We start from the raw sequence: 48,746 nt of genomic DNA, 5'->3' as shown, positions 1-48,746 counted from the left end.
CGTGATCAACGCCAAGGCCGACAAGCTGCTGGCCCAGGAGGAGGTGTGGATACGCAAGGGCGTGGAGGCGCGCCGCACGCGCAGCCAGAGCCGCATCGGCCGATTGGAGCAGTTGCGGGCCAACCGCGCTGCCCGCCGTGATGTGCTGGGCGGGGTGAAGATGGACATTGCCTCGGGCCGGGGCGATGGCTACCAGGGCAAGATCGTGGCCGAGCTGACCGATGTGGCCAAGTCCTTTGGCGACAAGCAGATCGTCTCGCATTTCAGCGCCACCATCCTGCGCGGTGACAAGGTGGGACTGATCGGGCCCAACGGTGCCGGCAAGACGACGCTGCTCAAGATGATTCTGGGCGAACTGGCGCCTGACAGCGGCAACGTGCGGCTGGGTGCGAATCTGCAGGTGGCTTACTTCGACCAGATGCGGCACCAGATCAATATGGATGCCACGCTGGAGGACTTCATCAGCCCCGGCAGCGAGTGGATAGAGATCGGCAACCAGAAAAAGCACGTGAAGAGCTATCTGTCGGATTTCCTGTTCTCTCCGGCACGCGCTCACTCTCCTGTGCGTTCACTGTCCGGCGGCGAGCGCAACCGCCTGCTGCTGGCGCGCCTGTTTGCCCGCCCCGCGAATGTGCTGGTTCTGGACGAGCCGACCAACGACCTCGATATCGAGACGCTGGAGATGCTGGAAGACCTGCTGCAGAACTACGACGGCACGGTGTTCCTGGTCAGCCATGACCGCAGTTTCCTGGACAACGTGGTCACCAGCACCATTGCCTGGGAAGGGCCGGGCAAGTGGCGCGAATACGAAGGCGGCGTGCAGGACTGGCTGGACCAGTCGCGCCGCAGCCAGGATCTGGCCGAGGCTGCACAGCCCAAGCCTGCCAAGGAAGAGGCCGCCAAGCCGACGGCGGTGCGCAGCGACAGCAAGCCCAAGCGCAAGCTCAGCTACAAGGAGCAGCGCGAGCTCGATCAGTTGCCCGAGACCATTGCATCGCTGGAGGCGGAGCAGAAATCCATTCGCGAGGCCCTGGCCGACGGCTCGCTGTATGCCAACGACAACTCCCGCGCCGTTCAGCTGCACCAGCGCGATGGCGAGATCGATGAGCAGCTGATGGAGGCGCTGGAGCGCTGGAGCGCCTTGTCCGAGTAAGCACCGTGTCGAACTGAAAAAAAAGAGCGCCATGCGCTCTTTTTTCATGGAGGCCGCCAGAGCAGGCCGTTGCGCTCAGATGCGGTGGTGCACCTGGTCCGAACCTATGCGCAGCTTGCCCAGCAAGGCGGCGGCGATCTGGTTGAGGGGCAGCACTTCGTCGGCAGCGCCGTGGGCGATGGCCTCGCGCGGCATGCCGAAGACGATGCAGCTGGCCTCGTCCTGCACGAGGTTGTAGCTGCCTGCATCGCGCATTTCGCGCATGGCGACCGCACCATCGGCGCCCATGCCGGTGAGCATGATGCCGTAGGCGTTGCGGCCCGCGCAGACGGCCACCGACTTGAACAGCACTTCGACCGAAGGCTTGTGGCGATTCACCGGCGGGCTGTCATCGACCACGGCGACATAGTTGGCGCCGCTGCGCTGCACGGAGAAGTGCTTGCCACCCGGGGCGATATAGGCATGACCGGGCAGCAGGCGCTCGCCGTGCTGCGCTTCCTTCACGGTCATCTGGCACAGGCTGTTGAGCCGGGCCGCGAAGCTGGTGGTGAAGCCCGGCGGCATGTGCTGGGTGATGACGATGGCCGGGCAGTCGGCCGGCAGATGGGTGAGCACTTCGCGGATGGCCTCGGTGCCACCCGTGGAGGCGCCGATGGCAACCAGCTTCTCCGTGGAAAGCCGCCCCAGCAGCGACGTCGGTGCAGCCTGGCGCGGCACGGCCGAACCTGCAGAGGAAGCGACCGGCGCTGCCGCGCTGCCTGCGGCAGAGGCGGCACTGCGGGGAGCGACCGGCAGACGCCGTACCTGGGCCACGGCAGCAACGCGGATCTTGTCCACGATCTGCGCGGCCAGTTCCTGCAGGCCGTTGGAGACACCCACGCGCGGCTTGGCCACGAAGTCGATGGCGCCCAGCTCCAGTGCGCGCATGGTGACCTCGGCGCCGCGTTCGGTCAGCGTGGAGATCATGACCACCGGCATGGGGCGCAGGCGCATGAGCCGGCCCAGGAAGTCGATGCCGTCCATGCGCGGCATTTCCACATCGAGCGTGATCACGTCGGGGTTCATCTCGCGAATCATTTCGCGTGCGATCAGCGGGTCATTGGCCGAGCCGATGCATTCCATGTCGTGCTGGCGATTGATGATCTCGGACAGCAGACTGCGCACCAGCGCAGAGTCGTCCACCACGATCACCCTGATTTTCCTGTCCATTCCTTTGAACCTTCCTCAAAACAGGTCGACCGAGCCGCCTGCCGTATTGCGTGCCACGACGGCTGCATTGCCGCGCGTGAATTCCTGCTGTACCAGCTCCTCCGGATGGGCATGTGCCAGGCGCTTGACCATGGCCTTGCCGCTGGCGGGGAAGAACACCACCTTGCGAGGGTAGATATCCAGCACATCCTCCGAGACGATGGGGATGCGTTCGGTCTGCAGGTACTGCGTGACGAAGGCGGTATTGCGTTCGCCCACGTTCATGGTGGTGAAGTTGTGCATCACCTGCCCGCCGCCGAAGATCTTGGCCTGCAGCGACTCGCGCCGGGCACCGAGCTTGAGCATTTCGTTGATCAGCAACTCCATGGCGTACGAGCCGTAGCGGCCCGATGCATCGGCAGAGTCGCCGTCGGGCAGCATGAAATGGTTCATGCCGCCCACGCGCATGGTGCGGTCCCAGATGCAGGCCGAGATGCAAGAGCCCAGCACGGTGACCAGGATCACGTCCTCGTTGGAGACAAAGTATTCGCCGGGCAGCACCTTGACGGCGTTGTGCTGGAAATGCGGGTCGTAATAGAAGAACGAAGCCTCGCCAGGGTAGCGCTGCTGGCGCTTGAGCTGCTCCAGCGAGGAACGCGGCACCGGATCGCCCGGCGCCGGATAGTCTGCAGCGGTATAGCTGTTGATGCGCGGCATCCGGCGACGCTCCGAGGGCGCCGGTGGCGGTGCGAAGGCAGGGCGGTCTCCGATCATGGGAGCACCCCCTGGCGTGCGGCAGGACCTGCGTCAGCGGCGCTCATAGACGGTCTTCCCCTTGAGCGTGAACAGATCGCGCGATTCACTGAAGTTCTCGGCATGCCCGACGAACAACAGGCCACCGGGCTTCATCACGCGGTGGATGCGCTCCAGCACGCGGCGCTGCGTGGCCGCGTCGAAGTAGATCATCACGTTGCGGCAGAAGACCACGTCGAAGGGGTCTCGGAACGGCCAGTCGTCACGGATCAGGTTGACGTTGAGAAACTCCACCAGGCGGCGCAGTTCGGGCTTGACGGGCACCAGGCCTGCATTGCCGGCCTTTCCCCGCAGGAAAAAGCGGTGCAGGCGCTCGGCGCTCATGCCCTTGATGCTTTCGGCGCGGTAGACGCCGGCCGATGCCGTGTCCAGCACGCGCGAGTCGATGTCGCTGGCCTGCAGCTGAAAGCTGGGCGTGGCACCCAGCGCTTCCAGCGCCGTCATGACGATGGAGTAAGGCTCTTCCCCGGTCGAGGCCGCATTGCACCAGACCTTCCAGGCCGTGCCGGCCGGCTTGCTGCGCAGATGCTGGGCAAAGATCTCGAAATGGTGCTGCTCGCGAAAGAACGCCGTGAGATTGGTGGTCAGCGCGTTCACGAACTCCTGCCACTCCACGCCGTCGGACTGCGACTCCAGCCAGTCCAGGTAGGTGGAGAAGCTGTCGTAGCCCGTCTCGCGCAGGCGCCGCGACAGGCGGCTGTAGACCATGGCGTGCTTGCCATCGTGCAAGCTGATGCCGGCCCGCTGGTAGATCAGCGCCTGTACGCGGGCAAAGTCCCGCGACGACCATTCGAATTCGCGCCCCTGGGCCAGGGGCCCGTTGGCATCCCCGTCGTCGGCGACGGGACGTGCGGCCAGTGCCGCATTGGATGAGCCGGATCGCATGAGGGCGCTCAGTGCAAGAACGGGTCTCAGTCGACCGAGGCGACCAGGCCCATGTCCACGTTGTTCATGAGCTTTTCGATGTCCAGCAGGATGAGCATGCGCTCGCCCACGGAACCCAGGCCCAGGATGCAGCCGCTGTCGATGGCGCTTTCGATGTCCGGCGCGGGGCGCACTGCTTCGGGAGCCAGTTCCATCACGTCGCTGACCGAGTCCACCACGATGCCCACCACGCGGTTGCGCAGGTTCAGGATGATGACGACGGTGAAGCTGTTGTATTCCACCTGGGAGCAGTTGAACTTCAGCCGCATGTCCACGATGGGCACGATGGTGCCGCGCAGATTGACCACGCCCTTGATGAATTCCGGCGCATTGGCGATGCGGGTCGGCGGCTCGTAGCCGCGGATTTCCTGCACCTTCAGGATGTCGATGCCGTATTCCTCCTGGTCCAGGCGGAAGGTCAGGTACTCGCGCGCGCCGGTGGCGACGCCTTCTGCGGTCTTAGCGATCACGCTCATTGCTCAGCTCCTCAACTGTCGGGCCCGCGCCGTGGTGGCGCAGGCCATGGTTTCTTGGCGGCGCGCAGGCACTGCCTGCGGCGCCGTCGATTGTGGTCAGGTATCCCTGTCCCGTTCAGTGGCGTGCACGACGCACCAGCGCGCCGGTGTCCAGGATCAGCGCCACCGTGCCATCGCCCAGGATGGTGGCGCCCGAAACGTTGGGCACCTTGCGGTAGTTCGATTCCAGGTTCTTGACCACCACCTGGTGCTGGCCCAGCAGCTCGTCGACCAGCAAGGCCACGCGGCTGCCGTCGGACTCGACCACCACCATGATGTTGCTGGACTGGCTGGTGTCGCTGCGCGGCACGCGGAAGGTCTTTTCCAGCGCGAACACGGGCATGTACTCGTCACGCACCTTGACCAGCTGCGTGCCGTTGGCCACGGTGTTGACGTCTTCGGCCTTGACCAGGAAGGACTCGACCACCGAGGACAGCGGCAGGATGTAGACCTCGTCGCTGACGCCGACCGACATGCCATCCATGATGGCCAGGGTCAGCGGCAGGCGAACGGCCACGCGCATGCCCTTGCCCTGGGTGGACTCGATCTCGACCGAGCCGCCCAGCGCCGCGATATTGCGCTTGACAACGTCCATGCCCACGCCGCGCCCGGACACGTCGGTGACCACGTCGGCCGTGGAGAAGCCCGGCGCGAAGATCAGCTGCCAGACCTCCTGATCGGGCATGTTGTCCGAGACATCCATGCCGCGCTCGCGGGCCTTCTGCAGAATCCGCTCGCGGTTCATGCCGCGCCCGTCGTCGCGCACCTCGATGACGATGGAGCCGCCCTGATGGGAGGCTGCCAGCGTCAGCGTGCCGTGCTCGGACTTGCCGGCCGCCAGGCGGTCCTCGGGCATTTCGATGCCGTGGTCCACGCTGTTGCGCACCAGATGGGTCAGCGGGTCGGTGATCTTTTCGACCAGTCCCTTGTCCAGCTCCGTGGCCTCGCCCAGCGTGATCAGGTCGATCTTCTTGCCCAGCTTGCCGGCCAGGTCGCGCAGCATGCGCGGGAAACGGCTGAACACGGTGGACATGGGAATCATGCGGATGGACATCACCGATTCCTGCAGATCGCGCGTATTGCGATCCAGGTCGGCCAGGCCTGCCAGCAGTTGCTGGTAGGCCGATGCGTCCAGTCCATGGCTGTTTTGCGCAAGCATGGCCTGGGTGATGACCAGCTCGCCCACCAGGTTGATGAGCTGGTCGACCTTGGCCACCGACACGCGGATGCTGGTGGACTCCATCTGCGCCTGCTGCGTCTGGGCCGCCGTCTTGGCGGCGGGCTTGGCCACGGCGCCGGCCGGCTGGATGGCCTGCGCGCCATCGGCCTGGGGCATGCCGGGTGCGCCGTTGAAGAAGCCATAGGCCTCATCGGCAGGCGGGATGGCGGCCGAGGCCAGGGCGGCATCGGGGTCGTGCGCATGCTCTTCAGCGGCCGGGGCTTGCGCCGCCACCGCTGCGGGTGCTGCCTCGGCAGGGGCTCCGGCCGCCGTGATGCGGACCTGCTCCTTGGCCACGTGGAAGGCGAACAGATCGAGCAGGTCGTCGTCGGTGGACGAGGTCTGCACGTCAAAGAGGCGGCTTTGCGGCTGATCGCAGGCCAGGTCCTCGATGCGTCCCAGGCCGGGAATGTCGCGGAACAGCTCCTTGATGGCCTCGGCCATCTCCAGGCGCTCCAGCGGACCGATCAGGATATGCAGCGAACGTCCGCCGCTGCTGGGTGCCGTGCCGACGGCGCCGCCCGAGACAGGCGCTGCAGCAACCGGGGCCGGAGCCTGCACTGGCGCAGCCACAGGGGCTGGAGCCGGGGTCGGTGCGGGAGCCGGCACTGCCGCTGCAGGTACGGCGCTGCGGCCTTCCGCCAGCGTCTCGATGCGTGCCACCAGATCCGTGGTGGACAGGGCCTCGCCCTCGTTGCCGGCCTGGTGGCGTGCCAGCAGGCTGCGGCTGGCATCAGCCGACTCCAGCAACACATCGACCATCTCCGGAATCGGTGTGATCTCGTGCCGGCGCAGCCGGTCGAGCAGCGACTCCATGCGGTGCGTCAGCTCGGTCACGTCGGCAAAGCCGAAGGTGGCCGCCCCGCCCTTGATCGAGTGCGCGCATCGGAAGATGCCGTTGAGTTCCTCGTCATTGGCCGCTGACAGATCCAGATTCAGCAGCATCTGCTCCATCTGGTCGAGGTTCTCGGCCGCTTCTTCGAAGAAGATTTGATAGAACTGGCTCAGGTCGAAGTCTGCGCCCGCTCCTGCCCCATCCTGGTGTAGATCCGCCATCTTTGGTCCTGCTGTTTCCTGTTGCCCGTACTTATCGGCTCAACGCATTACTTTCTGAATGACTTCGATCAAACGGTTTGGATCGAAGGGCTTGACCAGCCAGCCCGTGGCGCCCGCGGCGCGTCCGGCCTGCTTCATCTGGTCGCTGGATTCGGTGGTGAGAATGAGAATCGGCGTGTTCTGGAACTTGGGGTCTTCGCGCAGCTTGCGGGTCAGGCCGATGCCATCCAGACGCGGCATGTTCTGGTCGGCCAGCACCAGGTCGACTTGTTCGAGCTGTGCCTTCTCGAGCGCATCCACGCCGTCAACCGCCTCCACAACGCGAAATCCCGCCCCTGCGAGGGTGAACGCCACCATCTTTCGCATCGAGGGGGAATCATCAACAGCCAGAATCGATCGCATGTATAGCTCCAACAGACGGGCAATAAAAGGTAGAAGAGTGCATGGTCAGCCGTCAGAACAGCTCGACCGAGCCAGCATCCATCTCGCTTTGCGTGACGGGATTGGGCCGGTCGGGTATCGCCGGCAGGCCCAGGGAATCGTCCTCCCCCTCGTCCACGCCCATGGTGGCTGCGGCCAACTGGAACGCGCAGCCTTGCAAAATCTTCGTAATATGGGCGATCAACTGGGAGGACATGTCGTGAAACTGCAACTCGGTCACCGCCAACCGAAGCGTGGACCGCGCGGCGTCCAGCTCGGGCAAGGCGCCTAGCGCCTCACCGGCCAGCTGGCCGTGGGTCTCGTCGAAACGGTCCAGCAGGTTCTGCGTTGCATGATTGAGAAGGCCTTCCAGGCGCTGCAGATCGCGCATCGCCACCAGCAAGGCATCCTGCAGGTCTGCGGCCACCATGACGGGCATGGGGACGGCAGGCTCGCCCGAAGGCTTGTGCATTGACTGCATTGTTACTCCACCACCAGCGTTTCAGCCCAATGTTCGCCATGCTCTGCAGCATGGCCAGCCCTTGTCAATCGTCCCCAGGAATGCAGCGCATCCCTTGATATACACGACCACTTGCATTTATGTTCCAAAATGTATCTCATGATAGCGCCCCCGGGGATGCCAGACCACCGCACAAGCCCTTGCGCATATTGCACATCGAGGATTCGGCGGCCGACCAGGCGCTGGCGCGGCTGAGCCTGCTGCGCGGCGGACTGGTCTGCGAGATTGTCGCGGTCGACCTGCTCGATGATGCCGCAGCCGCGCTGCAGAGCCAGGCATTCGACCTCATCCTGGCCGACTACCACCTGCCCGGCTTCACGGCGCTGGACGCCTGGGAGCTGGTGCGCCGCCAGCCCGGGCATCCGCCCTTTGTGCTGCTGTCGGGCGCCATCGGCGAGTCGGCCGCCGTGGACGTGATGCGCGAGGGCATCAGCGACTACCTGCTCAAGGACCACATCACGCGCCTGCCCCATGTGGTCTCGCATGCGCTGGAAGTGCACGAGGCCCGCCTGGCACGCCGCCGCGCGGCGGCCGAGCTGGCGGCGTCCGAGCGGCGCCTGGCCGATCTGACCGAGCATCTGCAGACCTCCACCGAGCGCGAGCGCGCCAGCATTGCCCGCGAGATCCACGATGACATCGGCGGCTCGCTGACCTCGGTGAAGTTCGATGTGGCCTGGATTGCGCGCAATGCGCCCGAGGGCGGACTGCGCGAGCATGCGCTGGCCGCGCTGGAAATGCTGGAGCATGCGCTGGGTGCAAGCCAGCGCATCATGATGAACCTGCGCCCGCCCGTGCTGGACCAGGGACTGGTGGCCGCCGTGCAATGGCTGGCCGAGAATTTCGAGCGCCGCACGGGCGTGCCCACCCGGGTGCGCAGCAGCCGCGAGAGCATGGACATCGCGCCCGACATCCAGGTCGTGGCCTACCGCACGGCCCAGGAGGCGCTGACCAACGTCGGCAAATATGCCCAGGCGCGCCATGTGGACATCGATCTCTCGGACCGCGAAGGCTTTCTCACGCTGGAGGTGACGGACGACGGCGTGGGCCTGGCCGAAGGCGCGCGCGACAAGCCCGAATCCTTCGGTTTGCGCGGTCTGGGCGAGCGTGCGCGCACCGTTCGGGGCTGGCTGGATGTCAGCAGTCAAGCCGGGCGAGGAACCTCGGTCATCGTCTCCATTCCGCTGGACGATGGCGGCACTTGCCCTAATATCCCGGGCAATGAATGCTGAACGCCATGGCGGCGTGACCCTTTTTCCAGGAGGCCGACTTTGATCCACGTGGTGCTGTGCGACGACCATGCGGTGCTGCGCCGGGGCATCCGTGACACCCTGGCCGAGGCAGTGGACATCAGCGTCACCGCCGAAGCAGGCAGCTATGCCGAGCTGCGCGAACAGCTGCGCACCGCCACCTGCGACGTGCTGCTGCTGGACATCAACATGCCCGGCCGCAGTGGCCTGGAAGCCCTGGCCAGCGTGCGCGAAACCCATCCGCTGATCAAGGTGCTCATGGTCTCCATGTACCCCGAGGATCAGTACGCGCTGCGCTGCCTGAAGGCGGGCGCGCAGGGCTACGCCAACAAGGCAGGCGACCCGGTGCTGCTGATCGAGGCGGTGCGCACCGTGGCCACGGGGCGCAAGTACCTGACGTCCGAAGTGGCCCAGATGCTGGCCGACAGCCTGGCCCAGCCCGCACCCCAGGTGCCGCATGAAAGCCTGTCCGAGCGCGAGCTGCAGACGCTGATCAAGATCGCGGCCGGCCAGCGGCTGACCGACATCGCCACCGAGCTGATGCTCAGCCCCAAGACCGTCAGCGTCTACCGGGCGCGCGTGCTGGAAAAACTGCAGATGAGCAGCAATGCCGAACTCACGGCCTACGCCATCCACAACCAGCTGATCTGAGGCTTTTGCGGCCGACAGGCCTGTAAATCTGTTGTTTTTCACAACTGCTTACATTGAAGTGCCAAATACCGCAATGCCGCGCTGCAGCAAGGCGACCAGGGGCTGCTCGAGCAGCGGCAGCGTGGCCATCAATCCCGTCAGGCCCACGGTGAGCGTGACCGGAAAACCCACGGCATAGATGTTCATCTGCGGTGCCACGCGCGAAATGATGCCCAGCACCAGGTTCACGAACAGCAGCATGGCGACCATGGGCAGGGCGATCCAGAAGGCACTGGCGAAGACCGCCGCACCCATCTCGTGCAGCCGCATCTGGTTGATGGCCTGCAGGAAGCTGCCGTCCACAGGAAACGCCTCGTAACTCTTGAGCACGGCCATCAGCACCAGCAGGTGCCCGTTGATGACGATGAACAGCAGCGTGGAAATCTGGACCATGAAGCGCGCCACTGCGCTGAGCTGGGCATTCGTGGTCGGATCGAAGAAGCTGGCGAAGTTCAGGCCCATCTGCAGGCCGACCACCTCGCCCGCAACCTCCACGGCGGCAAACACCAGGCGCACGGCAAAGCCCACGGCCAGCCCCACGCCGACCTGCTGTATCAGCGTGCCCAGCGCCTGCGGCGAGTTGATGCCGATCACGGGCTGGTCGCCCAGCACGGGCTGCGCGCACACCGCGACCAGGAAGGCCAGGCCGATCTTCAGCCGCATGGGAATGACGCGCTGCGAGAACACGGGGGCCACGGAGAACATGGCCAGCACGCGCAGAAACGGCCAGAGAACGGGCGACAGCCACGCCACCAGTTGGGCTTCGCTGAAGGTGATCACAGTGGCGTTTCCAGTGCGCGGCGAAGGGCTCAGCCCACCGCCTGCGGAATGGTCTCGATGGTGCGGCGGATGAAGTCCACCAGCGTGCTCAGCATCCACGGACCGGCAATGGCAAACACCAGCACGGCGGAGATGAGCTTGGGCACGAAGGCCAGCGTGGCCTCATGCACCTGGGTCACCGCCTGGAAGACGCTGACGGCCAGGCCCACGGCCAGCACCACGCCCAGCACGGGCATGGAGATCATGAGCAGCAAGGTCAGTGCCTCGCGGCCGAAGGTGAGCACGTATTGGGAGGTCATGGAAGGATTTCCAAAGAAAGAGCGGGGCTAGACGGCGAAGCTGGCCGCCAGCGAGCCTATGAGCAGGTTCCAGCCATCCGCCAGCACGAAGAGCATGAGCTTGAACGGCAGGGCCACCAGCACGGGCGACAGCATCATCATGCCCAGGGACATCAGGATCGAGGACACGACCATGTCGATGACCAGGAAGGGGATGAAGATCATGAAGCCGATCTGGAACGCGGTCTTCAGCTCGCTGGTCACGAAGGCGGGCACCAGCACGCGCAGCGGTGCGGTCTCGCTGGTGACGCCTGCATCGAGCTTGGCCAGCCGTGCGAACAGCGCAAAGTCCGACTGGCGCGTCTGCTTGAGCATGAAGTCGCGCATGGGCGCCTCGGCCTTCTCAATGGCCTGCTCGAAGGTCACGGCATTCGTGGTGTAGGGCACGTAGGCCTCCTGGTACACGCGGTCCAGGGTGGGGCCCATGACGAACAGCGTCAGGAACAGCGACAGGCCGATGATCACCTGGTTGGGCGGCGCCGACTGCGTGCCCAGCGCCTGGCGCATCAGCGACAGCACGATGACGATGCGGGTGAAGCCCGTCATCATCAAAAGGATGGCCGGCAGGAAGGACAGCGCCGTGAAGAACAGCAGGGTCTGGATGGGCACCGAAAAGCTGGTGCCACCGCTGCCCTGGCCGATGACCAGCGGAAGGCTGGCGGGCGCGCCCTGTGCCCAGGAGGCCAGGGGCGTGGCGCAGCACAGCGCCAGCGCTGCGGCGCCAGCGGCCTGGCTCAGCGTGCGCGCCGGGCGCTTGCAGGAATATTCAGACATTCGCACCGTCCGCAGGCAGGCTGCGCGCTTGCGCCATCGCAGCCGAAAAATCAGCAGGGGCCGGGGCCTGCAGCACATGCAGGCACTGGATGCTTTGCGCCGTGACGCCCAGCACCAGACGCACGGTCTGCGCGCCCTCGCCCACTTCCACCGTCACCACCCGCTGCTGCGGGCCCACGCCCACGGCGCCCAGCACCCGCGACTGCAGGCCGGCGGCACCGCGCAGCGCAGCCGTGCGCTGCTGGAAGCGGCGCAGCAGCCAGGGCAGAGCGGCCATGGCCGTGACCAGGGCCACCACCGTGAGCAGGGTCGGCCACAGCGGGCCCATGCCAGCGCTCTCAGCCACGGCTGACCCGGCGCAGGCGCTCGGACGGCGTGACCACGTCGGTCAGGCGGATACCGAACTTGTCGTTGACCACCACCACCTCGCCCTGGGCGATCAGGTAGCCGTTGACCAGCACGTCCATGGGCTCGCCGGCCAGTGCGTCGAGCTCGACCACCGAGCCCTGGGCCAGTTGCAGGATGTACTTGATCGGCACCTTGGTGCGGCCCAGCTCCACCGACAGCTGCACCGGAATGTCCAGCACCATGTTGATGTCGTTGACCGGCACATCGGCGCCACCGGCGTAGGGACGCACGGGCTCGCCCGTCAGCGGGCCGCCCTGCTCCTCTTCCAGCTTGGCGTCGCGCTCGCGCTGCTCGTCCAATGCCTCTGCCCAGCCCGAGAACGGATCATCGCCAGCGGGCTTTTGCGTATCTTCAGTTGCCATTGTTTTCTCCCATCCAGCCAGCGTCGGCGCCACGCAGGCAGTTCTCGACGCGGATTGCGTACTTGTCGTTGTGAGTGCCGTACTGGCACTCGAAAATCGGAACGCCGCCAATGGAGGCGCGGATCAGCGGCTCGCGGTCGAGTTCGATGAAATCGCCGGGGCGCATGGCCAGCAGCTGCTCCACCGTGGCGTCGGCACGTGCCAGCTCGGCCACCAGGGTCACCTCGGCGGCCTGGATCTCGCGCTTGAGCACCTTGACCCAGCGGCGGTCCACTTCGATGGAGTCGCCCTGTGTCGAGGAATACAGCACATCACGGATGGGCTCCAGCGTTGCATAGGGCATGCAGATGTGGATGGAGCCCGAGATGTCGCCGATCTCCAGCTGAAAGGCCGTGGACACGACGATTTCGCTGGGCGTGGCGATGTTGGCGAACTGCGGCTGCATCTCCGAACGCTGGTAGCCCAGCTCCAGCGGATAGATGCCGTGCCAGGCCTTCTTGTATTCCTCGCAGATCACGTTGACCAGGCGGTTGATCACGCGCTGCTCGGTGTGCGAGAAGTCACGTCCTTCGATACGCGTCTGCAGCCGGCCCGTGCCGCCGTACAGCGTATCGATGACACCGAACACCAGCGAGGGGTCGCAGACCACCAGGCCGCTGCCGCGCAGCGGACGGATGGCGACGATGTTGAAGTTGGTGGGCACCACCAGCTCGCGCAGGAAGGCGCTGTAGCGCTGCACCGACACCGTGCCCACGGACACTTCGGGGCTGCGGCGGATGAAGTTGAACAGGCCGATGCGGAAGTTGCGGGCAAAGCGCTCGTTGACGATTTCCATCGTCGGCATGCGCCCGCGCACGATGCGCTCCTGGCTGGAGATGTCGTACTGGCGGATGATGCCCGCCTCGACCTCCTCGGTCGTGGATTTCTGGCTCTCGCCGGTCACCCCCTCCAAAAGGGCATCGACTTCTTCCTGGGAGAGAAACGAATCGCTCATGGCGCCTGGCCTCCCCGGTTACTGGATGATGAAGCTGGAGAAGAGCACGCGGCGCACCGGGTTCTTGCCAGCGGAGGAGCGGCGGCGCTCGCCGTCTTCGTCCTCGGCATCCTCGTCGCGACTGCGCTTCTTGGCCTTGGCCTGGTTGCCGTAGCCCAGCGGGGCCGAGACTTCGTTGAGCACGTCGGCGGCCAGGCGCTCCTTGCCTTCGCGCTCGAGCAGTTCCTCGGCCGTGCGCTGGGACACCAGCATCAGGATGCCGTTGCGGATGCTGGGCAGGTATTGCTTGACCGTGGTGGCGGTCTTCTCGTCGGCCAGCTCCAGCGTGATGCCGATCTGCACGAAGCGGTCGCCGCCCGTATCGGACAGATTGACCACCAGGTTGTCCAGCGGCAGGAAGGTGGGCACGGTCACGGCCGCCTTGCTGGCGCTGCCCTCTTCCTCATCGCCGCTGCTGTGGCGCTTGGACAGCAGGATGAAGGCAGCGGCCGCGCCTATGGCCAGGACGGCAATGATGACGATCAGCACGATCAGCTTCTTGCCCTTGGCCGGGGCGGGAGCTGCATTGTTGGCGGCATTGGGTGTGGCAGACACTGGAATTCCTCTGGGTGAGCGGGACCGCCACGCGCACGCGCTTCATGCGCGGCGCCATGACGCAGCAGGCCCATGGCAGGAATTATTCGGCGATTGGACCCCGGACCATGGCCTGAATAAGCGCATGAAACCCCGGTTTCTCGCTGGCTTGATGGCCCTCAAACGCCACAGGCCGGACAGCTTGTCGCCACCCGGCCTGTTGTGAAAACCCTGAAACGGCGCATGCGCCGCCCCTCAAGAAGCGCAGGAAGAATCAGACGAACAGATCCACCCCGCCCGCTGCCGCGCGGCCACCGCCGGCCTGTGCGGCGCCATTGCCGCCCGTGACGCCGGCGGCATCGACCATGGCGCTCACGCGGCCCTGGCGCGCCTGGGCGTCGGCCCCCTGTCTTGCCGAATCGCCGCTGCCGGACTGACCGCCCGCATCCACGCTGACGCCGGCCAGTTGCAGGCCCTGGGCCTGCAGCAGCTCGCGCAGCTGGTCGGCACCGTTGCCCAGCCAGTCCCGCGCCTGGGCTTCGCTGGCGCCAAAGCGCACATGGGCCTCGTTGCCCTGCAGGCTGACCTGCACCTGGATGGCCCGGCCCTCATGCTCCACGGACAGCGAGGCGTTCTGGTTCTTGTTGTGGACCCAGAAGGCCACCTGCTCGGACACCTGCTGCTCGCGCTCGGTGGAGTTGCCCGGCTGGGCCTGGGCGTCGGGCTGGGCAAAGGCCGCGCCATTTTGGCCGGCCGCCTGCTGGCCCAGGGATTGGCCGGCATGGGCCGCGCCCACGGCAGCCGCAACGCCGTGCAGTCCGTTCGCCGCCGACTCCGTGGAGGCGGTGCCGCCCTCTCGGGCTCGCTCGAACAGGCCGCGCCATTCTTCGGGCCGCACTGCGGCCATGCCGTTGAGCGCAATGCCCGACGCCAGGGCCACGTCCTGCCGCACACCGGCCGCCAGGGCCTGGGGCGTGTGTTCATGCGTGGCCTGGGCGGTGGTTGCCGTGCGTGCGGCGGCGGCCGTCAGTGCCGCATCGGACTGCACGGCAGCCAGCACATCGGCGGCCTGGGCCTGTGCGTGGGTGCTGCGCGCAGCGCCATCGGTCAGGGCCCCGGCTGCATTGGGGTCCGCAGCGGCAGCCAGGGCCGCAGCATTGGCGCTGGCCGTGGCCAGCGCCGTGCCTGCGGCATCACCGGCTGCGGACTGCGGTGCCAGGAAGGCCGCGTGCGCCACGGCGCCCTGCTCCTGGCGCAGGGCCATCATGGCGGCGCTGCCCCGGCCGGACAGCCAGTCGCCCGCCACGCCCTGCAGCATGTCGCGGTCGCCCTTGCCGTCCAGATGGGCGGTCTGCCCGACCAGGCTGAGCCAGGGCGCCTGGCCGTTGGCAGCCAGCGCCATGGCATCGGCCTGCGCCGAGGGGGTCATATCGGTCGGCTCCGCCTGCGGTTGCAGCGGCAGTTGCGGCTGCTGCAGCAGGCCCTGCGCCAGGCCGGGATCGGCCAGCAGGTCTGCGGCATCCTTCAGGCCGTCCTTGGCTGCGCCCTTGAGGCTGGACAGCGCGGAAAGAGCGGCACTGCCGCCCTCGCCCAAGGCCTGGCCCAGGGCGTCCGAGGCCAGCGCCGGCAATCCGCCAATGCCGTCCATCGCCGCCAGCAACGAAGAAAAGCCTGCGGCCTGGTCGTTGGAGGGCGGCTGCGTGCCGCGCGCGGAGCGAACGCCTTCCATGGCGCGCTGCATGGCGCTGCGCGCATCGGCGCGCTGTTCGATCTGGTTGGTGGACATGCGTCAAGCCTCCTGGAATGTCAGCCCGAAGCTGCGACGGAAAAACTGGATGGCCGCACGTTCATCGGTCTCCTTTTGCTCGCGGCGCATCTGGCTCAGCGCCAGATCGCGGCGGCGCACCTCGACGACCTTGCGCAGGCTGCTGACCCGCAGCTCGCAGGCCATCAAGGCCTTTTGCGCGGCCTCCAGGCGGATCGCCAGGTCGGCCAGCACCCGCGTCTGCAGGCCGATGGCGTGCTGCAGGCGGTCCATGAACTGGTACTGGTGGAACATGACCTCGGGCTGCACGGACTGGTTTTCCTGCGCGCCCCAGCGCGTCTGCATTTCCTGCACATAGTGCTGCAGCTGCTCCATTTGCGTCTGCGCGGCCTGCTGCGAGCGCAGGCGCTCCTGCACCGCCTGGCGCGCCTCGTCACGCTTTCGCGACGCGGCATCGATGGCCACCATCAAGGCATTCAAGGACGACATACCGGGGTTTCCTCCCTGTGTTCGTTATCGCGTTGGTCGCGTTTTGGCAGTGCCGCGTCGCCGCGTCACTGCCCACCGAGTGCGGCAGCCATGCCCGAGATGCTCTCGTCCATGGAAGCCGACTCGAACATGCTTTGCTGCAGAAAGGCCGCCATGGCCGGCTGCAGGCGTATCGCCTCATCCATCTGCGGGTCCGAGCCCGCCATGTAGGCGCCTACCTGGACCAGGTCCCGCCCCTTCTGGTAGCGCGAATAGACAGCGCGAAAGCGCCGTGCCAGCTCGAAGTGCTCGCGCGAGACCACGTTGTGCATCACGCGCGAGGCCGATTGCTCGATATCGATGGCCGGGTAGTGGCCCGACTCGGCCAGCGCCCGCGACAGCACGACGTGGCCGTCCAGAATGGCGCGCGCCGCGTCGGCAATCGGGTCCTGCTGGTCATCGCCTTCGGACAGCACGGTGTAGAAGGCCGTGATCGAGCCCACGCCGTTGAGGCCGTTGCCGCTGCGCTCGACCAGGGCCGGCAGCTTTGCAAAGCACGACGGCGGATAGCCCTTGGTGGCCGGCGGCTCGCCAATGGCCAGGGCGATCTCGCGCTGGGCCATGGCATAGCGGGTCAGCGAGTCCATGAGCAGCAGCACATGCTGGCCCTTGTCGCGGAAATGTTCGGCGATGGCCGTGGCATAGGCGGCGCCCTGCATGCGCAGCAGCGGCGGCGCATCGGCCGGCGCGGCCACGACCACGGCGCGGCTGCGGTCCTGGGCGCCGAGGATGTCTTCGACGAATTCCTTGACCTCGCGGCCGCGTTCGCCGATCAGGCCGACCACGATCACGTCCGCCTGGGTGTAGCGCGCCATCATGCCCAGCAGCACGGACTTGCCCACGCCCGAGCCCGCGAACAGGCCCAGACGCTGGCCCCGGCCCACGGTGAGCAGGGCGTTGAGCGAGCGCACGCCGGTGTCCAGCGTCTCGCGCACCGGGTCGCGGTCCATGGCGTTGATGGGGTTGCGGTCCAGCAGATCGGCGCTCACGTCGGCCAGCGGGCCGCCATGGTCCAGGGGCTGGCCCTGCGAATCCACGACACGGCCCAGCAGGCCGCTGCCAATGGGCAGGCGCAGCACGCCGGCCGCCAGGGACACGGGCGGCTCGACACCGTCGCCAAAGCGCAGCGGTGCGACAAAGGGTTCGGCCGGCGTCACGATGGCGCCGCTGGACAGGCCCTGGATGTCGCCCGCAGGCATGAGAAACGCACGCTCGCCGGCAAAGCCGACGACCTCGGCCAGCACCGGGTCCTGGCCCTGCTGGCGTATCCAGCACTGCGAGCCCACGGGCACCTGCAGGCCCGTGGCCTCCAGCACCAGGCCGGTCAGGCGCGTGAGCGTGCCGTGGGTTTCCAGGGGAATGTCGCCCTGCAGGCGGGCACGGGCATTGGACAGCAGTTGCTGCCAGGGCCTGGCGGCAGGCTCGGGGGTCAGTTTGGCGGCGTCGGCCAGCGGGGCGTCAACCGGCATCGCGTTCTCCGTCATACCAGGTGGAGACCAGGCCCAGCGCGGCCACGGCGCGGCGCCAGCGCTTGTCCATGCCGGCATCGACCTGGGCGCCGCCCGATTCCACGCGCACATCGCCCTGAGCGACGGAGGCGTCGCTGATCCACTGCACCTTGGACTGGGCGCCATGCTCGGCGCGCAGCGCCTCGTCCAGCACGGCGAAGTCGGCGGGGTTCAGGCGCACGGTGGCGGCGCGGCCGTCGGCGGCCAGCATGTCCAGCGCCTCGCGCACCACGGGCAACAGGGCCTGGGGCTGGCTGCGCAGCTCCTGGCGGACCACCTGGCGCGCAATGTCGCAGGCCAGGTTGAGCAGTTCCTGCGCTGCATCCGTCTGCAGCTGCTTGAAGCCGGCATCCAGGCCGGACAGCAGCGCGTCCACGCGCTGCGCCGTCTCGCGGCCCGTGCCGGAGACATAGTCATCCATGTGTTGCTGCCACTGCTGCTGGGCTTCCCGGCGGCCCTGCTCCAGGCCCTCGGCATGGCCTTCGGCGCGTGCCTGTTCCAGCAGGGCATGCAGTTGTTCCTCATCCACTGCGGGGGCGGTGGAGGCCGGGGCGCCCGGCGTGTCGGCTTCGACATCCAGCACCATGGAGTCGGCCTCCAGCCGGGGCGCATCGGAGCGTCCGGGCAGCGACAGGCTGTGAAAGCCCGACGCGGAGGCAGGCGCGCGCGCCATGCCCGCGCCGCCATGCGCAGCCTGGGCACCGGATGCGGCGGGCGCACCCTGGATGTCCGGCAGACCCGCGAGGCTGGGCAGGCTTTTCAGGCCGCCCATGTGGTCCACGGCGCCGAAGCGCCACTGCACCACCTGGCGCTCGTCGATCTCCTCGGAAGGGATGAAGCGCGAGTTCATGCCGTTAGACATAGCTGTCTTCCGCACCGCTGCCGATGGTGATCTGGCCTTCTTCGGCCAGGCGACGCACCACCTTCAGGATTTCCTTTTGCTGCGCTTCCACTTCGGACAGGCGCATCGGGCCGCGGCCTTCCAGGTCCTCGCGCAGCGACTCGGCGGCACGCATGGACATGTTGGCCAGAATCTTGTCGCGCACTTCCATCGAACCGCCCTTGAGCGCGATGATCAGCGTCTCGGACACCACCTCGCGCAGCACCAGCTGCACCGAGCGGTCGTCCAGCTTGACCAGGTCGTCGAACACGAACATCTTGTCCATGATCTTCTGAGCCAGGTCTGGGTCGTAGTTGCGGATGGTGTCCAGCACGGCCACGTCGGCATTGCCGCCGAGGTTGTTGATCATCTCGGCCGCCGTCTTGACGCCGCCCAGCGAGGTCTTGCGGATCTTGTCGCCGCCGGCCAGCACCTGGAACAGCACCTCGTTGAGGTCCTTGAGCGCGGTCGGCTGAATGCCTTCCAGCGTGGCCACGCGCAGCATGACTTCGCTACGGAAACGCTCGGGCAGCTGCATCAGGACGGCAGCGGCCTGCTCGTGCTCCAGGTGCACGAGGATGGCGGCCACGATCTGCGGATGCTCGCCGCGCAGCAGTTCGGCCACGGACAGCGGGTCCATCCACTTGAGGCTTTCGATGCCGGAGACATCGCCGCCCTGCAGGATGCGGTCGATCAGCAGCGCCGCCTTGTCGTCGCCCAGGGCGCGCTTGAGCACCGAGCGCACATAGCCGCTGGCGTCGTCCACCAGCAGGCTTTGCGCGGCCGCGTCATCGGCAAAGCGGTTGATGACGAAGTCCACCTTCTCGCGCGAGACACCGCGCATGTGCGCAATGGTCTCGCCGAGCTTTTGCACTTCCTTCGGGGTGAGGTGCTTGAACACCTCGGCCGCTTCCTCCTCGCCCAGGGAGACCAGCAAGATGGCGGCGTCGTTCAGGCCTCGTTCGTCCATATCTCAGCAATCCGTGTTTTGAGAGGCTCAGGTGGCCTCGCCGTTGATCCAGGTCTTGACGATGTTGGCCACCGCGATCGGGTTCTGCTTGGCCAGTTGGCGCGCCTGCTCCAGGCGCACTTGCTCCTGCGTGGGCGAAAGATCGACAGCGGGTGCAGCCAGCGCCGGACGGTCCAGCTGCTCGCCTTCGATGGCATTGAGCTGTCCGCCCACGGCCACCGTCTTGCGGCCCTTGAGCATGGGTCGCACCAGGCCCAGCAGCAAGATGGCGCCGAACAGGGCCAGGCCGATGGGCACGCCCAGGCTGCGGGCCATGTCCAGCACTTCGGGCTGGCGCCACAGCGGCACATCGGCGGGCACTTCGTCCTGCACAAAGGGCGTGCTGACCAGGTTGACCGAGTCGCCGCGCTCTGCGCTGTAGCCCACGGTCTCGCGCACCAGGGTCAGCAGTTGCGCCTGCTGCGCTGCCGTCAGGCCGCGTGCGGCGGCAGCGACGGTGGCTGCATCGGTTGCCGCACCGGCAGCGGCCGGCGCAGGGGCAGCCACCAGGGGCGCATTGATGACCACGGCGGCCGTCAGGCGCTTGATGCTGCCCGTGCTGCCGCGTGTATGGCGCACGGTCTTGTCCACTTCGTAATTGGTGATGGACTCGCGCTTGCTGGCAGAGCGGGCGGCGTTCTGGCCGTCGGCCGCCTGGGGCGCGGGATTGGCGCCGTTGACGGGCGCAGAAGCGTTCTGGGGCGGCTGGTTGCTGGTGGCGCCGGGAATGCCCGTGGGCTGGGGCGGCTTTTGCTCGCCCGTGCTCTCCACTACCTGCTGGCTGCGCACCACGCCCGCGTCGGAGGACTGGTTGGGGCGGTGCTGCTCCGAAGTCGATTCGGTCTGGCTGAAATCCATCTCGGCCGAGACCTGCGCCTTCACATTGTTCTTGCCGACCACGGGCTCCAGGATCTCCAGGATGCGGCGCACGTACTGCTGCTCGATCTGCTGGGTGTAGTTCAGCTGCTGCATGTCCACGGCGTTGGCGTTGCCGTCGGGCGACTGCGACAGCAGCTTGCCCGAGTCGTCCAGGATGCTCACGGCCGTGGGAGCCATCTCGGGCACGCTGGAGGCCACCAGGTGCACGATGCCCGCGATCTGCGTGCGGTCCAGCACACGGCCCGGGTACAGGCTCAGCAGCACCGAGGCCGAGGGCTTTTGCTGCTCGCGGAAAAAGCCGTTCTGATTGGGCAGGGCCAGGTGCACGCGTGCGCTTTGCACGGCGGCCAGGGCCTGGATGGAACGCGTCAGTTCGCCTTCAAGACCGCGCTGGAAATTGAGGCGTTCCTGGAACTGGGTGATGCCGAACTTGCTGTTCTCCATCAGCTCGAAACCCGTCACCGAACCCTTGGGCAGGCCCTGGGTGGCCAGCTTCAGGCGCACATCGTGCACGCGGTCGGACGGGATGAGGATGGCACCGCCGCCTTCCGTGTAGCGGTAAGGCACGTTCATCTGCGACAGCTGGGCGACGATGGCGCCGCCATCCTTGTCGCTCAGGTTGGAGAACAGCACCTTGTAGTCCGGCTGGCGGTAGAACATGGCCGCCGCACCCAGGGCGACAACCAGCAGCACGGCGATCGCGCCCCAACGCAGGCGCGCGCCACGGTCCATGGCCGTCCAGCGCTGCTGCAAGGCAGGCTGGGGCACGGGAGTGGCTTGAGGGACAGGGATTTCAGCGACAGCAGACATCTTGGTTCCAGGTGTTCGAGCCCTGCACACACAGGACCCTAGCGTGCTGTCGATTATTCGAAGTCCGCCGCTTCACATTCGCCCGATAAGCGCGCCGTTTGGCCGTCTATTTGCCGCGATGCGAAAACCCTGCCGCCCTACGATCTCGTCATCTTGCTAACTCCGATGGAATGTGTCATGGACCTTCGCATCCCCAGTACCACCTCTCCCCTGTACGGCACCCAGCTCCCCAAAGGCGTGGGCGCAGGCGACGCATCGACCAAAGTGGCGGCTGGCGGCTTCAGCCAGGCCCTTCAAGGCGCGCTGCAGTCCGTCAGTTCAGCCCAGAACAACTCCAGCCAGCTGCAGCGTGAGGTGCAGTTGGAGAACCCGGCCGTCAGCCTCGAAGAAACCATGATCGCCATGCAAAAGGCGCAGATCGGCTTCCAGGCCACGATGCAGGTGCGCAACCGGCTCGTGCAGGCTTATACCGACGTGATGAACATGCAGGTGTGAGGACGTCCGGCCCCGGCCGGACCCTCTTTGCCTCCCCAGATCGCAGACCGCAAACCGCAGACCGAACGGGATTTGCGCGCGCCATTGCGCTTGCATTGCGCTTGCATTGCCATTGCACGGCAGCGTCATTTCCGCGCATTTCGGATCTTGCCGCCTTCAGGGTCCTTGCTTCGTTTTCCCCGGATCTGGCCTCTGGCCATCCCTCATTCCTGGCCGCCCTTCCTGCGGACGGCCATCAAGCATTCCCCCGCCTCCACCTCTTTGACCAAGCGCAGCCTCATCCCGCGCATGGATGGGTACGCCCAAGCTCCAGCCATGCCTGCGCCCGCTGCGCAGATTCATTCAACCGAATCCCAGCCCGGAAAAGACAAAACCCTCGGGCACGGATGCCGGAGGGTTGAGCAGCGGGAAGAAAGAAGAGAGAGAGAAAAAAGGGACGCGGCTTCAGCTGGCCGAGTGGTAGATGCGCGCCTTGCCCGGTCCGGCATGGGGGTGTCCATACAGGTCGCGTCCATACGTGGCCTGGTCCGAAGTCTGGGGAATCAGCGCCGCCGCCTGGCTCTGGGCCACCACGGCCATGCGTGCCAGCTGGTCGCGCTGCATGGCCATCTGCTCGCCCAGGGCCTGGGCGCGTTCGCGCAGCTCCTGCGTCCAGTCGGCCGCGCTGAAGCGCCGGGCCAGCTCGGAGAACGCCGCCATGGCATCGCGCAGCCGGGTGCTGGACTGCTCCAGCGCGACCGCATCCTTCGATTGCAGCGAGGCGGACACCATCCGGACCACCGCGTCCAGGGAATCGAGCATCTCGCTGAGAGTCATGGGACAGGCCTTGCTGAAAAAAGAAAGCGCGTGCTCGCGCCGGAAGGAAAAAACCGAGAAAGAACCGAACCCGCGCTCAGACGCGCGAGTGCGAGAGGAATTCTTCGGAGTTGGCCAGCAGCTTGTCGGCCACGGCGTCGGCGTTCACGCGGAAGGTGCCGTTGGCAATGGCTTCGCGGATTTCCTTGACGCGGTTGGCATCGAAATCGGCCGTGGCGCGACCAGATTGGTCCAGTGCGCGGGCCGAGGTCGAGAACGACACGGGAACGCCGGCCGCCTTGGCAGGCTGGGCCTGGGCGGAGGATTCCTCGGTGGCAATGGTGCTGGCTGTCTTGGGCTGCTTGGCGGCGGCCTGGGAGGCAGCGGCGGGCAGTTCCGGTTTTTGACCTATCTTCATCTTGATTCTCCAATCGCCCTGGCGGCGTGAGGCGCTGTGCCTAGCTTTCGACTGCCTGGAACAAAACTTGAGGGTTTTTTACTGGACCAGCACCACGCCCTCGGGATTCACCACCCCGGAGATGAGCCGGCCATTATCCATGCGAACCCGCACGGTCTGGCCTTCGCCGGCGGCCGACATGGCCTTGCCCGACGATGTGACGGAAAAACCACCACCGTTGACCAGAACTCGCACTTCGGCACCCACCGCGAACAGCGCCGGCGTGCGCAGCATGTTCTGGCGCAGCGCCTGGCCTGCGGCCAGCGGGCGGGAGGCCACCAGGCCCACCCAGTCCTGCTGGTTGGCGTAGACGGCGGCCGATTCCTCGGCCCAGTCCACTTCGGCCTGGACGGCATCGTCGGCCGACAGCGGGCGGCCCGAAGGCACGCCGTTTTGCAGCACCCAGGCCGGCCCCCAGGCCTTGACCGTGATGGGCAGGAACACATTCCAGGCCACGGCGCCCTGCAGGCAGCGCAGACCCAGGCGGGTACGGCCCCACAGGCGCGAGCCTGCGGGCAAATAGGGTTCGACCTTGGCACAGGCGGCCAGGCGCAGGCGGGGATCGAGCTGGCCCATCTGCACTTCCATGCGCAGGGGCAAGGCGCCTGCGCCGGCCATGCCTTGCTGCAGGGCCTCGTCGGCAAAGCGCTGGCCGATCTGGCTGAGCTGGGCTGCACCGTCAGGAGCGTTTTGCGCGAAGGCAGGACCTGCCAGCGACGCTCCAGCGGCAAGCGCAGCGCATGCGGCGGCGCGAGCGAGGGCTCGGACGGCGGATAGCGAATGGGCGGTGCTGAAGTTCGGCATGGCTGTGGCTCCTGACTTGCTCCGGCCTCCCGTCAGGATGGGTGGGACACCTGGAGCGATGCCAGCAAATATAGGACGAGCGCTCTTTTCCGAAGCGCCGAACTGCGCAGGCAAACGCGCTTTCTTCGCGCTTTAGCGTTCGGGCCCGATTTCCATAATCGACGCATGCCGCAGTCCGTGGGCTGCCGCCATTTCGTCAACCGATCACCGCAAATCCCAGAGGGCGAGGCCGACATGCTCGACAAGATGACTGAACGACTGGACTTCCAGAGCAAGGCGCTGGTGCTGCGCGCCGAGCGCCAGCGTGCAATCGCCAGCAACATCGCCAATGCCGACACCCCGGGCTATGTGGCGCGCGACTTCAATTTCCGCGAGGCGCTGACGGCCGTTACCTCCGGCCCCTCGCCCATGACGCTGGCCAGCGTCAGCCAGGGCGGACACATTCCCCTGCCTGCCGCCGCCTCGGGGCAGAGCGCGCAAAGCCATCTCGGCTACTCGGTGCAGGCCCAGACCAACATGGACAACAACACCGTGGACCTGGACCGCGAACGCGCCAACTTCGTCGACAACGCCGTGCGCTACGAAGCCACGCTGCGCTTTCTGAACGGCCAGGCCAAGACCATGCTGTCGGCCATCCAGGGCCAGTAAGCCGGCGCCACAGATCACAGGAGCTTTCCCATGTCCATGTTCTCCATCTTCAGCATCTCCGGCAGTGCCGTCAGCGCCCAATCGCAGCGCCTGAACGTCGTGGCCTCGAATCTGGCCAACGTCGATGCCGTGGCCGGCCCCGACGGCAAGGCCTACCAGGCGCGCCAGGTGGTCTTCCAGACCGTGGCCATGGGCGAGGAAGGCTCCTCGGGCGTGCGCGTCAGCGCCATCAGCCAGGACAACACGCCCGGCCGCCGCATCCACGACCCCCAGCACCCGCTGGCCGATGCCGAAGGCTATGTGACGCATTCCAACGTCAGCGCAGTGGACGAGATGGTCAACATGATCTCGGCCTCGCGCTCCTACCAGAACAACGTCGAGGTCATGAACACGACCAAGTCGCTGCTGCTCAAAACCCTGCAGATGGGCCAGTGAGCCCCGTCCGCACCACTTTCCAGGAGCCACTCCCATGATCTATGGCGCAGGCAGCGTCGCCAGCACGGCCGACATCAACAACAAGTCCGCCACGAGCAATTCGACCACCGACCCCGCGGCGGCGCAGGACCGTTTCCTGAAGCTGCTGGTCGCGCAGTTGAACAACCAGGATCCCATGAATCCCATGGACAACGCGCAGATGACCTCGCAGATGGCGCAGATCAACACCGTCACCGGCATCCAGCAGTTGAACAAGACCATGGAAAGCATGGCCGGCCAGTTCACCGCCATGCAGGTGCTGCAGGGCACGCAGATGATCGGCCGCACCGTGCTGACCGAAGGCAACACCCTGGGCGTGGGCAAGGAAAAGTCCTATACGGCTGCCTTCGACCTCGAAGGCCCGGCCGCCGACGTGAAGGTGCAGATCACCACCGCCAGCGGCGAGCTGGTGGACACCGTCGAGCTGGGCAGCGGCACCGCTGGCCGCAACTACTTCACCTGGGACGGCAGCAAGTACACGGGCGACGCCAGCCAGCTGCGCTACACGGTGCAGGCCACGAATGCCGACACGGTCGTGGCCTCGACCACGCTGTCGCCCCATGCGGTGCTCGCCACAGGCACCACCGACGGCAAGCTGACGCTGGAGCTGGACGACGGCACCAACGTCGCCTACGCCTCCGTCAAGGCCGTGTACTGACCCCCGCACCATCCACCCAAATACATCGCAGGAGCACACCATGGGATTCCAACAAGGCCTCTCGGGTCTGAACGCCGCCAGCAAGAACCTGGACGTGATCGGCCACAACATCGCCAACGCCAACACCACGGGCTTCAAGTCCTCGCGCGCCGAGTTCGCCGAGGCCGTGGCCAGCGCCGTGGGTTCGGCCAGCGGCCAGAACAGCGGCATCGGCGTCAATGTGGCCGCCGTGACCCAGCAGTTCCGCCAGGGCCCGATCACCACCACGGGCAACAACCTGGACGTGGCCATCAACGGCAACGGCTTCTTCGTCGTGCGCCAGCCCGACGGCAGCACGGCCTATACGCGCGCCGGCAACTTCGGCCTGGACAAGCAGGGCAACCTCAAGACCGTGCAGGGCGACAACGTCATGGGCTACCCCGTGGACGCCACCACGGGCAAGGTGCTGGCCGGCGGCCAGCCCGTGCCCATGGTCTTTCCTTCGGGCCAGCCGATCGCTGCCAAGACCACGACCAAGATCGACGTGTCGCTGAACCTCGATGCGCGCGCCACGCCCGCAGCCGGCAACTCCACCGCCACGCCGCCCGTGCCCGCCACGCCGCGCGCCACCTATGGCACCTCGATCAACGTCTATGACAGCCAGGGCGTGCCCACACCGGTGCAGATGTACTTCGAGAAGGACGCAGCCTCCAACACCTGGAAGGTCTACGACGGCCTGGACGATCCGACGGCATCGCCCCCGAAGGTCGCCACCTTGCTGACCACCCTGGTGTTCGATGCCTCCGGCAAGATCACCAGCGGCAGCCCCGTGACGGCGCAGATCAAGAGCAGCAACCCCAACGCGCCCACGCCCGGCACCATCAATGGCACGGCGGGCGTGACGCTGGACTTCTCCAACGTCTCGCAGTTCGGCTCCAAGTTCGCGGTCAGCAGCCTCAAGCAGGACGGCTACACCGCAGGCGCGCTCACCGGCATCAATGTCGGCAACGATGGCTCCATCGTGGCCACCTACTCCAACGGCGTGACGCGCACCGAGGGCCAGCTGGCCCTGGCCGCCTTCACCAACACCCAGGGCCTGGGCGCCGTGGGCGACAACAAGTGGGTGGAGACCTCGGATTCGGGCCCGGCCCTGAACGGCACGGCCGAGTCGGGCACCTTCGGCTCGCTGCGCTCGGGCGCGCTGGAAGACTCCAACGTGGACCTGACCGCCGAGCTGGTGAACATGATGACCGCGCAGCGCGCCTACCAGGCCAATGCCCAGACCATCAAGACCCAGGACCAGGTCTTCTCGACCCTGGTGAACCTGCGCTGATAGCCAAGAACTGAGTCAGGAGAGCCGGCATGGACCGCATCATCTACACCTCCATGACGGGCGCCAACGCAGCGGCGCAGCGTCAGTCCGTGCTGGCCCACAACCTGGCCAATGCCGGCACCAACGGCTTCCGGGCCGAAATGTCCACCTTCCGCTCCGTGCCCCTGCAGGGCAGCGGCGCGGGCACGCGCGTGTTCGCGCTGGAGGCGACCTCCGGCTACGTGGACACGCCCGGCCCCACCCAGCGCACGGGCCGCGCACTGGACGCCATGGCCATGGGCCGCGCCTGGTTCGCCGTCCAGGGCCTGGATGGCCAGGAGGCCTACACGCGCAACGGCGTGTTCGAAGTCTCCCCCGAGGGCCAACTGGTCAACAGCAACGGCCAGGCCGTGCTGTCCGACGGCGGCGGCCCCATCGACATTCCCCCCGAGTCCACGATCACGCTGGGCTCGGACGGCACGCTGACCGCCAAGACCGGCAACCAGCTGCCCGTGGCCGTGGGCCGCGTCAAGCTGGCCACGCCGCCCGAGGACACCGCGCTGGTGCGCGGCAATGACGGCCTGTTCCGCACGGGCGACGGCGATCCGCTGCCCAACGACGAGAACGCACGCCTGCTGTCCGGCGCCATCGAAGGCTCGAACGTGAACTCGGTGGAGACCATGGTCGGCATGATTGCCGCCGCCCGCCAATTCGAGACCCAGATGCGCCTGCTGCAGACGGCAGAAACCAATGACAAGACGGCCAGCCAACTCTTGAGCATGAACGGCTGAAAGCACTGAAAAGGAAAACGCCATGATCAATTCGCTGTTCATCTCCAAGACCGGCATGGAAGCCCAGCAGACCCAGCTGGATGTGATCTCCCACAACCTGGCCAACGTCTCGACCACGGGCTACAAGCGCGCCAGCGCGGTGTTCGAGGATCTGATCTACCAGAACCTGCGCCAGTCGGGCGCCCAGACCACCGAGCAGAACCAGCTGCCCACGGGTCTGCACCTGGGCCTGGGCGTGCGCACGGTGGCCACCTCGCGCAATTTCCTGCAGGGCGCCCTGCAGCAGTCCAACAATGCGCTGGACGTGGCCATCGACGGCAACGGCTTCTTCCAGGTCAACATGCCCGACGGCACCACGGCCTATACCCGCGACGGCTCCTTCCAGGTCGATGCCCAGGGCCAGCTGGTGACTGCCAGCGGCATGCCCATCGCCAACGGCGTCACCATTCCCCAGGGCGCAACCAAGGTGTCGATCAGCCCCGAGGGCGTGGTCAGCGTGACCATGGCCGGCCAGGCCGCGCCCCAGCAGGTGGGCAACATCGCGATGAGCCAGTTCATCAATCCGGCCGGCCTGGAGCCGCGCGGCCAGAACCTGTTCACGGAAACCGCTTCCTCGGGCCAGCCCCAGCAGGGCCAGCCCGGTGTCAACGGCATGGGCATGATCAAGCAGGGCTACCTGGAAGGCTCGAACGTGAACGTGGTGCAGGAGCTGGTGACCATGATCCAGACCCAGCGCGCCTATGAAATGAATTCCAAGGCCATCCAGACGTCGGACCAGATGCTGGCCAAGCTGGCGCAGTTGTAATTGATCTCTCCCCCTGAGCGGCTTCGCCGCTTCCCCCTCTCTACTCGCTTCGCGAGGGAGGGGGACGACGCCCTCGCTGCGGGGCGGCCCTTGCTCGGCGTCCCTGACCTGGGCCGCGCCGGTCTCCGGGGTCGCGCCACATGCCTATGGCTCGCCAGGTTCATGCGAAGCATGGATCACTGAAACACCGGGAACATCGCCATGACCCAACGAACCTTCTCCCTTTCCGCGACGGGCACGTGCCTGGCGCTGGCGGCAGTCCTGTCGGGCTGCACGACGCTCAATGACCCGCCGCCGGTGGACATGCCGTCCACGGCGCCGCCGGTGCTGCCGCAGCCCGCCCCGGTGGCGGGCAGCCCCACGGGCAGCCTGTTCAACGCGGCCAGCTACCGGCCCGGTTTCGAGAACCGGCGTGCGCGCCTGGTGGGGGACCTGGTGACGGTGCAGATCGTGGAGCGTGTGACGGCCAGCCAGAAGTCGGATTCGGGCCTCAAGCGGTCCAACAAGACCACGGCCGGGATTTCGGCGCTGCCGCTGTTTTCGGGCAATGCGCTGGCCAATCTCAAGGACCGCTCGAACATCGGTTTCAACAACAACAACGACTACACGGGCTCGGGCTCGACGTCGAGCGACAACACGTTCACGGGCGCCATCAGCACGACAGTGGTCGATGTGCTGCCCAACGGCCATCTGGTGATCGCCGGAGAAAAGCAGATCGGCGTGAACCACAACGTGGATGTGCTGCGTTTCACGGGCACGGTGGACCCGCGCACGATGCAGCCCGGCAGCCTGGTCGCATCGACCCAGGTGGCCAATGTGCGCGTGGAATCGCGCAGCCGCGGACAGGCCGGGGAAGCGCAGTCAATTGGCTGGTTGTCCCGGTTCTTTTTGAACGTTATGCCGTTCTGATTCTCCGGAGAATGGACAGCATGAAAGTACTGTCCATGCTCCTGACATTGCGCCAAGCGCAGCGCCCCTTCTGGGTTGCAGCCGCCCTTGGCGCCAGCATGCTGACCCTGCCGGCGCATGCAACACGCATCAAAGAGGTCGCTGCCATCCAGGGCGTGCGCAGCAACCAGTTGACCGGCTACGGCCTGGTGGTCGGCCTCGACGGCACGGGCGACCAGACCACCCAGATGCCCTACACCAAGCAGGCCCTGGCCAATTACCTGGAGCAGATGGGCATCTCGCTGCCCGCCACAGGCAATTCGGGCCAGCTGCAGCTCAAGAACGTGGCGGCGGTGATCGTCACCGCCGAACTGCCGGCCTTTGCCCAGCCGGGCCAGGCCATCGACGTGGTGGTCTCCTCCGTGGGCAATGCCAAGTCGCTCAAGGGCGGCACCCTGGTGGCCACGCCGCTGCGCGGCGCCGATGGCGAGATCTATGCGCTGGCCCAGGGCAACCTCGTGGTCGGCGGCGCCGGCGCCTCGGCCGGCGGCTCCAAGGTGCAGATCAACCACCTGAGCGCAGGCCGCGTGCCGCAGGGCGCCCAGGTCGAGCGCGCCGTACCCACCCCGATCAATGAAGGCGACAGCATCACGCTGGGCCTGAACGCCACCGATTTCCAGACCGCCGACAAGGTGGTGCGCGCCATCAACCAGCGCATGGGCCAGGGCGTGGCACAGGCGCTGGACGGGCGCACCGTGCGCGTGTCCGCGCCCCAGGACCCGGGATCGCGCGTGCGCATGATCGCCGAGATCCAGGAGATGCCGATCGAGACCTCCAAGCCCTCGGCCAAGGTCGTGATCAATGCACGCACGGGCTCCATCGTGCTCAACCAGGCCGTGACCCTGGGCCCCTGCGCCATCGCGCATGGCAACCTGGCCATCACCATCAGCACCACGCCGGTGATCAGCCAGCCGGGCGCCTTCTCGCAGGGCCAGACCGTGGTGGCCCAGAAGTCCGACATCCAGATCAAGCAGGAGCCCGGCAACATCATCAACATGCCCGGCTCCCCGCAACTGACCGACGTGGTGCGCGCACTCAACACGCTGGGCGCCACGCCCCAGGACCTGCTGGCCATCCTGCAGGCCATCAAGGCAGCAGGCGCCCTCAACGCCGAACTGGAGGTGATATGAGCATCGCACTTCCCAACGGATCGCAGACTGCGGCCAGCAATGCGCTGGCGGCCGACGCCCGATCCCTCAACGCACTCAAATTCGCGGCCGGCGAGAACAGTCCGCAGGCCGCGAAGGAAACCGCCAAGCAGCTGGAATCGCTGTTCATGCGCGAGATGATCAAGAGCATGCGCGAGGCCACCATGAAGTCCGGCCTGCTCGACAGCGCACAGGGCAACCTGAGCACCGACATGCTGGACCAGCAGCTGTCGGTGGCCATGTCGGGCCAGCCCGGCGGCCTGTCGGATGCCATCACGCGACAGCTGGCCCGCACCATGGGCTCGGAAGCCGCCGAGGATGCCGAGATCTCCGTGCCCTCCACACTGAGCATGAGCCGCATCGCCTGGCGCAGCACGGCCGGCAGCGCCAATGGCACCACAGGTGCCTGGAGCGGCAGCCGCAGCAGCGCGGCCCAGTCCGTCAACGCCTACGCGCCCGCGCCCAAGGGCCGTGACAACTTCGTCGCCCACCATGGCGACGCCGCTGCACGCGTGGCGCAGGAAAGCGGCATTCCGGCCGCCTTCATGCTGGGCCAGGCCGGACACGAGACCGGCTGGGGCAAGAGCGAAATCAAGAATGCCAATGGCAGCAATGCCCACAACCTGTTCGGCATCAAGGCCGGCAAGGGCTGGACGGGCAAGGTCGCCGAGGTCACGACCACCGAATACATCGACGGCGTGGCGCGCAAGGTCACGGCCAAGTTCCGCGCCTACGACTCCTACGAGGAGTCCTTCCGCGACTACGCGCGCCTGATCACCAGCAATCCGCGCTACGAGAAAGCCATGGGCAAGACCGACTCGGCCCTGGCCTATGCGACCGAGCTGCAGAAAGCCGGCTACGCCACCGATCCCGAATACGCCAGCAAGCTCAGCCGCGCCATCCAGAGCGCCGTGCAGAGCGCGGCACGTGCCCAAGCCTAACCAGAGAACACGTCATGAGCCTTTTGAACGTCGGGTCCCGCGCCCTGATGGCGAACCAGATCGCCCTGCAGACCACAGGCCACAACATCGCCAACGTCAACACGGCCGGATATTCGCGCCAGAGCGTGGCCTTCCAGACCTCGCCGGGCCAGAACATGGGCAGCGGCTACATCGGCAATGGCGTGGATGTGAACACCATCCTGCGCAACTTCAATGACCTGCTCAACCGCCAGGCAGCCACGGCCAGCGCCGTGTCGGCGGCCGACTCGGCGCGTGCCACCTCGCTGGCGCAGATGCAGGAAGTGTTCGGCGGCGGCAAGACCGGCCTGGGCGCGGCGATCACCGACATGATGAATTCGTTCGGCGACGTGGCCGGTGCGCCCACCGACCCGTCGGCGCGCCAGGTGGTGCTCACGCGCATGAACGAGCTGGCGGCGCGCTTTCGCTCGGCATCGGCCCAGCTGGACGAGCTGGACTACAGCGCCAAGCAGCAGATGGGCAACGATGTGACCGTGGTCAACAGCCTGGCCGGCCAGGTAGCCACGCTCAATGCGCAGATCAGCCGCTCCATCGCCTCGGGCCAGACGCCCAACGACCTGCTGGACCAGCGCGACCAGCTGGTGCGCAACATCAACAAATACGTGCAGACCAGCCAGATCCCTGCGGACGACGGCAGCATCAGCCTGTTCGTGGGCGGCAGCCAGCCGCTGGTGCTGGGGCCCAATTCCGCACAGCTCACGCTCAAGGAAGCCACCGAGTTCCCGGGCAGCGGCAAGATGGCCCTGTACTTCCAGCAGCCCGGCGGCCAGAACGTGGAACTGACGCCCTCCATGCTGGGTGGCGGCGAGATCGCCGGCCTGCTGCAGTTCCAGGGCAGCGACCTGACCGAGGGCCGCAACCTGCTGGGCCGCATGGCACTGGCCATTGGCGACTCGCTGAACGAGCAAAACAACCTGGGCCTGACGCTGTCGGGACAAAGCGGCAGCAATCTGTTCAAGCTGTCCATGGTCAGCAACGGCTCGACCACGGGCGCGCAGTGGACCGGCGCCACCACGCCGACGACCACGGTGGTCGACTCCAGCCAGCTCAAGGCATCCGACTACCAGATCGTCTTCGGCAGCACGGCGCCGGCAGGCAAGGTCATCCGCCTGTCGGACGGCAAGGTCACGGACTTCACCGACATGACCGACCTGAGCTCCAAGGAGATCGACGGCCTGCGCTTCGACCTCAAGGCCGAAGGCGTGTCGGGCAACACCGTGCTGTTCCGCCCCATGGCGGCAGGCGCCCACGACATCCAGGCCGCCGTGCACTCGCCCAACGACCTGGCCGTGGCCAACCCCGTGGCCGCCAGCATCAAGTCGCTGGGCGATGCCACCCTGCAGATGGGCGGGATCCAGGTCAGCGCGGGCTTCGACTTGACCAACTTCGCCGGTGCCGAGGTGTCATTCAGCAAGAACGGCGCCGGGCAGCTGGAGTACACCATCACCCCGGCACCCACAGGCGTACCCGCCACGGGCCTGTACACCTCCGGCCAGGCCATACAGCTGGCACCGGGCCTGCAGGTCAAGATCACCGGCACGCCCGCCATCAATGGAACCACCAGCGACAAGGTCACGCTGGGCAAGGCCACCGACCCACAGTACGGCACGGCCTATCAGCGCGATGCGGGCAATGCCAGCTCCTTCCTGGCCCTGCGCGACAGCAAGCTCTTCGATGGCTCGACCACGCTGAGCGACGGTTTTTCCACCGCCATGGCCCAGGTCGGAACGCGCACGCAGAGCGCGCAGTACGCGGCCAAGCTGTCCGAGACCATTGCCAAGAACCTGGAGGCGGACCGCACGGCCGTCTCGGGCGTGAACCTCGACGAAGAGGCCGCCAAGCTGCTGCAGTACCAGCAGTCCTACCAGGCCTCGGCCAAGATGCTGCAGGTCGCGCAAAGCATTTTCGACAGCGTTCTGCAGACCGTGGGCCGCTGATCACAGGACAGGAGCATTCCACCATGAGCATCTCCCGCATTGGCACGGCCAACATGTACGACAGCACCATCAACAACCTGAACTCGCGCAACACGAGTCTGGTGGACCTGATGGAAAAGACCACCTCCGGCAAGCGCGTGGTGCGCGCCAGCGACGACCCCGTGGCCGCCGCACAGGCCGAACGCGCACTCACGCGCATCTCCCGCTCGGAAAACGACCAACGCGTGCTGGGCCTGCAGCGCGATGTGATGGCCCAGGGCGAATCCAAGCTGGGCACGGCCCAGGACGCGCTCAAGGACTTCCGCGACCTGATCCTGCAGTCCGGCAATGGCTCCTATGACCAGAAGGCGCGCGATGCGCTGGTGCAGCAGCTCGAGAGCCTGCGCAACCAGGTGCTGAGCTACGCCAATGCCAAGGACTCCAACGGCCTGCCCATCTTCCGCGGGCTGGGCAGCAAGGAAGATCCTCTCGTCAACAGCACCCCCGGCGCCAACTCCCAGTTGCAGCCAGGCCAGGCCACGGGCAGCGAGAACGGCCTGCCGCTGGCGCTGGACGGCTTTGCGACCTGGATGAACGTGCCCACGGGCAACGGCGTCTTCGCCGTGTCGCGCCAGTCGCCCACGGGCAGCTCGGCCTATGCCGACCTGGGCACGGTGTCGGACCCCAGCGCCATCACGGGCGCCAGCTACACCCTGAATTTCACCAAGGACGCCACGACGGGCGCCCTGAGCTACACCGTCACCTCCGGTGGCACGACCGGTACGGCCGTTCCCTACACGGCCGGCGACAGCATCACCGTGGGCGGCATGTCGATGAAGATTTCGGGCAACCTGGCCACGGGCGACAGCTTCACGCTGGCCCCCAGCCAGCGCACCGACCTGTTCAGCGTGCTGGACAACGTGATCGCGGGCGTGAAGAACGGCGCCACCGATGCCGGCGCCATGCAGCAGGCGCTGGGCCGCGGCCTCAATGAACTCGATGCCGGCATGAGCCGCGTCCAGGCCATGCGCAGCTTCGCCGGCGACCAGCTCAACCGCGCCGACCGCCTTGAAGACGACATGAAGAACCAGGCGGACCAGCAGGAAGCGGCGCGGTCGCGGGCCGAAGACATCGATATGATCAAGGCCCTCTCCGATGTGGACATGCAGAAGGTGGGCATGCAGGCTGCCTTGCAGTCCTATGCCTCGATCCAGAAACTGTCACTGTTCAACTTCATCAACTGATAGCCACCCGCGCATGCATCCATGGTCCAGTCCGTCCTGAGCTCTCTGACCCTCGGCTATAGGCCGCTCTGGAACCAGGCCCGCCGTCTGGCGGGCGTGCAGCTTTATCTTCACGAGGAACCCGGCGTCCAGGCCGACGTGGCCCACCTGCTGCGCATACTGCGCGAGACCTGGAGCACGCAGTCGCCGCCGGTACTGCTGTCGCCCCAGTCGCGCCAGGTGCTGTGCGACCTGCTGGAAAACGCCTCCAAGGGCAGCCCCTGGATCGAGGTGCGCGGCGACTGGCTGCAGGACTCCGCCATCTACGACCTGGTGCGCCAGGCGCATGCGCGCGGCCTGATGCTGGTTTGGCGCGGGCCGCTGTCCGATGTGCCCGACGCCCAGGCCGCCCACTGGTTTGCCAGCAGCCTGCTGCACCTGCCGCCCGAAGGCGCCTCGGGCATGCAAAACCAGACAGCGCTTGCGCTGCAACAGGCCGCGCAGGCAGCCCATGCACCTGCCAAGCTCCAGGCCCTGAAGCAGGCCGCCAGGCCCGCACCCACCCTGCCTCCCCTGCAACTGCTGGGCGGCCAGATGTACGAGGGTCTGGACAGCCTGGCCCTGACCGACCTGTGCCTGGACAGCTTCCATGCGGGCGCCATCGCCGGCTGGCCCGTGGCCGATACGCTGCATGCCCAGCGCCATCACGCCGCCCTGCCCAGCCGCGACACCGTGCTCGCACTGATGCGCGCCGTCGATGCCGAGCAATCGATCGAGGCCTTCGAGCAGATCCTGGGCGAGGACCCCATCCTGGCCTATCGCTTCATGCTCTACACCAACTCCGCAGCCCTGGGCCTGCGGGGCAATGTGGACTCGCTGCGCCGCGGCCTGGTGATGCTTGGATACGGCACGCTGCAGCGCTGGCTGTCCGACCAGCTGCCCCACGCCTGCACCGAGCCCAGCCTGGTGCCCGTGCGCACCGCCATCCGGCTGCGCGCCAGCCTGACCGAGCGACTGATCGAGGCCGGCATCAGCCACGACCTGCAGCGCGAGGTCTATCTGCTGGGCCTGCTCTCGCAGCTGGACCAGCTGCTGGGCGAACCCCTGCCCACCGCGCTGCGCCGCATTCCCGTGTCCGAGCGCGTCTTCGACGCCGCAGTGACGCGCACCGGCCCCTACGCGCCGGCCCTGCTCATGGCCATTGCGCTGGAGTCCGACGATCCCGCACCGATTCGCCAGCTGCGCGAAGAACACGCCTTCGAGATCGAGGACGTGAACCGCATCCTGCTGCGCATGCTCAGCGAACTGCAGGTGCAACCCTCGCCTGCGGCCTGATCAGTCCACAGCGGCCGGGTGGGAAGCCTCAGCCGCCGCTGGCATCCGCAGATTCCGCCCATAAAAAAACCGCCTGAACATCAGGCGGTTTTTTTATGGCCGGCAGGAAGGCTGCGGATGCAGCTCCTGCCGATCTGCCCTGCTCAATGCATGGCGTGGGGCTGGCCGTCGAACATGTGCTCGAACTGTGCCAGCCAGGGCTCGGCCAGCGTGCGGATCTGGGCATCGTTGCGCAGGATGCGCTGCATGATGCGGGCCTTCTCCTTGCGCTGATCGGGCGCCAGCGGCTCGTCATGCGACTTGAGCCGCAGCTGCTCGATCAGCACGGCACAGGTGCCCTCGTAGCGCGTCACCCCCTCCCAATCCTTGTTCTGTGCGGCCTGCAGCATCTTGGCGCTGCTGTCTTCTATGGCCCGGTAAAAGTCAATCAATGTCAGCTCCATTTCTAGGTCCCGGCAACGGCTGGCGCGTTGGCGATGTCGCGCCAACCATGGGCAATCGGAGCCAGCACATCCTGCGCGCTTTGCAGCAGCGCCGTGTCGTTGCGCAGATTGGCCAGCGTCAGCTGGGTGATGCTGTAGTCGTAGACGGAAATCAGGTTCTGGGCCAGCTCGCCACCTTCATCGGGATTGACGGAGGCCTTCAGGCCTTCTTCCAGAATGCGCACGGCCTTGCCGATCTGCACACCCTTCTCACCGATGTCGCCACGCTGCATGGCTCCCTTGGCCGCGTTCAGCGCTTTTTCGAGCGCGTCGAACAGCAGCTGGATCAGCTGGTGGGGCGATGCGCCGTCCACGGAGGACTGGACGCCGACCTGGGCGTAGGCACTTGCAGCACGGCGGTTGAGCGATGTGTACATGTTCGTTTCCTTGATGTCTTGTTCTTCGGCTGCAATGCCTGAAAATTTAGAGGCACCGGGCATTGGTTACAGAAAACACGACCGCCGCTCCGCATGGCTCCTATTTATTTATTCCACTGGGAAACCTGCTGGTTCATGTAGGCACTGAGCGCCGAGTAGCCGCTCATCTTCTTGTCCAGGGACGCGTACTGCTCACGCAGGCGCTTTTCCAGCGAATCGGCCTGGTCATTGATCCGGTCCTGGGACTTGCCGTTGCTCTTCTTGAGCTCCTGCAGGCTCTTGCTCTTGGTGTCGAAGGTGCCATCGAATTCCAGCGCCTTGCGCGTGAAATCCTTCATGCGCGCGGCCAGGCCTTGCGTATTGGGCTGCCCGTCCGTACCCACCGCGGCAAACATCTTGCTCATGGACTCGGGGTCCTTCAGCGCTGCGTCCAGCTTGGTCTTGTCGCTGGCCGTCGTACCGTAGGCCAGCTTGCCGCCCTTCTGGATCTGGATGCCCATGTCCGACAGGCGCTTGAGCGTGTCCGCTCCGCCATCGACCGTACCCGAGACCACGCTGCGCAGGCTGTTGGTCATGCCCACCGTGGTGGAGTCGCCCTGCAGCAGACCCGCCACCTTGCTTTCGGCGTCGTATTTGGTCGAACTGGACAACGCGTCGTTGAGCGCGTTGTAGGCATCCATGAAGGCCTGGATCTTCTTCTTCATGCCGTCGGTATCCGAAGACACCGTCACCGTCACTGGAGTTGCTGGAGCTGTCTCCTGGTTCACGGTGATGTTGAGACCCGGCAGAGTCTGCTTGAATTCGTTGGTGGTCGATTGCACTGTGATGCCATTGACAGTCAGCTCGGCATTCTGGGCGTACTGCGCCACGGAGCCCGAGGTGGCCGCGCCATTGAACGCCAGTGCAGAAAGGCTGGAATCACCACTGGCATCCACAGTGAAGCCCGAATCCGCGCCCGTGCTGCGCGAGCGCAGAACGAGGCGTTCGCCCTGGGCATCCTTGAGCACCGAGGCCACCACGCCCGCGCCCTTGCTGTTGATGGCCTGGACCACGTCCTCCAGCTTGGCGCCTGCTGCGATATCGATATCCAGCGGCGTTCCCGGGTTGCTGAACTGGGTTCCGTTCGCGTTCCAAGCGCCCATGGTGATGGTGAGCTTGCCCGCGCCGAACTGCGTGTCCTTCGGCATGATGCCGGTGGCCACGGATTGGCTGCGCGCCAGCTTGTTCACCGAGATTACCGAAGAACCCGGCAGCGCATTGGCGTCCGTGACCGAAACCGCCACGGCCGAATTGGTCGTGGCAGCATTGGTCAGGCGCCACGTATCGGCATTGGCCAGCGAAGTGGCCGCGTCCTGAAGCGTGGACATCAGGGACTTGATCTGCCCGAACGTGGATATCTTGGAATCCAGGACAGACGCTTTTTGCTGAAGCGGAACCAGTGACTGCCTTTGCAGGGCCACCAGTTTGGCGATCATCGTCTCGTCCAGGCCGCTGCCGCTGATGCCAGCTGAACTCAAGGTGGCCATGACCATCCCTTTCTAAGTGCAGAACACCTCCGCGCCATAGCGCAGAGCGCGTCCTTGCGAACACGCACACCAAATGCCCGAGAGCATTCCCCGGTATCTTATCGACCGGTTTTTCCGGAACCTGAGGCTTTTCTTGGCCACGCCCCGCGCAGCCAGGCTCAAAAGCCCCGCGGGTTCCCTCTTACTGGATCAGCTTGAGCACCGACTGGGGCAGCTGGTTGGCCTGGGCCACCATGGCTGTGCCGGCCTGCTGCAGGATCTGCGTGCGGCTCAGGTTCGCGGTTTCGGCGGCAAAGTCGGCATCCATGATGCGCGAGCGTGCGGATGCGGTGTTCTCTGCAGCCACCTGCAGATTGGAGATCACGGCCTCGAAGCGATTCTGTGCGGCACCGAAGGTGGCGCGCGTGTTGTTGACCAGGTCCAGCGCCGTGTCAATGGCTTCCATGGACAGGCGTGCATCAGGCGCCGAGCTGCCTGCGCCGAGCAGCGAACCCAGGGCGCCACCCAGGGTAGGAGGCGTTCCGGCCGTGATGGCCAGGCCACCAGGAGATGCGCCGGTCAGGTTGACCGCCGTGATGGTGATCTGGTTGTCGGCGCCAGTGTTCGCGCCCACCTGGAACACGGTGGGATTGTCGTTGTCCAGCAGCTGGCGGCCGTTGAAGCTCGTGCTGCCGACAATACGGGCGATTTCCTGTGCCAGTTGCTGGAACTCCTTGTCCAGCGAACCACGGTCCGTCGTGCCGTTGGTGTCGTTGGCGGCCTGCACGGCCAGCTCACGCATGCGCTGCAGGTTGTCGCTGAGCTTGCCCAGCGCGCCTTCGGCCGTCTGCGCCATGGAAATGCCGTCATTGGCATTGCGCATGGCCACATTCATGCCGCGTACCTGAGCGTTCATGCGCTCGGCAATGGCCAGACCCGCCGCGTCGTCCTTTGCACTGTTGACACGCAGACCCGAGGACAGGCGCTGCATGGTCGTGCTCAGCGACGACTGGGATGTGCTGAGATTGCGCTGGGCGTTAAGCGAAACAAGATTGGTGTTGATGATGGATGCCATGGGGCAGCTCCTCGTTAGGCATGAACAATGGCCAACCGTTCGACGACCCCAAGCCGCCAGAACGCCAGAAAGCACGCCAGGACTTCCAGCTCTGCCTATCTGATGCCAACGATTGTGCGGAAAAGCCCCTGCGCCAAAGCGCCGATAAAGCCCATGATCCGGCGCCAATTCACCCTTCGAACACCCTCTTCGCCCACTCTTTCGGCCATAAAAAAACCCCAGGCAGATGCCTGGGGCCTGGAGAATTCCGGCCGCCTCCTGCTTGGGAAGGCAGCCGGACTCGTACTGCGATCAGCGCAGCAGGGCCAGGACGCCCTGGGGCAGCTGGTTGGCCTGGGCCACCATCGCCGTGCCGGCTTGCTGCAGGATCTGCGAGCGGCTCAGGTTGGCGGTTTCCGACGCGAAGTCGGCATCCATGATGCGGCTACGGGCCGAAGCGGTGTTCTCGGAAGCCACTTGCAGGTTCGAGACCACGGCCTCGAAGCGGTTCTGCGTGGCACCCAGCACGGCGCGCTCGGAGTTGACCGTGTCCAGAGCCGTGTCCAGGTTGGAGATCACGGTGGCCAGGGCGGTAGCGTCCAGAGCCGTGGTGGCATCGGAACCGATAGAGGCGCTGGTGATGCCGGTGATGTCGGCGTTCGTGCCCAGGTCGCTCGTGGTAACGGTGATCGAGTCGTTGGCCGAGGTGTTGGCGCCGACCTGGAAGTTGATGGCGCCGGAGTCGGTGCTCAGGATCTTCTTGCCGTTGAAATCAGCGCCCTTGATCACGCGGTCGATTTCCTTGCCCAGCTCGACGAATTCCTTGTTCAGCGAAACCTGGTCCTTGGCGCCGTTGGTGCCGTTACGGGCCTGCACAGCCAGTTCACGCATACGCTGCAGAGCGTCGGTCACCTTGGACAGGGCGCCTTCAGCGGTCTGCGCCATCGACACGCCGTCGTTGGCGTTGCGCACTGCCACGTTCATGCCGCGAACCTGGGCGTTCATGCGTTCTGCGATGGCCAGGCCAGCGGCGTCATCCTTGGCGCTGTTGACGCGCAGGCCGGACGACAGGCGCTGCATGGTGGTGGACAACGAGCTTTGCGAAGTCGACAGGTTGCGCTGAGCGTTCAGCGATTGCACGTTGGTGTTGATAGACATGGCCATGGTGACAACTCCTAGTAAAGTCAGTTACGTCGCCGCCACGGTGCCCTCGCTTATCGCAAGGCGGGCGGCGGCGGCCCAATCCGACCATCGGCCGCTTTCACATCGAATTACGCGGCTTTTGGTGGGCTCAGGACTTTTTGTCCCTCTGCTGAGTTGGTTTTCGGAGCTGCCCCGGCGAACTTTAGGGGGACTTCACAAGATTTTTTGCACCGCGCGGCATGGCCATCCGCGCGGTGCATGGTTCGCTGTTACAAAACGGGCGCCACGGGAGCGGCCAGACCCAGATCCTCATAGGAGACACGCAGATCCACAGGCTCCTGTCCCTGGCACCAGCGGGCCCAGGCCTGGCGCATTCCCATCGCCACCGAGCGCGCCACGATGTCCGCCTGTTGCGGCTCCTGGTCCTGCAGGCGTTCGCGCAGCCCCTGGCGTATCTGCTGCAGCTGCGGCAAATGTGCCTGCCAGAACGCAGCCTGGTCCAGCAGCTGCGCCAGGTCCCGTGCTGCAAAGCCCTGGTCCAGGCCCACACGAGCCATCACTTCGGCCGACTGCCGCCCCGCCAGCAGTTCCCCCATCAGCGTCAGCGTGGGCACGCCCATCCACAGGGCGTGGTTGGTGACCACTCCGCCCGTAAAAGGCAAGGTATCCAGGCAGATGTCTATGTCATGGTGGGCCCGCAGATAGTGCTCGAATCCCATCTGCTCCACAAAATCGACGCGCTGCGCGGCCACGCCCTCCTCGGCCAGCCATTCGCGCAGGTGCTGCGGAGGACCGGAACGGGGGCAGGCCGCGATCTTCAGCCGCGCCGTGGGCAGCGTGCGCAGCACCTCACCCCAGACAGAAACCACCTTGCGGTTGATCTTGGACAAACGGTTGAAGGAGCCAAACGTCAAATGCCCGTTGCGCAGCGCCGGCAGTGGCGCCACGGCCTCCTGGTGGATGCCTCCGTCGAAGACGTAGGCCAGCGGAACTCGCATCAGCCGCTCCGTCAGCTGGGTCTTGAGCAGTTCATCTTCCAGGATCAGGTCGCTGAGCACGATGTAGTCCATGCTCTCCAGGCCCGTGCTGCCGGGGTTGCCTATCCAGGTCATCTGCAGCGGTGCGGGCTTGGCGGCAAACAGATCCAGCCGGTGCCCGCGCGTATGGCCGCTCAGATCGATCAGGATATCGATGCCGTCAGCCCGCACCAGGTTCGACAGCGACTGCGCATTCATATCCCGGATACCGCGCCACAGCTGGAACAGGCCCTGGAACTCCTTGGTGACTTCGTCGTGGATCTCGTTGTTGCAATAGGCAACGCACACCAGATCGCTGTGCCGGGACAGCTCGCGCATCACCGGCAGGAAGAACTTGGCGGCCGCATGGGCGCGAAGATCGCCGGACACAAAGCCCAGGCGCAATGTCTTGCCGGGGTCGCGGGCATTGTCATGCCCGGTCCCTTGCTTCCCCGCGGAGTGGCGCCGCATGAGCGCGCCATATTCGCGGTTGGCCCGGCCCACCGAGGCTGCACTGGCCTCAGGCGAATGGATCATGGCGAACAGGCGAGCGCTGTAGGCGGGCTCGTAGTCCGGGTGCAGCTTCACCAGTTCATCCAGCTGTTGCATGTGGCGCTGGGCATCGCCGCAGCGGTCCCAGTAGGCGGCACGCTGGAACATCAGTTCCCGGTCACCGGGCAAGCGCTCCAGCGCTTCATTCAAGGCCCGGTCGAGCCGGGGCAGATCACCTGTCTCCAGCAGGACCTGGCAACGAAGCATGTGCGCGCGGGCATTGTCGGGCTCGATGCGCAGCGCCTCTTCGAGCAGTTCCAGCGCCTGCTCCCATTTTTTCTGGGCAAACAGCGCGAAGGCCGTCTCGCAGTGGAGCACGGCATTGTCGGGGCGCAATTGCAGCGCCTTGCGCAAGCAGGTTTCGGCCTCTCCCAGCCGCCCCCCGGAGCACAGCAGCATTGCGAGATGCAGCAGCAGCTCCAGACTTTCAGGCTCGATCTGCAGCGCCATCCGATACGCGGTTTCAGCCTGCAAGACCCAGCCAGCCTCGCCCAGCACATGGGCGCTGGCCAGGCACAGTCGCAGATCCTCTGGCCGCTGCTGCATGAGCAGCACCAGGAACTGTGCGCACTCCTGCAGCCGTCCGGTCTTCTGCAGCGCAGCGGTCAGCCGCGACAGCGTGTCCACATCCTCGGGATCGAGCAGCAGCGCGCTCACGTAGCAAGGCAGGCTGTCATCGGTACGGTCCTGGGCACAAAGCGCATCGCCCAGATGCGAGAAAGCCCGGGTCCAATGCGGCCGCAGCGCCAAAGCCGCGCGCATCGCACGCTCGGCCTCGGCCGCGTGGCCTGCCTGCAGGCAGATACCACCCAGGTTGAACTGCACCTCGGCATCGCGCGGCAGCAGAACGGCTGCCTGGCGCGCTGCCTGCAGGGCCGCCTCGATGCGGCCGTTCGCATGATCGGCTGCCGCCTTGAGCTTCCAGACCAAGCCGCTCCTGGGATACTGGCGAACCAGCGACCCCGCCAGCTGACTGACCTCGGCATGCTCGCGCTGGGCGAACAGCTGCATCAGCAGCCGCAGCTGCGCCTCGGGCACCCGGCCCCGGCCATCGCCGGCAGCAGGCGCCATCTCCGGCTCAGCAGGCCCCAGCGGCCAACGCGCGGCCTGCTCCTCCAGAAGCGCTGCGGCCTGGGCGCCCTGCACCAGAGCCACATCCTTTTCCAGCTGCTCCAGCGCAATCTCCTGCATGCCGTTGGCCCGTGCCACGTCGATCAGCGAGATGGCCATGTCCAACAGCCCCTCACGGATCAGCATGTGGATGTACAGGCGCCAGTAGCCAAAATCCGCAGGCCGCACGCCGATGGCCGCCTCCAGATAGGGCAGCGCCTCTGCGCTGCGCAGCTGGTGCAGACCCAGCAACTGGGCCATGCCGTGCAGGGCTTCGGCATGGGCAGGCTCCTGCTCCAGCACCTTTTCATAGGCTTGGCGAGCCTGCTCGAACTGCCACTGGTCATGCAACTGGCGGGCCTGCTGCAAATGCTCGTTCGTATTCATCTTGGTCATCAAGGTTGCGGGCAAGCGCCCCACCACAGGCCCGGCCCCAAGCCGACACCCGCACAAATACCGCCATCGTGCAGGCAAGCCGGCAAACACGGCCCCTGGATAAGCGGGCGCAAACCGCATTTCTTCCACTTTTACCAGGCGGCCCGGCTACTGCCTGCTACAAAACAGGAAGCGCCAAGGAGCCATATGCCATCATCCCCGGGGTCCGCCAAGACAGCATCGCCCCGCACAGCATCGGAACAGGACTCGCTTTCGCCTACAGTTTCACCCTTCCGGCGCAGAGGCGCTCTGCGAAAATTCATCGAAGCGTCTGCCCTCATAGACAGGCGCGTAGCCCTTTTTCAGGAACCCATCCCATGCCCTCCATTGACCAATTCATCGAAAGCTTTCTGACCGCCGTGGACTTCCAGGAGGCCGTCGAAGTGACCCCCGAAACCGAGCTCAGGAGCCTGCCCGAGTGGGACTCCCTGGCTGCGCTGGGCGTGATCGTCATGTTCGATGTCGACTACGGCAAGACCATCACCGGTGACGACCTCAAGAACTGCTCGACGATCACCGACCTCTACAAGCTGCTGGGATAAACACCATGGCGCTGTCCACTCTGCACAACGTCCGCTTTGCGGGCATGGCCAGTTGCGTTCCTAAGCGGTTGGTCTCCAATCTGGAGGACTGTCCACCGTCGCAACGCTCGGAGCGAGAAAGGCTGGTACGCAACATCGGTATCCAGACCCGGCGCCTGTGCTCTGAATGGCAATGCTTTTCCGACCTGGCCTTGGCTGCCGCCGAAAAACTGCTCGAAGATCTGCAGTGGCAGCGCGAAGAGATTGATGCACTGATCGTCGTCACCCAGTCGCCGGACTACTTAATTCCGGCTACCGCCATCATCATGCAGGACCGTCTGGGCCTGCCTCATACGACCATCGCCTTCGACGTCAACCTGGGTTGTTCAGGCTATCCATTCGGTCTGCATCTGCTGAGCAGCATGATCTCGGCTGGAGGCATCAAAAAGGGCTTGGTGCTGGTTGGAGACAAGTCCGGCAGTGTCAAGGACCCTCTGTTCTCTGACGCAGGTACTGCTACCGCCCTGGAGTTCTCGCCCGGCGCAGCACCCATGCACTTCGACCTCAATAGTGACGGAAGCGGTTACCGCGCCATCATGCTGCCGGCAGGCGGGCATCGTGAGCCCTTTGGCGTGGAGCACCTCATGGCGACACGCGATCAGCATGGCGTGCTGCGCTCCCCCATGGATCTGATCCTCGACGGCCCCGCCGTATTGAGCTTCTCCACCCAGCGCATCCCGCCATCGGTCGAAAAGCTGTTGGAGCACACTGGGACATCCAAGGACAGCATCGACCATTTCATCTTTCACCAGGCCAATCGGATGATCAACGAGACCATCCGCAAGAAGCTGGGGCTGCCTGCAGAAAAGGTGCCTTCCACTTTGCACGATTTCGGCAACACAAGCGGCGCCTCGCTGCCGGTCACCGTGACTGCCCGCCTGCACGAACAGCTGGACGGAGCCCGGGCCAGACTGCTGCTGTGCGGCTTTGGCATTGGTCTTTCCTGGGGAACGGCCATCGTGGACATAGAAAGCGCCCGCTTTCCAGCAATGGTCGAGCAATGAGCACCCCCGATCCCTTCTCGCTGGCGGGCAAGCGAATTCTCGTCACCGGCGCTTCTTCCGGCATAGGCAGGCAGATTGCCATTTCCTGCGCCGAGCAAGGCGCTGAACTGGTCATCACCGGCCGGAACCCTGACCGGTTGGCCTCCACCTACGAGGCACTGCGGGGCGATGGACATCAATCCATCGTTGCCGACCTTTCCAATGCGGCAGATTTGGACAGTCTTGTCACGGCGGCAGGCGTGCTCCATGGCGTAGTGCACGCGGCAGGAATTTCCAAGCTCGTGCCGTTTCGCATGGTCAATGAGACGCACCTGGACGAAATTTTTGCCAGCAATACTTTCGCACCGATTCTGCTGACCAAAGGGTTGCTAGCCAAAAAGCGCATTTCCCCTCAGGGCTCCATCGTCTTCGTTACATCGGTCGCGTCGCACATCGGCCCCATGGCCAGCGCTGCCTACGCGGCAAGCAAGGCCGCATTGCTGGGAGCCGTCCGCACTCTGGGTCAGGAAGTGGCCAAGCAAGGTATACGAGCCAACTGCATTGCACCCGGCTATGTCCGCACGCCCTTGCTCGATGGCTTGAGTCAGGGCGGCGCCAACATGGGCAGCCTGCTTGAGCTGGCACCTCTCGGACTGGGCGAGCCAGAAGATGTCGCCTATGCGGCGGTGTTCTACCTCTCGGACGCAAGCCGCTGGTTGACGCGCAACTATTTCATCGTTGACGGTGGTCTGACCATTCCCATGGACATTTACGCATGAATGCCCCAGTGCACGATCCGTTCACTCTCAAAGGCAAGACGATTCTTGTCACTGGTGCGTCTTCCGGCCTTGGACGGCAGACTGCAATCACTTGTGCCCAGCGCGGAGCTCGCCTGATCATCACGGGACGCGACGCAAACAGACTCGAAGAGACTTACGCCCGGTTGAAGAAGGGGGCCGACCATGTACAGATGTCGGCAGATCTGACCTCTCAGGCAGACCGCGAGCGCCTGGTGACAATTGCTTCATCAGTCAATGGTTTGGTGCATTGCGCGGGACAGCAAAAGCATTGCCCAATCCGGCAGCTCAGTGAGCAAGCGATGACAGACATGTATGCCATCAACTTTCTCGCGCCTGTCATGTTGACCCAGCGCCTGCTCCAGACAGGAGCGCTCGAACCGAACGGGCCCATCATTTTTCTGCTCTCCACGGCCGCACACATCGGCACTCGCGGCGTAGGTCCCTACTCGGCAATGAAGGCAGGCCTGACGGGCATTATTCGCTGTCTGGCACTGGAGCAGGCCAAGCGCAAGATCAGGGTCAACGGCATATCCCCTTCGGCCGTGGCAACGCCGATGTGGGGAACCGACCAGCTTGAAGCCCAGAAAACCCGACACCCTCTAGGCCTCGGCACCCCGGAGGACGTCGCCAATGCGGCGGTGTACCTGCTTTCTGACGCAAGCCGCTGGGTTACTGGAACCAGTCTGGTCATGGATGGCGGAGCGATTCTTTGATGCACAAGATACTGATCATTGGTGCGGGGGGATGGGGACGCGAAGTCCTTGCACAAATGCAGGATGACCCCGCCAATGGCAAAGACTGGACAATCAAAGGTTTTCTAGACAGCCGCCCGGGAGTGCTGGGTGATACCGGATGTGACACCCCCATTCTTGGCAGCCCGCTGGACTATGAGCCAGCCTCAGAAGACGCCTTTGTATGCGCGATAGGCGCTCCTGCCGCAAGGCACGATTATTCCCAGCCCCTGCTCGCACGAGGCACGGAGTTCATTCCCTTGCTTACGGGGGCCTTCCTTAACCCCAGGATTCGCATCGGAAAGGGCTGCATCCTCTGCAGCCGAGTTCAGATCAGTCCCGATGTATGGATTGGCGATTTCGCAAACATTCACACCATGACCGTCGTCGGGCATGATGCCTATATCGGCGACTACGCCCAAATTGGTGCCATGGTGTTTATCGGTGGTGGGGCACGAATTGGCGCTCAGGTTGTGGTCCATCCTCACGCGACCATCTTGCCCGGACTCCAGATTGGCGAAGGTGCCACAGTAGGTGCTGGAGCGGTAGTTATCAAGGATGTTCCTGCTGGGGCGACAGTGTTTGGCAACCCAGCCAGGGTCATTTTCCATCCCACATTCAAAGATCAATGAACTGATGCGCTCTCGGATGCACCCCAGGTACTACCTGTCCACTGAAATCTTCGAGCAAGAGCGGCTGAAAATCTTCCGTAAGGTATGGTTGTTCGCAGGCTTAAAGACCTTGCTCCCAAAGAATAACTCCTTTATCACCCGCAAGATCGCAGGCATTCCTATAGTTATTCAGAATTTTCATGGTGAGCTCCGCGCATTCGAGAATGTGTGCCTGCATCGCAGTGCACTACTGCAAACAGAACCTGTGGGCTGCCGCCCACTCGTCTGTGCTTATCATGCGTGGAGATATGATGCTCAGGGTCGAGTTGCGAATATCCCAGATTGCGATCAGCTTTACCAATTTGGAAAATGTGAACTCAAAAACCTGAAGTTACGGGAGTTTTCCCTGAGGGCTGTGGGCAATATTCTCTTCATCAATCTAGACGCCGATCCCCTGCCCCTTGAAGAGCAATTTTCCTCTGCATTTTTGCATCTCTTGGCGAACAGCTCCGATGCCTATGATACTGAAGTCATGGTCACCACATGGGAAGGAAGGTACAACTGGAAACTGGCCTATGAGAACCTACGAGATGCCAACCATCCTCGCTTCGTTCATCCAAAGACTTTAGCCAAGACCGTTAACTTTTCCCCTGCCGTCGATAAAAATCAGGCAGAGGAATCGTTGTCGGAGTTGGTGAATACATCCTCTTATTCTCTAAGAAATGAAATGCAGCGCTTCAGCTACGGAGGCGCAGATGCCCCCATCCCTGACCTAAAGCATTTCGGCTGGCATGATATGGTGGAACGCTGGAGATATCAGGATGTTTATTACAACTGGCTGGCGTATCCAAATCTGCACATCGCCAGCGCTAACGGTGGTTACTCATTCACTCTAGAACATCATATCCCCATCGCACCAGACCGAACTCAATTGGAAATCTATTGGTTCACCTCGCGTAAAAAGCAATCCTACGCGTCTTCCAGCCAAATTCTCCTAGCTCAAATGCACGGGAGCAAGGCTATAGTTGGTGAAGATATTGAAATAATGGAGCAAGTCCAATCGGCGCTGCATATTGATGCACCTCTACCAACACAGGGAGCTTATGAATCCATGAATAGATTGGTTGAGCGCTGGTATACAACCTTGATGAATACACAGCATTCTCTATAAAATAACCCGAGAGTAAAGCCTAAATACTTTTAAATATGCAAAAGAAAGATTACTCGCTTAAAAGTGGTGAAAGA

The 48,746-nt window shown here is 65.0% G+C and carries 52 protein-coding genes (2 of these 52 cut by a window edge); 23 read left to right on the top strand and 29 right to left on the bottom strand.

The window, feature by feature from the left end:
• On the top strand, window positions 1-1,153 hold the 3' portion of the coding sequence (locus DACI_RS03325; protein WP_012202592.1) for an ATP-binding cassette domain-containing protein. 728 nt of this gene lie to the left of the window's left edge; the window shows 1,153 of its 1,881 coding nt (coding positions 729-1,881); its start codon lies beyond the left edge, outside the window; its stop codon occupies window positions 1,151-1,153.
• A gap of 75 nt (window positions 1,154-1,228) precedes the next feature.
• On the opposite strand, the gene DACI_RS03320 is transcribed toward DACI_RS03325, so the two are convergent.
• From DACI_RS03320 to DACI_RS03290, 7 genes are all read right to left on the bottom strand, one after another.
• Window positions 1,229-2,362: a protein-glutamate methylesterase/protein-glutamine glutaminase gene (locus DACI_RS03320; protein ID WP_012202591.1), complete on the bottom strand. Its 1,134-nt coding sequence runs from the start codon at window positions 2,360-2,362 to the stop codon at window positions 1,229-1,231.
• A 15-nt stretch (window positions 2,363-2,377) separates the two neighbouring features.
• The gene (cheD, locus tag DACI_RS03315) at window positions 2,378-3,115 is read right to left on the bottom strand and encodes a chemoreceptor glutamine deamidase CheD (RefSeq protein WP_012202590.1); all 738 of its coding nucleotides are present in this window, start codon (window positions 3,113-3,115) and stop codon (window positions 2,378-2,380) included.
• A 33-nt stretch (window positions 3,116-3,148) separates the two neighbouring features.
• On the bottom strand, window positions 3,149-4,039 hold the full coding sequence (locus tag DACI_RS03310; RefSeq protein ID WP_012202589.1) for a CheR family methyltransferase: 891 nt from the start codon (window positions 4,037-4,039) through the stop codon (window positions 3,149-3,151).
• Between the two features lie 26 nt (window positions 4,040-4,065).
• The gene (locus DACI_RS03305; protein WP_012202588.1) at window positions 4,066-4,554 is read right to left on the bottom strand and encodes a chemotaxis protein CheW; all 489 of its coding nucleotides are present in this window, start codon (window positions 4,552-4,554) and stop codon (window positions 4,066-4,068) included.
• A 115-nt stretch (window positions 4,555-4,669) separates the two neighbouring features.
• Window positions 4,670-6,868, bottom strand: a complete 2,199-nt coding sequence (locus DACI_RS03300; protein ID WP_012202587.1) for a chemotaxis protein CheW — start codon at window positions 6,866-6,868, stop codon at window positions 4,670-4,672.
• Between the two features lie 39 nt (window positions 6,869-6,907).
• Window positions 6,908-7,270 (bottom strand): response regulator, encoded by a 363-nt coding sequence (locus tag DACI_RS03295; protein WP_012202586.1) that lies wholly within the window; start codon window positions 7,268-7,270, stop codon window positions 6,908-6,910.
• 52 nt (window positions 7,271-7,322) lie between these two features.
• The gene (locus DACI_RS03290; RefSeq protein WP_012202585.1) at window positions 7,323-7,769 is read right to left on the bottom strand and encodes a hypothetical protein; all 447 of its coding nucleotides are present in this window, start codon (window positions 7,767-7,769) and stop codon (window positions 7,323-7,325) included.
• Between the two features lie 119 nt (window positions 7,770-7,888).
• On the opposite strand from DACI_RS03290, the gene DACI_RS03285 reads away from it, so the two are divergent.
• Both DACI_RS03285 and DACI_RS03280 read left to right on the top strand, forming a co-directional pair.
• A complete protein-coding gene (locus DACI_RS03285) occupies window positions 7,889-9,037 on the top strand; it encodes a hybrid sensor histidine kinase/response regulator (RefSeq protein WP_012202584.1) in 1,149 nt (382 codons plus the stop codon).
• Window positions 9,038-9,076: 39 nt separating this feature from the next.
• Window positions 9,077-9,706, top strand: a complete 630-nt coding sequence (locus DACI_RS03280; protein ID WP_012202583.1) for a response regulator — start codon at window positions 9,077-9,079, stop codon at window positions 9,704-9,706.
• 48 nt (window positions 9,707-9,754) lie between these two features.
• Here DACI_RS03280 and fliR read toward each other — a convergent pair whose 3' ends face one another.
• The 13 genes from fliR to fliF form a co-directional block, all read right to left on the bottom strand.
• Window positions 9,755-10,525: a flagellar biosynthetic protein FliR gene (fliR, locus tag DACI_RS03275; protein WP_012202582.1), complete on the bottom strand. Its 771-nt coding sequence runs from the start codon at window positions 10,523-10,525 to the stop codon at window positions 9,755-9,757.
• Between the two features lie 29 nt (window positions 10,526-10,554).
• A complete protein-coding gene (gene fliQ / locus DACI_RS03270) occupies window positions 10,555-10,824 on the bottom strand; it encodes a flagellar biosynthesis protein FliQ (RefSeq protein WP_012202581.1) in 270 nt (89 codons plus the stop codon).
• A 27-nt stretch (window positions 10,825-10,851) separates the two neighbouring features.
• Window positions 10,852-11,637, bottom strand: coding sequence for a flagellar type III secretion system pore protein FliP (fliP, locus tag DACI_RS03265; protein WP_012202580.1), 786 nt, complete (start codon window positions 11,635-11,637; stop codon window positions 10,852-10,854).
• On the bottom strand, window positions 11,630-11,965 hold the full coding sequence (locus tag DACI_RS03260; RefSeq protein WP_012202579.1) for a FliO/MopB family protein: 336 nt from the start codon (window positions 11,963-11,965) through the stop codon (window positions 11,630-11,632). Before DACI_RS03260 ends, fliP begins: the two co-directional genes overlap by 8 nt.
• A 10-nt stretch (window positions 11,966-11,975) precedes the next feature.
• The gene (fliN, locus tag DACI_RS03255) at window positions 11,976-12,407 is read right to left on the bottom strand and encodes a flagellar motor switch protein FliN (protein WP_012202578.1); all 432 of its coding nucleotides are present in this window, start codon (window positions 12,405-12,407) and stop codon (window positions 11,976-11,978) included.
• Window positions 12,397-13,401: a flagellar motor switch protein FliM gene (fliM, locus tag DACI_RS03250; RefSeq protein ID WP_012202577.1), complete on the bottom strand. Its 1,005-nt coding sequence runs from the start codon at window positions 13,399-13,401 to the stop codon at window positions 12,397-12,399. Before fliM ends, fliN begins: the two co-directional genes overlap by 11 nt.
• 18 nt (window positions 13,402-13,419) lie before the next feature.
• Window positions 13,420-13,995, bottom strand: a complete 576-nt coding sequence (locus DACI_RS03245; RefSeq protein ID WP_012202576.1) for a flagellar basal body-associated FliL family protein — start codon at window positions 13,993-13,995, stop codon at window positions 13,420-13,422.
• A 253-nt stretch (window positions 13,996-14,248) separates the two neighbouring features.
• A complete protein-coding gene (locus DACI_RS03240; RefSeq protein ID WP_012202575.1) occupies window positions 14,249-15,760 on the bottom strand; it encodes a flagellar hook-length control protein FliK in 1,512 nt (503 codons plus the stop codon).
• 3 nt (window positions 15,761-15,763) lie between these two features.
• Complete coding sequence (gene fliJ / locus DACI_RS03235; RefSeq protein WP_012202574.1) at window positions 15,764-16,228, bottom strand: flagellar export protein FliJ; 465 nt, start codon at window positions 16,226-16,228, stop codon at window positions 15,764-15,766.
• A gap of 65 nt (window positions 16,229-16,293) precedes the next feature.
• Complete coding sequence (fliI, locus tag DACI_RS03230; protein WP_012202573.1) at window positions 16,294-17,736, bottom strand: flagellar protein export ATPase FliI; 1,443 nt, start codon at window positions 17,734-17,736, stop codon at window positions 16,294-16,296.
• Window positions 17,726-18,637, bottom strand: coding sequence for a FliH/SctL family protein (locus tag DACI_RS03225; protein ID WP_012202572.1), 912 nt, complete (start codon window positions 18,635-18,637; stop codon window positions 17,726-17,728). The genes fliI and DACI_RS03225 overlap by 11 nt, the downstream gene beginning before the upstream one ends.
• The gene (fliG, locus tag DACI_RS03220) at window positions 18,630-19,625 is read right to left on the bottom strand and encodes a flagellar motor switch protein FliG (RefSeq protein ID WP_012202571.1); all 996 of its coding nucleotides are present in this window, start codon (window positions 19,623-19,625) and stop codon (window positions 18,630-18,632) included. Before fliG ends, DACI_RS03225 begins: the two co-directional genes overlap by 8 nt.
• 27 nt (window positions 19,626-19,652) lie before the next feature.
• Window positions 19,653-21,353: a flagellar basal-body MS-ring/collar protein FliF gene (fliF, locus tag DACI_RS03215; protein ID WP_012202570.1), complete on the bottom strand. Its 1,701-nt coding sequence runs from the start codon at window positions 21,351-21,353 to the stop codon at window positions 19,653-19,655.
• 177 nt (window positions 21,354-21,530) lie between these two features.
• Here fliF and fliE point away from each other — a divergent pair, with 177 nt between their 5' ends.
• A complete protein-coding gene (gene fliE / locus DACI_RS03210) occupies window positions 21,531-21,848 on the top strand; it encodes a flagellar hook-basal body complex protein FliE (protein WP_013800367.1) in 318 nt (105 codons plus the stop codon).
• A gap of 444 nt (window positions 21,849-22,292) precedes the next feature.
• Here the strand turns inward: fliE and DACI_RS03205 are convergent, their stop codons facing one another.
• The 3 genes from DACI_RS03205 to flgA all read right to left on the bottom strand — a co-directional run bounded on the left by DACI_RS03205 (window position 22,293) and on the right by flgA (window position 23,904).
• Window positions 22,293-22,664 (bottom strand): hypothetical protein, encoded by a 372-nt coding sequence (locus DACI_RS03205; RefSeq protein ID WP_012202568.1) that lies wholly within the window; start codon window positions 22,662-22,664, stop codon window positions 22,293-22,295.
• A 76-nt stretch (window positions 22,665-22,740) separates the two neighbouring features.
• On the bottom strand, window positions 22,741-23,061 hold the full coding sequence (flgM, locus tag DACI_RS03200) for a flagellar biosynthesis anti-sigma factor FlgM (protein ID WP_012202567.1): 321 nt from the start codon (window positions 23,059-23,061) through the stop codon (window positions 22,741-22,743).
• 78 nt (window positions 23,062-23,139) lie between these two features.
• Window positions 23,140-23,904: a flagellar basal body P-ring formation chaperone FlgA gene (gene flgA / locus DACI_RS03195; protein WP_012202566.1), complete on the bottom strand. Its 765-nt coding sequence runs from the start codon at window positions 23,902-23,904 to the stop codon at window positions 23,140-23,142.
• Between the two features lie 234 nt (window positions 23,905-24,138).
• On the opposite strand from flgA, the gene flgB reads away from it, so the two are divergent.
• The 12 genes from flgB (at window position 24,139) to DACI_RS03135 (ending at window position 36,121) form a co-directional block, all read left to right on the top strand.
• Complete coding sequence (gene flgB, locus DACI_RS03190) at window positions 24,139-24,552, top strand: flagellar basal body rod protein FlgB (RefSeq protein WP_013800365.1); 414 nt, start codon at window positions 24,139-24,141, stop codon at window positions 24,550-24,552.
• Between the two features lie 30 nt (window positions 24,553-24,582).
• Window positions 24,583-24,987 (top strand): flagellar basal body rod protein FlgC, encoded by a 405-nt coding sequence (gene flgC / locus DACI_RS03185; protein WP_012202564.1) that lies wholly within the window; start codon window positions 24,583-24,585, stop codon window positions 24,985-24,987.
• Between the two features lie 34 nt (window positions 24,988-25,021).
• Window positions 25,022-25,684: a flagellar hook assembly protein FlgD gene (locus DACI_RS03180; protein WP_012202563.1), complete on the top strand. Its 663-nt coding sequence runs from the start codon at window positions 25,022-25,024 to the stop codon at window positions 25,682-25,684.
• Window positions 25,685-25,724: 40 nt separating this feature from the next.
• Window positions 25,725-26,996, top strand: coding sequence for a flagellar hook protein FlgE (gene flgE, locus DACI_RS03175; protein ID WP_012202562.1), 1,272 nt, complete (start codon window positions 25,725-25,727; stop codon window positions 26,994-26,996).
• 29 nt (window positions 26,997-27,025) lie between these two features.
• Complete coding sequence (locus DACI_RS03170; protein ID WP_012202561.1) at window positions 27,026-27,766, top strand: flagellar basal body rod protein FlgF; 741 nt, start codon at window positions 27,026-27,028, stop codon at window positions 27,764-27,766.
• 22 nt (window positions 27,767-27,788) lie between these two features.
• Window positions 27,789-28,571, top strand: a complete 783-nt coding sequence (gene flgG / locus DACI_RS03165; protein ID WP_012202560.1) for a flagellar basal-body rod protein FlgG — start codon at window positions 27,789-27,791, stop codon at window positions 28,569-28,571.
• A gap of 201 nt (window positions 28,572-28,772) precedes the next feature.
• Window positions 28,773-29,480, top strand: coding sequence for a flagellar basal body L-ring protein FlgH (locus DACI_RS03160; RefSeq protein WP_012202559.1), 708 nt, complete (start codon window positions 28,773-28,775; stop codon window positions 29,478-29,480).
• 20 nt (window positions 29,481-29,500) lie between these two features.
• Window positions 29,501-30,649 carry a flagellar basal body P-ring protein FlgI gene (locus DACI_RS03155; protein WP_012202558.1) on the top strand — a complete coding sequence of 383 codons (1,149 nt, stop codon included), beginning with the start codon at window positions 29,501-29,503 and terminating at the stop codon, window positions 30,647-30,649.
• The gene (flgJ, locus tag DACI_RS03150) at window positions 30,646-31,608 is read left to right on the top strand and encodes a flagellar assembly peptidoglycan hydrolase FlgJ (RefSeq protein ID WP_012202557.1); all 963 of its coding nucleotides are present in this window, start codon (window positions 30,646-30,648) and stop codon (window positions 31,606-31,608) included. The genes DACI_RS03155 and flgJ overlap by 4 nt, the downstream gene beginning before the upstream one ends.
• A gap of 14 nt (window positions 31,609-31,622) precedes the next feature.
• A complete protein-coding gene (gene flgK / locus DACI_RS03145; RefSeq protein ID WP_043780484.1) occupies window positions 31,623-33,584 on the top strand; it encodes a flagellar hook-associated protein FlgK in 1,962 nt (653 codons plus the stop codon).
• A 23-nt stretch (window positions 33,585-33,607) separates the two neighbouring features.
• Window positions 33,608-34,807, top strand: a complete 1,200-nt coding sequence (gene flgL, locus DACI_RS03140; protein ID WP_012202555.1) for a flagellar hook-associated protein FlgL — start codon at window positions 33,608-33,610, stop codon at window positions 34,805-34,807.
• Between the two features lie 21 nt (window positions 34,808-34,828).
• Window positions 34,829-36,121 (top strand): HDOD domain-containing protein, encoded by a 1,293-nt coding sequence (locus tag DACI_RS03135; RefSeq protein WP_012202554.1) that lies wholly within the window; start codon window positions 34,829-34,831, stop codon window positions 36,119-36,121.
• 143 nt (window positions 36,122-36,264) lie between these two features.
• Here DACI_RS03135 and DACI_RS03130 read toward each other — a convergent pair whose 3' ends face one another.
• The 6 genes from DACI_RS03130 to DACI_RS03105 form a co-directional block, all read right to left on the bottom strand.
• Window positions 36,265-36,564, bottom strand: a complete 300-nt coding sequence (locus DACI_RS03130) for a flagellar protein FliT (protein WP_012202553.1) — start codon at window positions 36,562-36,564, stop codon at window positions 36,265-36,267.
• Window positions 36,565-36,566: 2 nt separating this feature from the next.
• On the bottom strand, window positions 36,567-36,980 hold the full coding sequence (gene fliS / locus DACI_RS03125; RefSeq protein WP_012202552.1) for a flagellar export chaperone FliS: 414 nt from the start codon (window positions 36,978-36,980) through the stop codon (window positions 36,567-36,569).
• A gap of 104 nt (window positions 36,981-37,084) precedes the next feature.
• Window positions 37,085-38,506 (bottom strand): flagellar filament capping protein FliD, encoded by a 1,422-nt coding sequence (fliD, locus tag DACI_RS03120; protein WP_012202551.1) that lies wholly within the window; start codon window positions 38,504-38,506, stop codon window positions 37,085-37,087.
• A 181-nt stretch (window positions 38,507-38,687) separates the two neighbouring features.
• Entirely contained in the window at window positions 38,688-39,560 is an 873-nt protein-coding gene (locus tag DACI_RS03115) for a flagellin domain-containing protein (protein WP_012202550.1), read from the bottom strand.
• A 291-nt stretch (window positions 39,561-39,851) separates the two neighbouring features.
• Window positions 39,852-40,703, bottom strand: a complete 852-nt coding sequence (locus tag DACI_RS03110; protein ID WP_012202549.1) for a flagellin domain-containing protein — start codon at window positions 40,701-40,703, stop codon at window positions 39,852-39,854.
• Window positions 40,704-40,951: 248 nt separating this feature from the next.
• Entirely contained in the window at window positions 40,952-43,756 is a 2,805-nt protein-coding gene (locus DACI_RS03105; protein ID WP_043780481.1) for an O-linked N-acetylglucosamine transferase family protein, read from the bottom strand.
• Window positions 43,757-44,112: 356 nt separating this feature from the next.
• On the opposite strand from DACI_RS03105, the gene DACI_RS03100 reads away from it, so the two are divergent.
• The 7 genes in view from DACI_RS03100 to DACI_RS30910 are tightly spaced (at most 35 nt apart) and all read left to right on the top strand, a layout consistent with a single transcriptional unit that may run on beyond the window.
• Window positions 44,113-44,337 (top strand): acyl carrier protein, encoded by a 225-nt coding sequence (locus tag DACI_RS03100; protein WP_012202547.1) that lies wholly within the window; start codon window positions 44,113-44,115, stop codon window positions 44,335-44,337.
• Between the two features lie 5 nt (window positions 44,338-44,342).
• Window positions 44,343-45,380, top strand: coding sequence for a ketoacyl-ACP synthase III (locus DACI_RS03095; protein ID WP_012202546.1), 1,038 nt, complete (start codon window positions 44,343-44,345; stop codon window positions 45,378-45,380).
• Window positions 45,377-46,138, top strand: coding sequence for an SDR family NAD(P)-dependent oxidoreductase (locus tag DACI_RS03090; RefSeq protein WP_012202545.1), 762 nt, complete (start codon window positions 45,377-45,379; stop codon window positions 46,136-46,138). The genes DACI_RS03095 and DACI_RS03090 overlap by 4 nt, the downstream gene beginning before the upstream one ends.
• Complete coding sequence (locus tag DACI_RS03085; protein WP_012202544.1) at window positions 46,135-46,872, top strand: SDR family NAD(P)-dependent oxidoreductase; 738 nt, start codon at window positions 46,135-46,137, stop codon at window positions 46,870-46,872. The genes DACI_RS03090 and DACI_RS03085 overlap by 4 nt, the downstream gene beginning before the upstream one ends.
• Window positions 46,872-47,522, top strand: a complete 651-nt coding sequence (locus tag DACI_RS03080; protein ID WP_012202543.1) for an acetyltransferase — start codon at window positions 46,872-46,874, stop codon at window positions 47,520-47,522. The genes DACI_RS03085 and DACI_RS03080 overlap by 1 nt, the downstream gene beginning before the upstream one ends.
• Window positions 47,473-48,672: an aromatic ring-hydroxylating oxygenase subunit alpha gene (locus DACI_RS30915; protein ID WP_225971027.1), complete on the top strand. Its 1,200-nt coding sequence runs from the start codon at window positions 47,473-47,475 to the stop codon at window positions 48,670-48,672. The genes DACI_RS03080 and DACI_RS30915 overlap by 50 nt, the downstream gene beginning before the upstream one ends.
• A gap of 35 nt (window positions 48,673-48,707) precedes the next feature.
• Window positions 48,708-48,746: the 5' end (the start) of a class I SAM-dependent methyltransferase gene (locus DACI_RS30910; RefSeq protein ID WP_012202541.1), read on the top strand. 627 nt of this gene lie beyond the right edge of the window; only the first 39 of its 666 coding nucleotides appear in the window; its start codon is at window positions 48,708-48,710; its stop codon lies off the right edge, out of view.

It is taken from the genome of Delftia acidovorans SPH-1 (genome assembly GCF_000018665.1).
GTDB classification, from domain to species: Bacteria; Pseudomonadota; Gammaproteobacteria; order Burkholderiales; family Burkholderiaceae_C; genus Comamonas; species Comamonas acidovorans.
This window is presented reverse-complemented; position numbering and strand designations above follow the sequence as displayed.

Coding starts and splice junctions, on each gene's coding strand:
- DACI_RS03320 (WP_012202591.1), bottom strand. CDS start 2,362: ATGGACAGGAAAATCAGGGTGATCGTGGTGGACGACTCTGCGCTGGTG.
- cheD (WP_012202590.1), bottom strand. CDS start 3,115: ATGATCGGAGACCGCCCTGCCTTCGCACCGCCACCGGCGCCCTCGGAG.
- DACI_RS03310 (WP_012202589.1), bottom strand. CDS start 4,039: ATGCGATCCGGCTCATCCAATGCGGCACTGGCCGCACGTCCCGTCGCC.
- DACI_RS03305 (WP_012202588.1), bottom strand. CDS start 4,554: ATGAGCGTGATCGCTAAGACCGCAGAAGGCGTCGCCACCGGCGCGCGC.
- DACI_RS03300 (WP_012202587.1), bottom strand. CDS start 6,868: ATGGCGGATCTACACCAGGATGGGGCAGGAGCGGGCGCAGACTTCGAC.
- DACI_RS03295 (WP_012202586.1), bottom strand. CDS start 7,270: ATGCGATCGATTCTGGCTGTTGATGATTCCCCCTCGATGCGAAAGATG.
- DACI_RS03290 (WP_012202585.1), bottom strand. CDS start 7,769: ATGCAGTCAATGCACAAGCCTTCGGGCGAGCCTGCCGTCCCCATGCCC.
- DACI_RS03285 (WP_012202584.1), top strand. CDS start 7,889: ATGTTCCAAAATGTATCTCATGATAGCGCCCCCGGGGATGCCAGACCA.
- fliQ (WP_012202581.1), bottom strand. CDS start 10,824: ATGACCTCCCAATACGTGCTCACCTTCGGCCGCGAGGCACTGACCTTG.
- fliP (WP_012202580.1), bottom strand. CDS start 11,637: ATGTCTGAATATTCCTGCAAGCGCCCGGCGCGCACGCTGAGCCAGGCC.
- DACI_RS03260 (WP_012202579.1), bottom strand. CDS start 11,965: ATGGGCCCGCTGTGGCCGACCCTGCTCACGGTGGTGGCCCTGGTCACG.
- fliN (WP_012202578.1), bottom strand. CDS start 12,407: ATGGCAACTGAAGATACGCAAAAGCCCGCTGGCGATGATCCGTTCTCG.
- fliM (WP_012202577.1), bottom strand. CDS start 13,401: ATGAGCGATTCGTTTCTCTCCCAGGAAGAAGTCGATGCCCTTTTGGAG.
- DACI_RS03240 (WP_012202575.1), bottom strand. CDS start 15,760: ATGTCCACCAACCAGATCGAACAGCGCGCCGATGCGCGCAGCGCCATG.
- fliJ (WP_012202574.1), bottom strand. CDS start 16,228: ATGTCGTCCTTGAATGCCTTGATGGTGGCCATCGATGCCGCGTCGCGA.
- fliI (WP_012202573.1), bottom strand. CDS start 17,736: ATGCCGGTTGACGCCCCGCTGGCCGACGCCGCCAAACTGACCCCCGAG.
- DACI_RS03225 (WP_012202572.1), bottom strand. CDS start 18,637: ATGTCTAACGGCATGAACTCGCGCTTCATCCCTTCCGAGGAGATCGAC.
- fliG (WP_012202571.1), bottom strand. CDS start 19,625: ATGGACGAACGAGGCCTGAACGACGCCGCCATCTTGCTGGTCTCCCTG.
- fliF (WP_012202570.1), bottom strand. CDS start 21,353: ATGTCTGCTGTCGCTGAAATCCCTGTCCCTCAAGCCACTCCCGTGCCC.
- fliE (WP_013800367.1), top strand. CDS start 21,531: ATGGACCTTCGCATCCCCAGTACCACCTCTCCCCTGTACGGCACCCAG.
- DACI_RS03205 (WP_012202568.1), bottom strand. CDS start 22,664: ATGACTCTCAGCGAGATGCTCGATTCCCTGGACGCGGTGGTCCGGATG.
- flgM (WP_012202567.1), bottom strand. CDS start 23,061: ATGAAGATAGGTCAAAAACCGGAACTGCCCGCCGCTGCCTCCCAGGCC.
- flgA (WP_012202566.1), bottom strand. CDS start 23,904: ATGCCGAACTTCAGCACCGCCCATTCGCTATCCGCCGTCCGAGCCCTC.
- flgB (WP_013800365.1), top strand. CDS start 24,139: ATGCTCGACAAGATGACTGAACGACTGGACTTCCAGAGCAAGGCGCTG.
- flgC (WP_012202564.1), top strand. CDS start 24,583: ATGTCCATGTTCTCCATCTTCAGCATCTCCGGCAGTGCCGTCAGCGCC.
- DACI_RS03180 (WP_012202563.1), top strand. CDS start 25,022: ATGATCTATGGCGCAGGCAGCGTCGCCAGCACGGCCGACATCAACAAC.
- flgE (WP_012202562.1), top strand. CDS start 25,725: ATGGGATTCCAACAAGGCCTCTCGGGTCTGAACGCCGCCAGCAAGAAC.
- DACI_RS03170 (WP_012202561.1), top strand. CDS start 27,026: ATGGACCGCATCATCTACACCTCCATGACGGGCGCCAACGCAGCGGCG.
- flgG (WP_012202560.1), top strand. CDS start 27,789: ATGATCAATTCGCTGTTCATCTCCAAGACCGGCATGGAAGCCCAGCAG.
- DACI_RS03160 (WP_012202559.1), top strand. CDS start 28,773: ATGACCCAACGAACCTTCTCCCTTTCCGCGACGGGCACGTGCCTGGCG.
- DACI_RS03155 (WP_012202558.1), top strand. CDS start 29,501: ATGAAAGTACTGTCCATGCTCCTGACATTGCGCCAAGCGCAGCGCCCC.
- flgJ (WP_012202557.1), top strand. CDS start 30,646: ATGAGCATCGCACTTCCCAACGGATCGCAGACTGCGGCCAGCAATGCG.
- flgK (WP_043780484.1), top strand. CDS start 31,623: ATGAGCCTTTTGAACGTCGGGTCCCGCGCCCTGATGGCGAACCAGATC.
- flgL (WP_012202555.1), top strand. CDS start 33,608: ATGAGCATCTCCCGCATTGGCACGGCCAACATGTACGACAGCACCATC.
- DACI_RS03135 (WP_012202554.1), top strand. CDS start 34,829: ATGGTCCAGTCCGTCCTGAGCTCTCTGACCCTCGGCTATAGGCCGCTC.
- DACI_RS03130 (WP_012202553.1), bottom strand. CDS start 36,564: ATGGAGCTGACATTGATTGACTTTTACCGGGCCATAGAAGACAGCAGC.
- fliS (WP_012202552.1), bottom strand. CDS start 36,980: ATGTACACATCGCTCAACCGCCGTGCTGCAAGTGCCTACGCCCAGGTC.
- fliD (WP_012202551.1), bottom strand. CDS start 38,506: ATGGCCACCTTGAGTTCAGCTGGCATCAGCGGCAGCGGCCTGGACGAG.
- DACI_RS03115 (WP_012202550.1), bottom strand. CDS start 39,560: ATGGCATCCATCATCAACACCAATCTTGTTTCGCTTAACGCCCAGCGC.
- DACI_RS03110 (WP_012202549.1), bottom strand. CDS start 40,703: ATGGCCATGTCTATCAACACCAACGTGCAATCGCTGAACGCTCAGCGC.
- DACI_RS03105 (WP_043780481.1), bottom strand. CDS start 43,756: ATGACCAAGATGAATACGAACGAGCATTTGCAGCAGGCCCGCCAGTTG.
- DACI_RS03100 (WP_012202547.1), top strand. CDS start 44,113: ATGCCCTCCATTGACCAATTCATCGAAAGCTTTCTGACCGCCGTGGAC.
- DACI_RS03095 (WP_012202546.1), top strand. CDS start 44,343: ATGGCGCTGTCCACTCTGCACAACGTCCGCTTTGCGGGCATGGCCAGT.
- DACI_RS03090 (WP_012202545.1), top strand. CDS start 45,377: ATGAGCACCCCCGATCCCTTCTCGCTGGCGGGCAAGCGAATTCTCGTC.
- DACI_RS03085 (WP_012202544.1), top strand. CDS start 46,135: ATGAATGCCCCAGTGCACGATCCGTTCACTCTCAAAGGCAAGACGATT.
- DACI_RS03080 (WP_012202543.1), top strand. CDS start 46,872: ATGCACAAGATACTGATCATTGGTGCGGGGGGATGGGGACGCGAAGTC.